We start from the raw sequence: 57,009 nt of genomic DNA, 5'->3' as shown, positions 1-57,009 counted from the left end.
CCTTGAAAGAAAGGGAGGTTTTACTGTGAAAATTCGGTGGTTCGGCCATGCGTGCTTCCTTCTTGAATCCCAAACCGGGACCAAGATAGTAACCGACCCCTTCGATGGAAGTGTGGGTTATAAAATACCTAAAGTCGAGGCCGACGTTGTCACCGTAAGCCACGACCATTACGACCACAATTACGTGGAGGCTGTGCAGGGAGATCCGACCATAATAAAGGCCCCGGGAGAATACAGCACCGGAGGTGTGACAATAAAAGGCATCCCCGCCTTTCACGACGAGGTAAAGGGTGCCAAAAGGGGCCCTGTGGTGATATACGTGTACGAGATAGACGGTATCAGGATCTGCCACGTGGGCGACCTGGGCCACCTGCTCACAAAACTGCAGGTGGAGGAAATCGGCAGGGTTGACGTGCTGCTATTGCCGGTCGGAGGTACGTTCACGCTGGACGCCGAGGGCGCCGCTGCAGTAATGGAGCAGCTCTCGCCGAAAATAACCATCCCTATGCACTTCAAGACCCCGGCTGTCAGCATGCCAATAGACCCGGTAGATAAATTCCTGGAAAAGGTCGGCGGAGGAGAATACCTGGAGGCCAACACCCTCGAGCTTACCGCTGAGGACCTGAATGCGGTAGAACGCAGGATTCTTGTCCTCAAGTATGAATAGAATTTTTTGGGATGCCAAAGCAGTGGCGAATACTATCACCGCTGCTTTTTATTTGGGCTGGGAAGGCTATTGACAACTAACTTTGCAAATGCCTAAAATATAATGTATGGCCTTTTTTGTGTACGGAATTTTTTCAAGGAGGACTAATGATGGTGACCAAGTTCATCTTCATAACGGGAGGAGTTGTTTCATCACTAGGTAAAGGTATAACCGCGGCATCGCTGGGACGCCTTCTGAAGAGCCGGGGTATTTCGGTATTCATGCAAAAATTTGATCCATATATAAACGTGGACCCGGGGACCATGAGTCCCTACCAGCACGGAGAGGTGTTCGTGACCGAGGACGGTGCTGAGACGGACCTGGACCTGGGACACTACGAGCGGTTCATAGATGTTAACCTGACGAGAGACAGCAACGTCACCACAGGACAGATCTACTGGTCGGTTATAAACAAGGAACGGAGGGGGGATTACCTGGGGGCCACGGTACAGGTGATCCCGCATATAACCAACGAGATAAAGGAACGGATCACCAGGATAGCCCGCAAATCATCCCCTGACGTGGTCATCACCGAGATCGGCGGCACGGTGGGCGATATCGAAAGCCTCCCGTTTCTGGAGGCAATAAGGCAGCTCAGGACCGATCTCGGCAAGGACAACGTGCTTTACATCCACGTGACGTTGGTGCCGCACCTTTCAAAGGCCGGGGAACTGAAGACCAAGCCCACCCAGCACAGCGTAAAGGAACTCCGGAGTATAGGCATACAGCCCGACATAATCGTCTGCCGCTCCGAAAAACCTTTATCCCGGGAGCTCAAGGAAAAAATCGCCCTCTTCTGCAGCGTGGAACCCGAGGCGGTGGTCCAGAATTATGACGCCGAGAGCATATACGAGGTGCCGCTGATCCTGAAAAAAGAGGGCCTTGACGAAGTGGTGGTAAGGAAACTTGGCTTTGACGGCAGAAAAGCGGACCTTTCCGAGTGGGAAGAGATTGTCCAGAGGATCAAGAATCCTTCCAAGCAGGTCAGCATAGCCCTGATCGGCAAGTACGTGGAACTTCACGATGCGTATCTGAGCGTGGCGGAAGCCCTCTCCCACGGCGGCATAGCCAACGACGCTCGGGTTGACATAAAGTGGGTGCACTCCGAAGACCTGGAAGAAGACGGCATAGACCTGGAAGAAATCTTCTCCGGTGTCGACGGCCTGCTCATCCCCGGCGGCTTCGGCGACAGGGGCATAGAGGGCAAGATCAAGGCCATAAGGTACGCCCGGGAGAAAAAGATACCGCTCTTCGGCATCTGCCTCGGCATGCAGTGTGCGGTGATCGAATTCGCCCGCAGCGTATGCGGCCTCCAAGGCGCCCACAGCACCGAATTCGACCCGAATACGCCTCATCCGGTGATAGACCTGATGCCGGAACAGAAGGACATAGAGAAAAAGGGAGGCACCATGCGCCTGGGACACTATCCCTGCCGCATTACCCCGGGCACCAGGACCATGGAGGCTTACGGGGAAGAGATGATAGAAGAGCGCCACAGACACCGCTACGAGTTCAACAACGAGTACAGGGAGGTACTGGAGAAGGCCGGTATGGTGATCTCGGGGCTTTCACCCGACGGCAGGCTGGTGGAGATAATCGAGCTGAAGGATCACCCCTGGTTCGTTGGAACCCAGTTCCACCCCGAATTCAAATCCAGACCCAATAGACCCCACCCCTTATTCCGGGATTTCATAAAAGCCGCCCTGCAGTATAAGGAAAATAATCTGAAATAAAAAAGCTGGAAGCGCTATGCTCCAGCTTTTTTTATAGACCCTTCCAAAATTCTTCTTCTCTTTTAATTATCGCCGGTTTCAGTTCATTGTAAACCGTGTTAAAAACCCTCGAGAAATCGTTTCTGGCCTCCGTAAACCCGTATTCATTGATCATAAGATCATCTCCTAACGTTCATAATAGCACAGGTGACCACAAAGGGCAAAATATGCATAAATATAGATTGAACAAAATCCCCTGAAAGTTTATAATATACTCAACCGAATATGGAAATATATCTCAGGGAAGCGAGGGGAAGGCATATGCTCAGAAAACTCACAGCCGGGGAACTTTCTTCGACGTGCGACCCGGCGATTTTTAATTTCAGGTCTACCGAAGAAATCGAGCCCCTTTCGGATATAATAGGCCAGGAGCGCGCCATAAGGTCCATGGAATTTGGTCTCAGGATAAACCGCAAGGGGTACAATATATTCGTGACCGGGCCCAAAGGCACCGGCAGGACTACATATACAAAGGCGGCGGTATCAAAGGTCGCCGCGGAAAAGCCCGTGCCCGACGACATCCTCTACGTATACAACTTCGCAAAACCGGAAAAACCCCTGGCCATATTCCTTCCCGCCGGCAGAGGCTCAGAATTCGCAAAGGATATGGAAAGGCTCATAGAAGAAATCCGGCGGGAGATCTCCAGGGTCTTCGACGACGAGAAATTCGAAAACCAGAGGCAGGAACTGGTGGAGAAGTACCAGAAAATGTCGGTGGAGCTCCTGGAGAAACTGGAGCAGTCAGCTAAAGCCGACGGCTTTACCGTACAGCGCACTCCCCAGGGCTTTGTAACCGTTCCGCTCAAGGACGGCAGGCCCATGAACCAGGAGGAATTCGATGCCCTGACCGAGGAGGAGAGAAAACAGCTGGAAGAAAAGAGCCGGGCCCTTCAGAGCAGGATCGATGAGACCCTCCGGAAAGTGAGGGCCCTGGATAGAAAGATAAGGGAAGAGCTATCCGAGCTGGAAAGGAAGACGGCGCTGACGGCTATAGACCCTTATTTCGAAGAAATAACTTCTAAATACGAGGAGTTTGAAAATATAATAGCTTATGTGAAGGCCGTGAAGGAGGACATAATCAAAAACTTGGCGGTGATAAGGGCCGGTGACAGGGAAAAGGGGGAAGGCCAGGAAGCGCCCATGGGGGTAAGCCAGAGCTTGCCCCGGGAGGACTTTTTCATCCGCTATAAGGTAAACCTGTTCGTCGACAACCGGGCCACAAAGGGCGCCCCGGTGGTTTTCGAGACCAACCCCAACTATTACAACCTTTTCGGCAAAATCGAGGGCAGGGCCTTATTCGGCACCGTCGTCACCGACTTTACCATGATAAAAAGCGGTGCCATCCACCGCGCCAGGGGCGGGTACCTGGTGCTCCACGCCGAGGACCTTTTTATGGACCCCTTTGCCTGGGATACGTTAAAGCGCACCCTCAAAACCGGCGAAGCCCGGGTGGAAAACATCGGGGAACAGTACCGCACCGTGCCCACGGTTACCCTGAAACCGGAGCCCATACCCCTGGATGTCAAGGTCATAATAATAGGAAGCCCCTTCATCTACTACATACTCCACGACTACGACGGGGACTTCCGTAAGCTCTTTAAGGTAAAAGTCGATTTCGACGTAGAGATGGAAAGAAATCCGGTCAACATGAAAAATTACGCCTCTTTCATAAGCCATATATGCAGGGATGAAAAGCTGCTGCCTTTCGAGCCTTCCGCTGTGGCAAGGGTAATCGACTACAGCTCCCGCCTGGCCGGGGACAGGAAAAAGCTCTCCACCAGGTTTAACGAAATTGCAGAAATAATCTACGAAGCCGGCGCCTGGGCCGCCATGGAGGGTGCGGAGTCAGTCTCGGCGAAACACGTGGATAAGGCCGTTGAAGAAAAAGTATACCGCTCCAACATGATAGAAGAAAAGCTTTTTTCCATGATCGAGCGGGGCGAGATCATAATAAGCACCGAGGGGCAGGCGGTGGGCCAGGTGAACGGCCTTTCCGTAATAGATATCGGCGACTACGTTTTCGGCCAACCTTCCCGTATCACCGCCCGTACCTTCCTGGGGGATGCAGGGGTAGTAAACATCGAGCGGGAGGCGAAGCTTTCCGGTAAAATCCACGACAAGGCGGTGATGATCCTCTACGGCTACCTGGGCGAGAAATACGCCAGAGAAATGCCCCTTGCCGTCTCCGCCAGCATAACCTTCGAGCAGAACTACGGCGGCGTCGAGGGCGACAGCGCCACCTGCGCCGAGCTTTTGGCCCTGCTTTCCAGCATTTCCGGCATACCGGTGCGCCAGGACCTGGCAGTAACCGGTTCCCTGGACCAGCACGGCAACGTCCAGCCTGTAGGCGGGGTTACCGAGAAGGTGGAGGGCTTTTACCACACCTGCAGGATAAAAGGGCTCACGGGTACCCAGGGTGTGGTGATACCCTCCGGGAACCTGGATAACCTCATACTGAAGCGGGAAGTCATCGACGCCGTGAAGGAAGGCAGGTTCCACATATACGCCGCCGAAACCATCGACGACGTCATAGAGATCATGACGGGAGTAAAGCCCGAGGAATTTCACAGGAAGGTAATGGAATCTTTAAAAGAAATGGCGGATAAGGCTAAAGAATTTTTCGATGGGGAAAATAAGTGATGAAAGAAAAACACGGATGGTGAGACTAATGATACCTCAGGAAAAAATAGACAGAGCGGTTGAAATATTAAAAAAAGAAGCCTCACCTGCTAAAATTATTTTATTTGGCTCATACGCCCGCGGAGATATGAATGAAGACAGCGATATTGATTTTCTTGTAATAAAAGAAAATGTAGAGGACAGAAGAAAAGAAATGGTTAGGCTCAGGAGGCTCTTGAGCCCCCTTAGGATACCTGTTGATATTATAGTAGTATCCTCAAAATATGTGGAAGAGTGGGGAAATGTAAAGGGGAGTGTACTGTATCCGGCCCTTCGGGAGGGGAAAGTACTTCATGAAGCAAAATAAGCGTCTCATAACCATAGCCCTAATAGTCCTTGTCATAGCCTCCGTCATAGCGGCCTTCGCGCTCGGCCCCGGGCGGGAGGAAGGTTCAACCGCTGCGGAGGATAACATGGTGGGAGTCATAAACCTGGAAGGCGTCATAACGGGGGGAAGCGGCGATGCGTTTTTATCGTCGGGCAGCGACCACATAGTCCATCAGCTGCACGAAGCATCTCAGGACCCCTCCATAAAAGCCCTCGTAATAAGGATAAACAGCCCCGGCGGCTCGGCGGCGGCTTCCCAGGAGATCTACCAAGAGGTGCTTAAGGTGAAGGAAGCCGGTAAGAAGGTAGTTGTATCCATGGGCGACGTGGCCGCCTCCGGTGGCTACTGGGTGGCCAGCGCTGCCGATAAGATAGTGGCCAACCCCGCCACCATCACCGGGAGCATCGGGGTTATAATGGAATTTCAAAACGTGGAGGGACTTTTTGAAAAGCTCGGCCTCAAGGTCAACGTAATAAAGAGCGCCGAGCACAAGGATATTGGTTCCCCCACCCGCCCCATGACCGAGGAGGAGCGGGCCATATTCCAGGGGATGGTGGACGACATCTACAACCAGTTCATAGACGTTGTGGCGAAAGGCCGGAAAATGGACCGGGAAAAGGTAAAAGAACTCGCTGACGGCAGGATCTTCACCGGCAGGCAGGCGAAGGAGCTGGGGCTCGTGGATGAACTCGGCAACTTTTACGATGCACTAAAAATCGCCGCCGAACTTGCCGGCATCGAGGGCGAGCCCGAGATAAAAGAATACGGCAGAAAAACTCCCCTGGAAATTTTGATGACCGGGGCACCGGGCCTTCTGCAAAGCCGGAATATAATACTTCCCTGGGGGATCGATCCGGCAGGCCTTCTCCGGGCTCCTGAGATGAAATAAACGGGCGGAGGTGTGACACTTGGAAGAAGAAAAGAACGCCGTTGAAAAAATGGGTGTGAGTGACGAGGAGAAAAGAGAACTTACTGAAAAGGGTTTTTTTAGGGACTTCATTGATAACATCGCCGGCGTGCTTTTTTCGCCGGCCCAGGCCCTCCGGAAGGTATCCTTCGAGCGGAAAATCGCCCAGGGCTTTATAGTGCTCATCCTCTCGTATCTTCTGCCGTCACTGGCGGCCGTCCCGGGCAGTGCGGACGTCCTGGGAAAGATAGCCGTTCCGGCGTACGGCGGCATGACGGTGGAAAATATTTTCCCCGGGCTTCAGAATATGGTACCATCCCTGGTAACCATGAGCGTAATCTTCGGAGTGCTGATATGTCCTCTGATGCATTTCATTTTCACAGCCGTGATGGAACTTACCGCGCAGTTTCTAGGCTCGGGGGTAACGGCCCTGTCCGAAGGTGAAACCGCCTCAATATTCCCACTGAAGACGGGTCCAGCCCTGTTCGCTGCTCTAGCCTTTGCGACACTGCCGCGGGTGTTCATGGCCCCCGTCAATTTACTGGTGAGGCTGACGGAATTCAACCTGAGTCCCATTTTCGGCTTTATATTCTGGATCTGGGTTATGATCCTCCAGATAATTGCCGTGAGGGAAACCCACGGCCTCACTACCGGCCGCGCGGCTCTAGCCTACTTCGCCCCCGTTCTGGCGGTGGCGGCGCTGGTCATAATGATGGTAGTATTCACACTTTTAATTTTCGTCCCGGTGATGCGGAATTTTTGGTAAAATTTTATGTGTACAGGGAGGAATTTACCGGGATATATAGAATATATATTATTACCTCTAAATGTCTATTTTACCAAATCAATGCAAGACTAAGGAAAACCGTGAATGTTACCGGAGTGTTACATTTATATTACAATTTTGGAATAATATTGACGCTCCAACAGGCTGATGCTATAATAGCAATAGAATTTTGAACGTTGACAATTAAATAATGAGCCTGAGCTCATACTCAAATCCGATGATCGGAAAGTGACCAGGCTCATTATTTGAATAAAGTTTTTGAAGTTTTTATATTAATATGGCAATTACGCGCAATATCACCTTACAGGGTGGTGTTGCGTATGATAATCTTTAGGATATAACTTTTTCATATATTTGAGAGGGGGGATATAAAGAAGTTATTAAGCTTTGTCAATATAAATAAATTATAAAAAACAATAAGGAGGATTTGGGTATGAAGCGATTCAAAAAGCTCTTAGTGACCCTGCTTGTTCTCACATTTGTGCTCAGCACAGTGAGCGTAGGGTTCGCAGCAACAACCGAAACGTCGCCTTCGGTTGTAAGGGCCAAAGCGCTCGGCATACTGAAGGGTGACGAGAAGGGCAACCTGAACCTTGATAAACCCATTACCCGCGCAGAAGCAATCACATTAATTATCAGAATTAGCGGGCTTGAGAGCTCTGCCAACCTCATGAAGGGGCAGACAAAGTTTAAAGATGTGCCTGCAACTCACTGGGCAACTGGCTACATAAACCTGGGAGTTGGGCAGGGCATCCTCAAAGGTTATCCCGATGGCACCTTCAAGCCCAATAATAACGTAACATATGCCGAGATGAAATATTCTTTGTTAATGTCCAAACAGAAGATAAAGATAAGTTAATGGATACAGTGGTAATTGATGACTCAGATTTTACTGACGAAGATGACATAAAGTTGTATTTGTATAATCAAGATGATGAATACGATGTAGCTGATGACGCAACCATTTATGTAAACTTTGAATCCGTAGATGCAGCAGATTTGGATGACTACGATACATTATATGGGCGGATAGTTCTTGAAAAAGGCGAAATAGTATTTGCTAACCTCTTTGATTTCGAGGGTACTGGATTTGTTACAAAGGTTGAAGATGATGTAATTGAGTACGTAGATCTTGCTGGAGCTACCGATGAAGACCTTGAGCTTGATGACTACGACGAAATTTTCGTATACAATAAAGACTTTACTGCCGCTAAACTAGAAGATATAGCTGAAGACTCACTGGTTTACTTCTGGGTAAACGATGATGATGATCTGTACGTAGTAGTTGCCGGCGAGAAAGTCACCGGTGAAGTCGAGAAACTCAAGGCCGATAGGCTTACCGTGGATGGAGAAACCTACGTAAAAGCTGAGAACGCAGTTGTAACTCTGGATGATGGTGAAAGCTATGATGTATGGGCTGGATTAGACAATGTTGCCGATCTTACTGATGAAAAGGCAACAGTGATACTTGACTATAACGGAGAAATAGCTGCCGTATTAGCTAACGTTCAGACCACCAGCGATACAATCTATGGTATAGTAACTTACGCGAAACTGGATAAGACCGGTGTGGTTTCCGTCTTCACCAAAGATGGTGAGGTTGTGGACTATACCGCTGAAGACAGGACAGACGTATCTCCGCTTGCAGCAATTGATGATGGCTATTTTGGAACAATCGAAGATGACAATTTAGAATATGCTGTAATCGGATTCAAGCTCAACAGCGATGGTGAAATTGCCGAGGATTCAATCGATCCAATAGTTACCGTAACTGGAGAAGATGATGCTGACGCAATATCCCTGACTAAGGAAGCTGATAAAGAGTACGCCACAGCTGGAAGCGACAGGTACTATGTAAGCGAAGACACAGTAATAATGAAGGCTCTTGATGAGGGAGAATTGGATCCCAGTGTCATTTCTTATGAAGATTTCGTAGATATGGCCTTTACCGGAGCTAAAGCTGTTGTGATCGGTGAAGCTGGCAAAGATGCCGATATGATAGTATTCATCGAGGATGATTTTGAGGGAACTAAGGACGATGTCTACTTTGGCGTCGTAACCGATTCGCCGTGGAAAGTTGGAAGCAACTATGTTGCCAAGATTAATGTAGCGACAGAAGGCGAAAAAGAATTCACAGTTGCAGACAGAGTATACTTTGGCAAAGGCACATTAGTAGCTTTCGAACTCAACAGCAAGAACAAAGCAGAATGGATCGTTTATGACGATATCAACGACGATCCTGCTGATGTAACAGACGATGGCGATCCAGACACACCAGACGATGCTTATATTATAGTAGATACTGTAGATGAAGTAGATGGCTCCTTCATAGTAACAGAAAACAGGGGTACCTTCAAAGTTGCAAGTGACGCTGTAATTTACAATATCGAGAAAGACGGTGACGATTGGGTACTCGGTGATAAGATAAGACTATCTAAGATTGACAGTGGCGACGAAGTACATCTGTTGCTGGATGAGGATGGTATAGTAAGGGCTATCGTCGTATACTATGCTGAAGATTTGCAGTAAGTTCAGCAATTAATCGACAGAACAGCTGGTAGGATAAATTCCTGCCAGCTGTTTTTTATGTGCGCCCGGTATGAGCGTAAACTCGGTGGTGAAAGTCCACTGTAGGCGAGGCAACACTACTCCGCTAGCCAAAGGCAAGGGTGTCCATCGCGAGGTCGGGGACCCACCGTAGGTGGGTGCCGAAGGAAGCCGGCGGCAAAGCCACGGCCTGATGAACAAGAACCCCATAAGAGGCTGGACCGCTCGGATGAGCTGGCATAACACAGCGAAATCCTAGGCTGCCGAGGGGCGGTAGAGTATATGGGGCAGGCGCGGGGCGGAGGAAGGGCACGAATGTTTTTACGAAAGGCTTGAGGAAGTTGCTGAAGTTGCAAAGCCAAGTATTGGAGCTGATATTATTGTATATACTCCGAAAGAATTTGATGAAATAAAAGAAAGCTTATTTTTCATTGAAGAAATTTCGAAAGAAGGAAAGGTTATTTATAAAAGAAGCGAATCGGTGGCTTGAGTTTTCGCTGGAATTATTTCCACAAAATTTTAACTTTAAACTGAAGGAGAAAGGGAATGGGCAAAATATTACGCCCGGCGGTTTAACCGCCGGGCGTTGCTATTACTCATACCGCAAAGCCTCTACGGGGTTGAGGCTGGCAGCTCTGCTGGCGGGGTAAAGGCCGAAGAAGACACCGACCAGCAGCGAGAAGCTGAAGGCGAGAATCACGAAGGGGGGCGCCAATTTTACGCTTATGCCCAGGGCGCTCTTCAGGGCGTAGGCGGCGGCGAAACCCGAAAGCACGCCGATTGCTCCGCCGGAGCCGCTGAGGATGATGGATTCAATGAGGAACTGGAGGAGTATATCCTGCTTCGTGGCTCCCAGGGCCTTGCGAATGCCGATTTCTTTCGTCCTTTCAGTTATCGACACCAGCATTATGTTCATTATGCCGATGCCGCCGACGAGGAGGGATATAGCGGCGATCCCTCCCAGCATGGTCGACATGGCGCCGGTGGTCTGTTTAACCGTTTCAAGCACCTGGGTCTGGTCGAATATCCGGAAGCTGTCTTCATCACCTTTGAATTTTTTGAGGAGCTCCGAAGTCAGGTAGTCGATCGCCGGCTGTACGACTTCCGGGGAGCCGGCCTGCATGTAAATCTGGTTTATGCCGCTTCTGCCGGTGAGGGTACGGGCCACGGTGATGGGTATCAGTATTATTTCATCTTCGGAGCCTCCCATTGTGTTGCCCTTGGGTGCGAGGACCCCGATTACCTCGAAGATCCTGTTTTTCACCCGTATTTCCTGGCCCAGGGGGTTGTTGCTCCCGAAGAGTTCTTCAGCCGCGGTGGAACCGATAACCGCTACGCTTCGTCTGAGCCTGACGTCATCGACGGTAAAAAATCTTCCCCGGGCTATGTTCAGGTTTCTAATAGCTGCGTAGGCTTCGTTGGTGCCGGTGATGTTTACATCCATGCTCTCGCCTTTGTAAATTGCCCTGAGCCTGGCGGTGGAAACCGGAGCTGCGTAATCTATGAACGGGTTTTTGGTCGAGAGCTCCTGGAATTCTTCGTAGGTCAGAGAATTCGTGGGCCCGCGGCCCGTAATGTTCACCGCGATTAGGTTGGCGCCTAGGCTTTTAATGCTCTCTTCTATTTGAGATGCGGTGCCCTGAGTTATTGCCACCAGGGTAATTACCGATGCGACGCCTATGATTACGCCGAGCATGGTGAGGAAGGAACGCATTTTTTTGCGGGTGATGCTCCTTAGGGCCATCTTTATATAAGCGGAAAAAGGCATTTTAATCCTTCACCCTTTCGTCGCGGACTATTTTTCCGTCCCTTATTTCGATTTTTCTCTTGGCCCTGGCGGCGATTTCCCTGTCGTGGGTTATGAGTATTACGGTTTTTCCGGACACGTTCAGCGATTCAAGGATGTTCATTACTTCGGCGCCGGATCTGGAGTCCAGGTTGCCCGTAGGTTCATCGGCCAGGATGAGAGGCGGGTCCGCGGCCAGAGCCCGGGCGATGGCCACCCTCTGCTGCTGGCCGCCGGACATTTCAGCAGGCCTGTGGCGGGTACGGTCCGACAGGCCGACGAGGTCAAGAAGTTCGGCGGCTCTCTTTTGCCTCTCGGTGGGCTTTACGCCGGCGTATATGAGGGGCAGCTCGACGTTTTCCAGGGCGTCCAGGTCCGGGATGAGGTTGAAGCTCTGGAATACAAAGCCTATTTTCCTGTTCCTTATCTTCGCCAGTTCCCGATCCTTCAATTCGCTGACGGGTTTGCCCTCGAAGATGTAGCTGCCCGAGGTGGGGGTATCGATGAGGCCCAGGATGTTCATCAGCGTCGTCTTTCCGGACCCGGAAGGTCCCAGGATAGCTACGAATTCGCCTTCGTCCACTTTGAGGTTTATGTCGTCGAGGACGGGCACCTGGTTCTTTCCCTTTCCGTAAACCTTGGATACGCCTATCAACTCGATCACCGTTGCCATCCTCCCTTTACCGCCCAGGTCCGGTCGGCCCCATGAACATTCCCGGTGGCCGCATCCGGTAGCGCTCGGTTGTCCCTGCCGCCCTGCCGGTGCCGGAAGTCAGCAGGACTAGATCGCCCTCGTTCAGGCCCTCCAGAATTTCGATGTATTCGCTGTTGGAGATCCCCGTCTTTACTTCTTTGAGATTCTGGCGGCTGTTGCCGTTCTGCCGGGTGGAGGGATTCTTTTCTGCCAGGACGACGTAACTTTTTCCGTTCATCTGCCTCACGGCCGATACCGGCACCATCAGCGCATTCTCTTTGGTCTCCATGACTATCTCCACGTTTACAGTCATGCCGGCTCTGAGTTCTTCAATGGGTTTCGTCACGACGGTGACGTCGAAGGTGGAGACGTCGTTTTGCACGGTGCCGATTTCTGCTACGTGTTCGACGGTCCCCTCCCAGGTCTTGTCGGGCAGCGCGTCGGAAGTGATCTTTGCCGGCATTCCCGGCTTTATCTTGATTGCGTCCAGTTCGTCGACGGACACCACGACCTTCATCTTAGAGTAATCCGCCACTATTATCAGCGGGTCGCGGCTTTCCTGGCTGCCCGATTGGACCAGTTCCTCGCCTTCGCTGGCGTTCACTTCGACGATGGTGCCGTCGAAGGGAGCGGTGTATGTCAGCTGCTCTTTTTGCCGGAGCCTCAACTGGTAGTCCAGCTGCGCCTGCTCCAGGGACTGGCGGGCGTTTTCCACATTCCGGTCGACTTCCTCGGAGCTTATGGAGAGTATTCTCCCGCCTTCATCGACGACCGCATTTTCTTTTACGTAAATTTCCTTCACCGTCCCGGAAGCCTCGGCCTTGACGTCGACAAGCTCCGGCGGCTCCAGGGGGACACTTTCAAGGCTCTGCTCGGTTCCGTTTTGCGTAAATATGCTGACGTCAACCGGGGTTTCTTCGCCTTCAATGTAGTAATCACCGCTAATTTCTACGGTGGCGTAATAAAATACGGCACCGCTCGGCTGTACGGCGCCTCTTTCCTCTACCTCCTTTACGACTCCTTCGGTAGTGAAGAGGGAATCCAGAAACAGTACCTGCGCCTTCTGGCCCGGTTTTATGTACTTAATCTGGTGGCCGTTAAAGGGGGCCCGGACCAGGGTTTTGCCGGGGTTTAGTTGGAGCCTTGCCACCACGGCCCCCTTTGTTACGGATTCGCCTTTCCTTACGGTAATCTCTTTCACCAGGCCTTTATCGGGTGACCTGACCTCGGTATTTTCCAGGGCAGAAAGCGCTTCATCCAGTGCTGTTTTCTGCTGGGACACGTTTATTTTTGCCTTTTGCAGCGAGATGTCCGTTTCCTCGTTGCTCAATACGAGCAGCGGGTCGCCTTTTTTTACTCGGTCGCCAGCCTTTACGTAAATTTTCTCTACTTTGCCGCCGCTCCTCGGCAGCAGTTCGTGAAGTTCGTAAGGCTGTATCGCCCCGCTCGCCTTGACGCTCACGGTGAGGTTACCTCTCTGCACGCGGGCGGTCATGGCAGGGGTGGTGGATGCCGCTTTCTCGCGGCTACCTGAGAAGAAAAAATAGCATACTGCGGCGACGGCGACGATTATTATCAACGCCAAAAGTTTTTTATACTTCACACAGAGCACCTCCGCGCGGTATTTAATTTTTTATAGATATTATACCGGTAAATGTTTATAAAAATATGTAAGATTTGTGATAACAATCTTAAGAATATTGAGTCTATCCGGCGTTTTCTGTAGAGTTGTTGATATATTGGACACAGATTATGGTAATATTATCCTATATAGACCGACCGGTCGGTCAAGTTATGGGAGGGTGTTCAGATGCTTAGGAAAGGGTTCGCGGCATTGATATTTTTTCTTATTCCCGTAATGGTCGTAGCGGGCTGCGGAAGGAAGCCGCCGGAGGCCGCCGATACACAGGAGTCCGTTCCCGTAAAGGTGGACCGGGTAACTGCGCGGGATTTGGCAGAATACCGTATCTTTCCCGGGACGGTAGAGGCTGCAGGCCAGGTGACCGTTACCGCCAAGATGTCGGGCAGGGTGGAAGCGGTTCTGGTGAAGGCCGGCGAAAAAGTAAAGGCCGGCCAGGTGCTGGTAAGGCTCGAACAGCAGGACGTAAAATCCCAGGTTGACCAGGCCAAGGCGGGGTACGAAGCAGCCCTTGCCAACTACAATAAAATAAACAGCCAGCTGGAACAGGAGGTCCAAAGGCTGGAGTCGGCGTTGAAACAGGCCGAGGAAAACTACAAAAACACCGCTCAGAATTATGAGAGGATGAGCGGACTCTATCAGGACGGGGCCATTTCCAAGCGTGAATTCGAAGGGATAGAACTGCAGTACAAAATAGCGAAGGAGCAGTACGAGTCTGCCAGGGTGCAGCTTGAGATGACAAAAGAAAAGGCGGTGCCGGGGACAGTGGCGGCGGCAAAAGCCCAGGTGGAGCAGGCTAAGGCTGCGCTTTCCGCCGCACAGAGTGCTCTGGAAAGTACGCTGATAACAGCGCCCATCGACGGCGTAGTAGGAGCCGTAGACGTGAAGGTGGGGCAGCTCATTACTCCCGGCATACCAGTGGCCACCTTGGGTAACACCGGCAGCATGGTCGTTAAGATAAACGTGAGCGAAGATGTTATAAATTCTGTAAAAACCGGACAGAAGGTCGAAGTTGCCATCGAAGCCGCCGGGGTGAACCTGGAAGGCACGGTGACAAGCGTGAGCCCTTACAAGGATGCGAGGACCGGTACCTACCCCGTTGAGGTGAATATATCCGGTGCCGGCGAGACCGTAAAACCCGGCATGTTCGCCAGGGTGAAGCTGGCCGTCGCCACATATCCCAAAGTATTAGCCGTTCCCGAGGAATGCGTGCTCACGAAAGGCGAGGATAAAATTATCTACCTGGTGGAAGGCGGGAAGGCAAAAGCGGTGAAGGTCGTAACCGGGCCTACGGTTGACGGGTTTACGGTGATCAGGGAAGGATTGGAGGAAGGCCTTGAGATTGTGGTAGAGGGCCAGGAATATCTGGACGACGGGGCCCCGGTGGAAGTGGTCGGTAAGGAGGAAGGAAAATGAGCCTTGCCAAGTTTTCCATAAAGCACCCCGTTACCATGACGATGATAGTTGTCATCGTGCTGGTGCTGGGTGCGGTATCCCTCGACAGGCTGGGCACGGACCTTTTGCCGGATATAAGCTTTCCGACGCTGATGGTCATTACCGAATATAGCGGCGCAGGGCCCGAGGAAGTGGAAAATCTGGTCACAAAGCCCCTGGAACAGGTGCTGACTACCGTCAGCAACGTAAAAAGTATAAGGTCCACGTCCCTCGAAGGCGTTTCCAATATAACGGTGGAGTTTAACTGGGGCACCGACATGGATTTTGCGGTGCTGGATGTCAGGGAAAAGATAGACCTGATTAAAGATGCGCTCCCTTCCGACGTCCGTTCCCCGCAAATATATAAATACGATGCCTCGCAGATTCCCGTTATGGAGATTGCAGTCTATGGCGGTGAAGACCTTTCCCAGCTGAAAAAAATAGCCGAGGATAAAATAAAAAACAGGCTCCTGCAGATTGAAGGCGTGGGCATGGTCCAGGTTTTCGGGGGAACGAAAAGGGAAATACATATAATCGTTGACCCCGATAAACTGGTCCGGTACGGCATAACGATGGATACGGTAATAAGGACGCTGCAGGCGGAAAACCTGAACCTCCCGGGAGGTGCTGTTTCTTACGGTAAAAGGGAGTACCTGATAAGGAGCATCTCGGAATTCAAGGATATATCCGAAATCAAGGAACTACCTCTTGCGGTAAGCGGTGGAGGCAGCATCCCTCTTTCCAGCGTGGCGAAAATAGAGGAGGTCGAGGAGACCGATGTGCTGTCCAGGCTGAATAAAAAACCCAGCGTCGTATTGCTGCTTTACAAACAGAGTGGTTTTAATACCGTCCAGGTATCGGAGAGGGTTTTAAAGGAACTCGAAGAACTCCGGAAGGAGCTGCCTGCCGACGCCGGATACGACGTGGTCTTCGACCAGGCGGATTTTATAAACAAGTCGTTAGGGGAGGTTGTTGAAAACGCCGTCAGCGGCGCCCTCCTCGCCGTTGCCGTCCTGTACCTATTTTTGAGAGACCTGCGGACCACCCTTATTATAGGCATTTCAATACCCATTTCCATAATAACTACCTTTATCCTGGTATACTTCAACAAAATCACCCTGAACCTGATGTCACTGGGTGGGCTGGCCCTGGGCGTTGGAATGCTGGTGGATAACTCTATAGTGGTGCTGGATAATATATTCAGGCACCGCGAGGAAGGGGAAGACCGGGTGACTGCGGCGATTTCCGGCACCGACGAAGTCACCAGGGCGGTTATGGCGACGACGCTGACCACCGTTGTCGTGTTTTTGCCGATAGTGTTCGTTGAGGGGATTACGGCGCAGCTCTTCAAAGAACTCGCCCTCACGGTGACGTATTCGCTGCTCGCGTCCCTCGCCGTTTCACTGACGCTGATACCCCTGCTCTCATCCAGGCTTATAGGAGGCGAAAAGAAAGAGCAAATAGTGAGCGGGCCGGCGGGACTGGGGCGGAAATTCGATGCGGCATACAAAAGAGTTCTGGCTTTTTACGGGAATTTACTTAAATGGGCCCTTAATCACAGAAAAACGGTGATAGGAGTTGCCGCAGCGGCTTTTGTGGTGAGTCTCGCCTTGATACCGCTGGTCGGCAGCGAATTCCTGCCCAAATTTGATACGGGTATGATAACGATGACCGTCCAAATGCCCGACGGCACGAGGATCGAGGAGATGGAGCGCGCCGTCGACGAAATCAATTCGAAGCTGGATGCAATACCCGAAATCGAAAGCGTACTCAATATTATCGGGTTTTCGAACCAGGGCCAGGAAAACGATAACGAGGCCACCATTATGGTAAGATTGAAACCCCTGGCGGAGAGAAAGAGGACCAGTGACGAAGTGGCCGAGGAAATAAGGCAAAGGACCCGAAAGATGCCCGGTGTGAAGGTCAACGTGTCTTCGATGGGCGGGATGATGTTCCTGGGGGCGGCCTCAGAACCTATTTCCATAAAAATAAGGGGCGACGATTTGGAAAAGCTGAAAAGTATTTCCGAAGAAGTGGTAAACATCGTAAAATCGGTGCCCGGCACCCGGGAAGTTGAAAGCAGCCTCGCCAGGCAGCGCCCGGAGATTAATATAAAGATCGATAAAGATAAAGCGTCACTCTACGGGCTGAATTCCGCCTACGTGGCCAACTACGTGAAGACGGCGGTGCAGGGGAGTACCGCCACAAGGTTCAGGATGAGCGGCGATGAAATAGATGTAAAGGTTAAAGCTGAAAGCAGCCTGGTCGACGATATAGGTAAGTTAAAGAGCCTCACCATTCCAAGCCCAACAGGAGTAATGGTCCCCCTTTCCGGTATAGCCGAGGTGACAAAAGCACAAGGCCCCATTTCCATCGAGCGAGAAGACCAGACGAGGGTAATCAAGGTTACCGGCAGCGTCCTGGGCAGGTTTTCGGGCGAGGTGAACAGGGAAATACAGGAGAAGCTGAAGTCCCTCAGACTGCCGGAGGGTTACAGCATAGAAATGGGCGGGGAACAGGAACAGATGATGGAGTCTTTCAGGAGCCTTTTTCTCGCGTTTCTGCTGGCATCCCTCCTGGTATATATGGTCATGGCCGCGGAGTTTGAGTCCCTTGTGCAGCCTTTCGTAATAATGTTTACCGTGCCTCTTTCTGTGATCGGAGTGGTGTTATCGCTGCTTTTGACCGGCAGGAGCCTGAATATAGCCTCCATAATAGGCATAATAATGCTGGTCGGAATAGTGGTTGATAACGCCATAGTGCTGATTGACTTTGTAAATCAGCTGCGGCAGAAGGGACTTTCCAGGGAAGAAGCTATATTGAAAGCGGGACCGATCAGACTCAGGCCCATACTGATGACGACGCTAACGACCATACTGGGGCTTTTCCCGCTGGCTTTGGGCTTCGGGGAAGGTGGCGAAATGCGCGCCTCTCTGGCTACTGCCGTCATAGGCGGGCTTTTGGTATCAACTATGCTTACCCTGGTGGTGATTCCGGTGATATACACCGTATTTGAGGATTTTGAGAAAATCATCGGCAGGATAAAGTTGCGGATGAACGGCATCCGCATATTTGGGAGGTAATAGAACATGAGGAAATTTGGGAAAAGGGCGGGCTTACTCTCAATAATCCTTGTGCTGGCACTGTTTACTGTTTCTTCCGGTTCGGACGGCGCCGATGCCGGTGATGTCTTGAGCCTGTCTCTTGAAGAGGCCGTGGACCTGGCCCTGAAAAACAACCCGGCGGTGGGGCTTTCGCAGCTGGCGGTGGAAAAGGCCGAGCTGAAGCAAAAGGAGCTGCAGTATCAGGAAAGGAAGGCTGAGGAGAAGGAGGAAGAGTACGGTATCAGTCTAAACAAGGATTTCGATTACAAATATCAGATGGAGCTTGGCAAAAAAGCAGCGGATATGGAGTTGAAGTTGTCCCAGCTCGGGGTGGAGGCCACCGGAAGGAACATCCGGTTCGGAGTCGAGGCCGCATATTACGCGGCCCTGGCAGCCCGCGACAGGCTTCAGATCGCCGGCGACAGCCTGAAGAGAGCCATGGAAATGGAAAGGATTGCAAAGGCCCTGTACGACAGCGGTTCGGCAGCCAAAAAGGACCTTCTGGACGCCAGGGTAAAGGTGGCTTCGGCGGAAGCCGAACTGAAGAAAGCGGAGGCTGAGAAGGAAAAAGCGTATATAGACCTGAAAAAGCTTTTAAAAGTTGATATGGAAAGAGGGATTGAGCTTTCGGAGGCCTTTGAGTTCAAAGCGGCGGAAAAGGAAATCAACCTGGCTGAGCTCCTTCAGCAGGCCCGGGAAAGGAGGATTGACGTCGTCCGAGCCCGGGAGCAGATGGAACTGGCCCGGCTGGATTTCGACATGACCAAAAAGGTTTACCCCTCCAATACTTTCAAATACAAGGAAAAGGAGTACGCCTTAAAGGAGGCGGAACTGAACTATGAAGAGGCTCTCAGCCGCGCGGAGCAGGAAGTGAGGAAGGCCTACTTGGATTACATAGTTGCGGCGGCCAGCATTCCGGTGCTCGACAGGTCTTTAGAGATGGCCGAAGAGAGTTACCGCCTTGCGAAGCTCAGCTACGAGGCGGGGCTCGTAAGAGGTGTTGACCTGATGCAAGCGGAGGAAGCTCTAAAACAGGCGAAGCTTCAGAAGGCCCAGGCCATCTACGCCTATAACCTGGCCAGGTTAAACCTGGATAATGTGGTATACATGAGCGTCAACCGGTAGGCCTGAAAGAGAGGTGAAAGAAAAAAGATGGGGAAGGAAGACCTCGGTACGGACCGGAAGAGGGAGCGCTACGAGTCGATAATAAAGGCCGCCGGGGAACTTTTTACCCGCAAGGGCTTTCACGAGACGAAGATGGAGGAAATCGCAGAATTAGCGGGTATAGGGAAGGGAACGGTTTACGAATACTTCCGCAGCAAAAAGGAGCTTTTTTTCGATGTCATAAAGTACTGCACTTCAAACTTTCTAGACGACTTTAAATCCGCAGCGGCAAAAGGCAAGGGCTACCGCGAAAGGCTGGACAATGCCCTGAGCGTACTCGTAAGGTACTTCCGGGAGTCTTCAAGCTTCTTCAAGCTGATGATAAAAGACCACAGGCACATAGATGAAAAGCTCTATGAATGGCTGGTAGATGTGAAGAGAACGACCGCAAAGATAGTACAGGATATCCTGGAAGAAGGCATGAAAGCGGGGGAATTAAAGCCCGTGACGCCGGTAATCCCCGCCCTGATGCTGCTGGAATCGTGCCACCTGGTGCTTTTCAGTGAGCTTTTTCCGGAGGACGGATACGACCCGGAGAGTATAAAGATGACGGTTATCGATATTGTTCTGAACGGCATCAGGGTGACATCTTCCCCCGAATGAAATCGGGGACTCGCCGTGGAATGGAAGAATTACTCGCCGGTTATCGTCATGCATTTAATAAAAGAATGATTTTACAGTACAATCAAAATTGTGTTGATTTTACCCCTGGCATCTGATAGGATGTTATCGGGGTTATTTTTTTATCCATATACTGAAATCGAAGTGAACGGCTAATAAGGGGGTGATATATTGCCGCTGATAGAACTCAGGGGCATAACCAGGCAGTACCGCAACGGCAAGGTACTTATAAACGCCCTTAACGATATAACCCTCGCGGTGGGAGAGGGAGAATTCCTTTCCGTAATGGGGCCTTCGGGATCGGGGAAATCCACGCTTTTGAACATAATCGGATGCCTCGACAGGCCGACCGCCGGCGAGTACCTGTTGAACGGCATGAGGGTTGAGAGGTTGAGCGATGACAGGCTTTCTGAGATCAGAAATCGCTACATAGGGTTTGTCTTTCAGAGCTTTCACCTGCTGCCGGGCCTGGATGCCATGGGAAATGCGGAGCTTCCCCTCATATACAGGGGCGTTGGTACGGCGGAAAGGAGAAGGCGCGTGAGAGAAGCCCTTGAAGCCGTAGGGCTTTCGGACCGGATTCACCACAGGCCCTCCGAGCTTTCTGGCGGGGAACAGCAGAGGGTGGCGATCGCGAGAGCTCTGGCCCAGGAACCGGTGCTTATTCTGGCGGATGAGCCCACCGGTTCCCTGGATTCAAAAACGGGCCGGACGATCATGGAGCTGTTCCAGAAGCTGAACTCGGAAAGGGGTATCACGATTATAATGGTCACCCATGACCGGGACATGGCCCGTTACGGGCACCGCATAGTGAAGCTCCTCGACGGGAGGATAAAAGAAGAGGAGTTGGTGGGTTGATATAAACCGGCAGGTGTCCGGTGGCTGGCTGTCGTAATCGTGGAATCGATGATTTAGAGGTAAGGAGGGGTCTTTACAGTGCACAGAAAAATTTTAGCCGTCATTGCCGTTGTGGCTGTGGTGGTAGTAGGCGGTTTTTACGCCTTTAAAAGCCTTATGCCTCCCCCAAAAGAAGCCGGTACGGGGCCCGTATACTCGACGGCAAAAGTAATAAGAGGGGACATAAGCGTCGGTGTGGAAACTTCAGGGCCGCTCAATCCCAACAGGGGCGGTGGAATTATGGTGCCGTACAATATGGAAGCGCAGGGGGGACCTGCTAGTTACATAATAGAGGAAGTGCTGGTGAAGGAAGGGGATGGGGTAAAGGCGGGGCAGCCTCTGGTCAGGCTGAGGGCTCCCGGTCTCCAGGGTGAGATCGAGTCCCTGGAACAGCAGCTGGAGACTGCGAAAAAGTCGCTGGCCGCCAAATTAAACGTGGAGCCCCATGAGATATACGGAGTGGACCCCTCCGCCGGTATAACTTTAAGGGCCCCGGTGGACGGGAGGGTAATAGGCCTTAAGGTAAAAGAAGGTGCGGAGATTAAGCAGGGAGACATCGTGGCCCGGGTGGTGGACGACTCCAAATTCAGGATTACGGCCAGGCTGAACCCCGGGGAGTTCGAGATAGCAAAAGACTGCCGCAAGGCGTTTTTGAGGTTTAATCAGTTTGAGGGAGTAGTAGAGGGGAAGATAACGGATATAAATACCGAGCCGGTGGTTGAGCCTTCGCCCGGCAGCGGTGAAGGGAGCGAGGGCGGCGATGCGCTTTACCAGTACGTCTACTATATGACGATAGAGGGTGACAACCCCGGGCTGGTGCAGCCGGGGATGACAGTTCAGGTGGGAGTAGCAAAGGGCGAAAATACCCGGCCTGAAGATCCTGAGGTTCTCTGGCTGCGCTTCCCGACCCAGGTGGAAGGGTATTCCGTGGAGGAGACAATCACAAGCACCGTCGAGGCCCGGGTGACGAAGGTCCACGTCAAGGACAGGAACCGGGTTAAGAAGGGCGATGCAGTAATTTCCCTCACCGGTTCCGATGTAAGCGATATGCTGGAAGAGGAGTTGGAAAAGGTCCGCGAACTCGAGGATAAGCTCAGGCGGCTGTACGGCCAGTACGAGCTTCTCGAAATCAAATCCCCCATGGACGGTGTGGTGGCTAACATAAACGCTCAGCCCGGCAGGACGGTACAGGCGGGTGAGTGGCTGGGCCACATCTACAACGCCGAAGACATGCAGATGTGGGCCCAGGTGGATGACGTGGACGTGCTCATGGTCAAGCAGGGATCTCCCGTCAAAGTCACGGTAGACGCCCTCCCGGGCAAGGTATTTGAGGGCAAAGTCATGCACGTGGCCACGATGGGAAAGGATATGAGCGGAGTTACCAGATTTGAGGTTTCCATAAACGTGAAGGGCACGCCGGAACTGCGGCCGGGGATGCAGGCCAGGGCGTACATAGAGGCCGGCAGCGCAAGCGGCGTTCTGCTCGTGCCGGTGGAAGCTGTGTTCGAAGAGGACGGCCAGCCTATGGTGGAGGTGCTGCAGCCCGAAGGAACCACAAAAGTTGTCCGCGTTGAGCTGGGACTGATGAACGACCGATATGCGGAGATAAAAAGTGGCTTAGAAGAAGGATGGGCGGTGGTAACCGGCAGCAGTGCCGACATACTGCCCGGACAGCGGATTAAATCGAACGAGATACTGCCCGGGACCGGCGGCCAGCAGGAGAACGGTGAGGGGCAGGGTGACGGCGGCAGCCCCCAGGGTAAGGGGAACTGAGGGGGGATGGCGGTGAGATTTATTGATTCGTGGCGGTCTTTCTGGGTGCGGTTCATTTTCGGTGCCCAGATGGCATGGCACGGGGTTGCGGTCAACCCCCTCCGCTCCGGCCTCACTGTACTGGGGGTGGCCATAGGCGTCGCGTCGGTTATAAGCCTCATGGGTATAGGTGAAGGGGCGCGCCTGGCCGTAGTGCGGCAGTTTAAGAGCCTGGGTTCCAACGTAATCGTGATTAAGGCCCACGACGTGAAAGCCGAGTTTCAGCCCGAGGAGGCCCGGGAGTTGCTGGAGAGGGTTTCCGGGCTCGAGTACGCATCCCCGGTGGCCCGGACCAACGCCGTCATGAAGTGGCGCAGGGCCAGGGGACAGGTGGATATACTGGGTGTGAGCAGCGATTTCCCGCAGCTTCGCGACCATAAACTCGTATCCGGCAGGTTCTTTACCCCATGGCATGTGGAACAGCGGTCATCCGTAGCCGTCCTCGGTTACAACATAGGTGCGGGCCTGTTGGGGGGCAGAAGTCCCGTGGGGCAGACGTTTACGCTGAACGGGCAGACCTTCAGAATCGTGGGCGTGCTGGAGAAAAAAGGCGAAGGTCATGGGGAAGGCATCGACGATAAACTAATAATACCGTACACCACGGCCTTGAAGATCGCGGGGAAAAGTACGGTCGATGAAATTTGGGTCAAAGCCGAATCGGCTAAGGCGGCGGACCTTGCAATAGCCCAGATGGGGCGAATTTACAGGAGAAAGCTGGGACTTGACAACAAAGCTCCTGTTTCCGCCGGCGGGGGCGAGAAACAGGGAGAAACGCCCGGCCAAGGGTCCGAAATGGGAAAACCTGTCGAACCCCAGCCCGCGCCGGGTCCCGAAACTCCCGGGGAAGACAGCCGGCCGGGCCTGGAACTGGGCAAAGACATAATTACAATTACAAATCTCAATACGCTGGTAAAAGAGGCCGACAAGGCCAACAGGGTCATGACGCTGCTTTTGGGGGGAATAGCGGCTGTATCCCTCCTGGTCGGGGGCCTCGGTATAATGAACATAATGCTGGTGGCGGTAACCGAGAGGACCGGCGAAATAGGCGTGAGGAGGGCGCTTGGGGCGAAGCGCTCCGACCTCCTGACGCAGTTCCTGCTGGAAGCCCTTTACCTGAGCGGTATGGGGGCGGCGGCGGGCACCTTTGCCGGACTCTGGGGTGTGGGTTTATTCAACCGGTACGGGCTCACAGCCGTCGTCAGCCTGGAAGCGGTAAAAGTTGCGGTGATGGTGGCCCTGGGCTGCGGCCTGCTCTTCGGCGTATATCCGGCGTGGACGGCCGCTTCGGTGCCGCCGGTGGAAGCCCTGAGAAGATAAGAAAAGCTCCTTTACGGAGCTTTTCTTATATATTCCAGTACCAGATCGATAAATCGATTGAAGTCTAACAGCTCATTTGCCGCTAATTCGTATACCCTTTCCGCAGATACCTGTTCGTAACCGTGCACTACTCTGTTCCTGAAGCCGACCATCTGGCTGAAAGTTAAAAAATCTCTTTCGGTTATTAGATTATTTTCCAGAAGAATTCCGAGACCGTCTCTTGCGTCAACGGGAGCTTTTTTAAAATGTTTAGCGCAGATGTGGTAAGTGATATCGATCATGGCCTCGATAGCGGTTTGAAGGGAGTATTTAAGGCCTTTAATGAGCCAGGAGTCTTTTAGAATTTCCTCCCTGCTTTTATTTTTTATTAAAGAATCTATTTCACTGATTTGTTCTTTGATGAAAGCTATTTTTCTTGAAATAATTTCATTTTGTGACATTATATACTCACTCCCGTTATGATTTGAAGGGCCTTTTTATATCTCGGATATACATCTCGATATCTCCGGCTGATAGATTCTATAACTTCCGAAACAACTTCATCATTTTTTATCAAAAGAGGAACACCGTGCCGTAAAATTTCGAAAGCAAGGATTGTATTTACGTGCCTTACAGAAATCAGGTCAAAGGGATGTCCGTCGAAATTTCTCAATGCGAGATATAGTTTTTCTAGAAAAAGGGCAAGCTCTTTTTCAGATTTTACCGCACCGGGTACCAGTATTATACCCAAATCTATGTCGCTGTCAGGTCTCATTTTATCAATAGCGGAACCAAAAAGATATACCCCAGCGATTTCATCGAATTGGCCGAGCTTTTCTTCAATATAAATTTTCAACTTCTCCCTGTCAATTTGGATCAGGTCCAATGGCATTTTCTCACTTCCTTTTGCCCGGTATGGCAAAACTCCTAAACAAAATTCTATTATAACAAATAAGCAAGTCAAGACAAAGTTTAGTACATTGACGTCGAAAAGACCTGTCCTTTAAAATTTTTGTAGATGTCTAATATAAAACGGCAAAGGGCGGGAGCACGCGCTGAGGAAAATACATATAAATACATAAAGGAGATGATGTCAATGGCGCTGCTCTGGCTTTCAGGAATAATATCCTACCTTATATGCAGCTTATTTGTAATAAGGAAGCGCACGGTGGGCCGCTATATCCTTGATTTTGCCAAAGGATACCTCACCATGTGGCTGTCGGGTATGTACCTTCATTCCGGAGTTTCCTATCTTTTCGCTTCGGTTGGGGCGCTTATGGGGCATACCAGGCCTCTTTTTTATAAATTCGACGGAGAAACCACGGAGGCCCTGGCGCTTGGAGTGATCACCTTCATGTCGCCGGTCTTCGGGCTAATTTTACTGTTTTTCTTCCTGCTCCTTAAATTTCTCTTTAACGATTATGACAATGCGGTTTTCGCTGCCTCCTTTTTAATACCCGTGCTTGCGTTCAGCTTTTTCAAGAGCGATTCCTTTATAATAATATCGCTTTTGATATTCGGCAACCTGGCCGTGCAGTACTGGCCTCCGGCTTTGGAAAAGCGGTTAAAACCTACGGTTTTTACCCGGACGGCTTTTGCTTTATTGCTGTTCTTTTTGCTGATGCTGGCCTTTTTTAACAAATACGTATACAAAGGTTTCGGCGTGCAGAAGGATATAATACGGCGCGGCCCCGACCAATTCAAATACGTGGCGATAACCTTCGACGACGGCCCGGACCCCGTATATACTACTCAGATATTAGACATATTAAAAGAAAAGAAAGTCCCCGCCACGTTTTTTCTGATCGGGAAAAATGCGGAGCAGTACCCTGATGTCGCAAGGAGGATAGCAAAAGAAGGACATTCCATAGGCAACCACACTTATTCCCACAGGAGCCTAATACCGCTTTCTGCCAAGGCTACCCGGGAAGAGATTAAAAAAGCCGAAGAGGCCATAAAAAAGGCGACCGGTGTAAGGACAACACTTTTCAGGCCACCCAGGGGTATCTATTCGTCATACTCCAGAAAGTTTTTAAAGGAAGAACGCTACACGATTGTACTCTGGGATGTGTCCGCTATGGACTGGGCCGAACTGCCGCCCAATAAAATAGTTTCCGGCGTGGTAAACCGGGTGAAACCGGGCTCGATAATACTGTTTCACGACAGCGGCGACCTGGTGACCTTCAAAGGCGGCGACAGAACGAGTACCGTCAGGGCCCTTCCGGTTGTGATCGATGAGCTGAGGGCCAGGGGGTACGAATTCGTGACCGTTGACCAGATGATCTTCCTCTCAGAACTTATGAGGACGGAGGAGCAGGTTGATGAAAATAATAGCGGCGGAGATCAAACACATTGAGGCTGTGGTGGATATCTTCTGCGCAGCGTTTCATAAAAGTATAACTTTTTTTACACCTATGAGTTCCGCCGTCAAAGAGGCTTTCCGCGACTTTTTCGCCCTGCTGCGGGACACTTTCGACGGTGGGTTCATGGTGGCCGTCGACGGCAACGAGGTCTTAGGATATATAGTCATGGCCGACGACATAAAAAAGCTGTGGCTGAGGGCAATCTTTTCCGGCTTTCTCTTCAAGATATTTTCAAAGGCCATTCGCGGAATATACGGCGTAGGCTTATCGACAATTTACAGGGTGGTGCTTAACAAGCTCTGTTACGTGAGATTCGAGGCTACCAGCAAGCCCTCGGCCCAGCTGCTTTCCATAGCGGTTTCTCCAAAGTGCCAAGGCAGGGGCATCGGGCAAAAGCTTCTCCAGGCGGGAATAAACTACCTTTCTTCCTTAGGGATCCGGCGGATCAAGCTGGAGGTAAGGCCCGACAACGCTCCGGCTGTGAGGCTCTATGAAAAGTACGGTTTCAAACCGGTCGGAAGAACCAGGGACCTTCAGGGTGATTGGTTGATAATGGTAAAGGAGCTATAAAAGGGTTTATTCTCATTCTATCTATAATTTTTCTATTAATTTCTTGCTTTTATCGATAACGGAAGTTAATAAATCTGCAACCTGGTTTTTATGGGCTTCTTCTTTTAAATAATCAAAATCTATCTTCTTAAAGTGCAATGCCATAATTTTTATCGCCCACTCTTCATCATCAGTGCTATGCCAAAACTTTGCCGCCAATAACCTGTCTATTATCAGATCTTCGATACCGATTATATAAGCTTCCATATTATCTATTTCGACTGTGATAACTCTATCTGTTGATCCTGCAAGGTATTCATCGGGAACTTCAATAGCAAGATCCATCTCTTCATTGTACCAATGCCTTTCTCCTGGTCTTCTGGTAAAACCCAGCTTTTCAAAAACTTCTTTTGCGTGCTCTCTGCCTCTTATTACTAGATCGATATCTTTTGTCGCATAACCTCCAAGAGTATAAAATTCTAATGCTCTGCCACCAACAAGGATAGGCTTGATATTTTTGATTTTCAAGGCTTCAGTTATAATTGCCGTAATTTTTAATGCCTTCTTCAAACTGTTGTGTTCATCTGCAATAGACTTTAAGTGCCGCTTCAAAAATTTTTCATCCAATCTAATCTGTACCTCCTCGGGGCGATTTCGCTAATGGCACCGGTCTTTAACGCCCTCTGCCACCTTTTATAATCGAGTAGAAAAAGGACGAAGGTTTCCTCGGGATCGCGGGGTTTTCGCTTTACTTTTTTTCCGGGGGTTTGTTCAGATTCCATCAGGCTGTATATTTTAAAAGAATCTTTTTGTAACTGTTTTATATAATCATCGAAGATTATTCTTTCGCTCATAAACCATCCCTCTTCTCATATTCCTATTATATCAAAAATATTCTTGAAAAAAAGTTTAACCGGTAGTAATTTATAATTGAATGTTTCGTGAAAGGTATGAGAGGCAAATGTCGAATAAAGATCTGCCAAAAGGCGGCCGTCAAGCGGGCTTGGTCCTTATTACGGTAGTATTTGTAGTCTCAGTACTGTCCCTGCTTGGGGTCGCCATCCTGGAAATGATGACTGCCGAGCTCAAAAAGGCCGCGTATTTCAAAGAAAGCGCAAAAGCATATTACCTGGCGGAAGCGGGAATCCACAAAACCCTCACCGCTTTAAAAAAAGACCCGGATCACAGGCCCAATGGAGCCGAAAGCCTGGGAGACGGGTCTTTTGAGGTTTCGGTGGAGGAAATTAGCCCCGGCAGGTTGAAAGTAACATCGCAGGGTGCGGCGGGCCGGGCGAAGGAAAAGCTCACGGTGACCGTGGAAGTCGTAGCCGGCAAAGAGGAGATAAATTTGAAAGTAATTTCCTGGAAGCAGGAAGGTAAGGAGGAGCTCTGAAGCGTTTAAACGCCGGGCTCCTCTTCCGTGGGTTCTTTGATAAGGAACGAAATCAGGTATGCGGCAAGAAACAGAGCGGTGCTGGCAAAGAATGAAAAGGCAAGCCCAAAACGATCGCCCATTATGCCGCCGAGGATTGACCCGAATACAAGGCCTATGGACATTATTCCGTTATAGACTCCGAAGGAACTCCCCTGACTACCGCTGCCACCGGCTTTCGCTATGAGCACGTTCCCCGAAATGGTCATGGCTGCGTTGAAAAACCCGAATATAAACCTCAAGATCAACAAAGACGTTACAGAGGCGGCCAGCCCCTGTAGGGCGGTAAGGATAGAGCTGCCTATGAGAGACCACCGGTAAAGGGATGTGAGGGGGATGTCCGTCATCCTCCCGATAAAGGGCGAAGCGATGGCCGTGGAAACCCCTATAATAGAGAACACCAAGCCGGTATAAAACTCCGCATTCTGCGGGGCTATATTTCTCATTACCAGGTTCAACGTCGGAAGTATAGCCATTAGGGCGGCCTGAGTAAAAAGCCCGGTCATGAACACAAGGGTGAGCTGCCGGTTTTTAAAAGTCTCGATGATGCTGTCTTTAATCGAGCCCTCCGCTTTTTGTGAACGGGGCGGTTCTTTTATCCTGGTGACGTAGGGCAGCGATCCGGCGATGATGAGTAGAAATCCGGAGAAAGCAAGGCTGCCCCTCATTCCGAAGACTTTTGCGGTCAGACCCCCGATCATCGGACCGGTAATGGCCCCCACGGCGGATGCGGTGTTGACCATGCCCAGGTTCTGGTTGAGCCTGTCCGGCCTGCTGGTGGAAGCTACCAGGCTTATCGACGCCGGTATGTATCCCGAAAGAGCCCCGTTTAAAGCCCTGAGCAAAAGGAGCTGGATGTGGTTCTTGGATGCGGCCAGTAAAAAATACACTACCCCCATACCGAGGCCAGCCCGGGCCATCATCGGCTTTTTGCCGTAACGGTCCGAGATGGCACCCCATACGGGGGCCATGATCCCAAAAACTACCGATTGTACGGAAAATATGAGACTCGACCAGAAGGATATGTTAGATTTCAGGCCCAGCTCAATAAGGAGCGACGGGAGAAAGGGTGTGATCGATGAAAAGGCTATCTGGGCGATGAACACACCGATCGAGATGAGGAAAAGGTTGCGGTCATCGAGCGAAAATCGAAATAAATGCATTTGAAATTCCTCCCGCCATATATTATACTATATTAGTTCATTAATTCAATGAAAATAATAAGTTTAGCATAAAAGCTTTATATGACCGAATACACCTTAAAGAAGGTTTTCTCTATCAAAGACAATTCTTAAGAGCGAAATCGGTACATTATGCCTCTTTGTAATGTGCCATAGTTTCGTTCAATAGCTTTTTATTTCTGGGCAGGTTATCCCAGGGCAAAGAAGAGATGTCAAAAAGCAAAGAAGTGTAATTAGAAAGCTGATCCAAAACAACTACAGGCATAGAACCAATTGCAGGATGATAAAAGCAGCGATAAAACTTCAACGCCTCAACAGGAGTCATTCCATTCATGTTTTTGCCAAAATGCGGCCGCCTGTAGTTGAAATATAGTATCCAATTTTGAGCCATCTTTAGGAATGAAGTCCTTGAAGTTACTTTTTTCAAGTTTAAAGCGTAAAACTCCTCATCATCAGTGCGGTGAGAGCGTTCAACGAAGCAATTTGTTTCCTTATTCCTTTCCGGGATATTAAGCAAAGATACGTTCCAATGATCGAAAATAAGTTTTTGAATGAGTTTTCTTTTACGAGAGCCGGCACTGCCTCCGAACTCTGCTCCATTGTCTGTTTGAAAGAAGAGTTGATGTTTTACACCGAAGGCTCTAAGCCAGGCTGCCACAAGCAGCATGAAAGTCAACCCATTTTTAAAATCGAGAGAATCGGCATACGCAATAAAGCGCAACCTTGTTTTAATATCAATAGCAGTGAACTGAAAAGGAGGCAGCTTATTTTTGAAAATAGATGCATAAGCTTCGGGAGGCAAAGCCGATTGATCGGCGATATGTTTTGCATCGATCTGCCAGAGCTGCAAAGGTTCGAAGGCGGAGAAATCTGTAGCAAATCGGCGGGAGCCGGTAAGCGTCTTGTGTTTACGGCAGTGTATACCGTAACGTCTTCTAATATTTCGAATAGTAAAAGGGGAAAGTTGAATATTGAAGGTATTTTTAATGAACAATGCCAGCCTTTTAGAGCCCAGATTAGTTTCTTTTGCCAGAGTAACGACCAAATTTTCGATGTGCTCCGGAGTTCTGTTAGGCATGCGGAATTTAGGTCCTCGTTTTTTGATACAGGCCGATATATCCCCATTAGAAAGCCTGAAACGCTCTCTTAATTTATACACCCATCTTGGAGTAACACCCAAGATTTTAGCGGTTTCTTTAACGGAATGAGACTCAAGTAAAGAGATAGTGATTTGAGCAACAGCCTGGGGATTACCCGAAGCTTTAAGTTTTTGGTATAATGTCATTGGGTGGGATCCCTCCTTAGTGGGTTTCTGTTGTTCCATATCCATAATACCCCAGGGATACCCACCCTTTGCAATGTCTTTTTCACTTTAATAAAGTAGTGTGAACGAAACTGTGGCTCATCTACATACATTATGCCTCTTCCGGTTGACAATAGACCTTCAATATGCTATACTTTGAATTGCCATCGGACGGAGGGGTGTCCGAGTGGTTTAAGGAGCTGGTCTTGAAAACCAGTGCCCCAAAAGGGCCGGGGGTTCGAATCCCTCCCCCTCTGCCAGAATACCCGGGGAGAGATGGCCGAGAAGGTCGAAGGCGGTCGCCTGCTAAGCGACTATACGGACCTAAAATCCGTATCGCGGGTTCGAATCCCGCTCTCTCCGCCATACGTGCGCCTGTAGCTCAACTGGATAGAGCGTCTGACTACGGATCAGAAGGTTGTGGGTTCGACTCCTGCCAGGCGCACCAGAGATTCTTTCAAAATATGCGCCCGTAGCTCAGGAGGATAGAGCAGCGGTTTCCTAAACCGCGTGCCGGGGGTTCGAGTCCTCCCGGGCGCACCATTCTTTTTAAAAGGGATTAAAAATAATGCAGGAAAAAGACCACGAATTCTTCATGCGCGAAGCCCTGAAGGAGGCACGGAAGGCCTTTGAGCAGGACGAAGTGCCCGTCGGGGCGGTAATCGCGTACGAAGGCAGTATCATCGCCCGAGCACATAACCTCAGGGAGCGGAGCCAGGACGCCACCGCTCACGCGGAGGTGCTCGCAATAAAAGCCGCGTGCGAGGCCATGGGCACCTGGAGGCTCACAGGCTGCAGCCTTTACGTGACGCTGGAGCCTTGCCCCATGTGCGCCGGAGCCATTATACTGGCCAGGCTTGACAGGGTGGTGTTCGGTGCACCGGATCCAAAAGCCGGTGCTGCGGGCAGCGTGGTGGACCTTTTTAAAGTCGAAAGGTTCAACCACCATCCGGAAGTTGTTTCCGGTGTGCTCGCCGAAGAATGCGGCATTCTATTGAAAGATTTTTTCAGGCAAAAAAGATTATAATCAGGTGGAGAGATGGCCGAGAGGTCGAAGGCGCTCGCCTCGAAAGCGAGTAGGCGGTAATCCCGCCTCGTGAGTTCGAATCTCACTCTCTCCGCCATCAAAAAAAGCGTGGAGAGATGGCTGAGTGGTCGAAGGCGCTCGACTGGAAATCGAGTAGACGGGGAAAATCCCCGTCTCGCGGGTTCGAATCCCGCTCTCTCCGCCATTTTATTTTTTGTCCACATGACCACATTCCATGATTACTACTGAGTTAAGAAAGGGAGTGTGGTCTTTTTGTTTAGTGTAGGGAGAAATAGTAAAATATGTGCTTTTAAAAGAGCTTATAAAAAGAAAAGAATTGAAGAGTTTGTTGAACAGTTTAACATGGAATGTGAAATTAAAAATTTATCAAATATTTAATAAGTTCATGAAGGATGTTAAGCAACAGATTAAAGACCCGTATTTTGACCCTTACTCAATTCTAAGATGTAAATTCCGTGAAATGAACATTTTTTAATACTGCACCAGAGTATTATATTTACGTAAAAAGAGATAAAAGATTTTCCTATATTACCTTTTATCATTTAGAATCGCCAAAACATAAGCAGGTCCTTTTACAATATCATTGATTTTACCTAGGCCATCAACTTTTTAATACTCATCATCCTATACACCCGTTTTCCACCTTAAAAATTCGTGTTTATAGAAAAAATTTTTTATCCCGGGATTAAATTAATAACAAATGTGTTATAATTATAATACAATATAGTGTGAATTTAACATATAAGTTAGGAGGGATTATATGAATAACAGCTTTCTCAAAAGTCTTGGGGAAAGACTCCAAGAAGCGAGAAAGAAATGCGGTTTGACACAGGACCAGGTTGCCAAAATCCTCGGGATAAACAAGGTCCAGTTATCCTATTATGAAACTGGGGCGAGGGAAATCAACATTACCCTATTACAGGAATTGGCCAATTTATATGGGTATTCGATCGATTATTTCCTCGGTAATGAGGATAAAAAAGAACCAGAGGTAGAAATAGCCTTCAGAGCCGATGAGTTCTGCGAAGAAGATTTAGAAACCATTGCTTTTGCCAAGACCTTTTTGCGTAATCTATGTGAGATGAGGGAACTCATGGGGAGGTGAGGAAATGAATTATGATGAAATAAAATTAAAGGCAGCAGAAACAAGAAAAAATCTTGGGATTGGTCAATATGACAGGGTGGATATATTCAGGGTGTTAAAAGACATCGAAAATGTTTCCCTGATAATAACAAAAATAAAGGGAAATATTTCAGGCTTTTTTATGCGTAATAAAAAGGCTGGGCTTGTTGTCATAAATTCCAGCAGAAGCCTGGGACACCAATATTTCACGGCTGCACACGAGTATTATCATATAAAGTACGACATTGGTATGTCGGGAAGGGTCTGCCCTATTAATAAATTTGAAGAAGATTACCAAAACGAACGCGACGCCAACCATTTTGCGGCTCATCTGCTGGTTCCAGACGATGCCCTTGAGTATATGATACTAAAAAGGACTAAAGGAAAGCCGATTACCCTGAACGATATAATATTTCTAGAAAATTACTTCCAGGTAAGCCATAAACTAATGCTTATCCGCCTGAAAAGTATCGGAGCGATTACCAGTAGACAATATGAAGCTATGGAGAAAAATATAATTAAGAACGCCGCCCAGCTTGGTTACAAAACCGACCTGTATCGTAATACAGAAGATAAGGGAACACAAATTTATTCTGATTACGCAGAACTTGCCCAGACTCTTTTGGACAGCGGTAGAATAACTTATGGGAAATACGAAGAATTGCTTTTAGAAGGAGGCTTTGCAGATATTCTATACGGGGATAATGAAGAATTGGAGGGTGTGGAAAATGCATTTGAAGATGCCGATAGTTTTTGACAACGACTGCATTGCTTCATTTTCATGGATTAATCGATTGGACATAATCAACACCCTCTTCCGAGGACAAATCATTATCCCCCAAGCCGTTTACAACGAGTTAGCCTATATGAAAAAAACAAAATTTTATTATGTATTTGAAAATATCGAACGTGAAGTAGAGTCCAAAAATTTTACTGTTAAAGACATTGGCATTACGGATCCGTATTTGAAGGAGTATTTACGATTAATTGCCATGGATAATCCTAAAAAGATTGGAAAAGGTGAGGCAGCTGCTATAGTTTTAGCAAAATCACTGAACGGCACTTTAGCCAGCAACAATTTAAGTGATGTCTTACCCTATATCAAGGACAACCAGCCGCCTTTAATTTGTACAGAGCATATTTTATATTATTACTGGAAAGCCAATTACATAACAGTCAAAGAAGGACAAGCCATATGGCAATCCATGAAAGATAAAAAGAGAAAACTTCCCATTTATAATTTCGATTATGTGATAACAAAATTTAATACCCAATCTGAATTATTGATATAATCATTATTGTCATTGATAATTATTTGTCATGCAGGGGAAAATTTTTATACAAAAAAAGGAATCGAGTTTAAATATATGGTAGAAAGTGATGCAGTTATTACTGACAGGACGAATTATAAATTGCAAAAAAGCGACTTTAGTAAAGCTTTCAAAATGATGCCTACCGATGGCCCCGGTCAAATTAGCAATATTGTAAGAGGGTCCGCTTATATCTGGGCAATGCTAAATGATCAAAGAATTAATATGGGCAACTAAGATTTTTTGAAAACGGTAGTTGTAGGCGACTTTTTTATTTGCTTGACTTAAGCACTAGCAATTTGAAATATACAATAGAGTATAAGATTATTTGCATTAGCTGGGAACTTATTTGCCTTGCTATTTTTTATTAAAGATAGTATAATAAACTTCGAAGGTCGTATAGACTAACTAAAGAGTTAATTTTATATCTGCAGAAAAATTTGGCCGTGCTAGACGGGGAGGTAGCGGTGCCCTGTACCCACAAGCCGCTGTAGTGGGGTCGAATTCCCTCCCGAGGTTTTCTCCCTGTGGGGTCCGGCCATGACAAGTGGCGACGATGGCCGGGTCCCGCGCAATGGAAACTTCCGAACCCCGCCAGGTCCGGGAGGAAGCAACGGTAAGGAAGCCCTTCCATGTGCCGCGGGGCAGCCTGGTCGGAGCTAACTATCATGGTAACGCCCGGAGGGAAAAATCGACGGAGGGTGCACGGCCAAAATTTTTAGCCGCCGTAACTTTCCGGCGGCCTTTAAAATATATAAGGAAATTGCGGGGGAGATTTCCCATGGCGTACGTGGCCCTATACAGGAGGTACAGGCCCAGGGATTTCGACGAAATCGTAGGCCAGGAAGCCATTGTCAGGACATTAAAAAACCAGATCAGAACCGGGAAAATTGGTCACGCCTACCTTTTTTGCGGTATGAGGGGCACCGGTAAGACCAGCACCGCGAGGGTTTTCGCCAAAGCTCTGAATTGCGAACAGGGCCCCACCGATACCCCCTGCAACCGGTGCAGGAACTGCCTTGCCATCAACGAAGGCGGCATGATTGACGTCATCGAGATGGATGCGGCTTCAAACCGGGGCATCGACGACATACGCACCCTCAGAGAAAGTGTTAATTTCCCTCCTTCCGAAGGACGGTACAGGGTATACATAATCGACGAGGTGCATATGCTCACCACCGAAGCCTTCAACGCCCTCCTGAAAACCCTCGAGGAGCCGCCGGAGCACGTAGTGTTCATTCTTGCCACCACCGAACCCAACAAACTCCCGTCTACCATCCTTTCCCGCTGCATGAGGTTTGATTTCAGGAGGGTACAGACCAGAGAACTGGTGTCCCACCTGAAGAGGATTTCGGCGGAAAACGGCGTCGAGGCTGAAGACAAAGCCCTCGCCCTCATAGCCAGGAGCTCGCAGGGGTCCATGCGCGATGCCCTTAGCCTGTTGGACAAGGCGTTGGCCTTTGGCGGTGATAAGCTCACCTACCGGGATGCCCTTTCGCTCTTCGGAGCGGTGGGCGACGACCTGTTCTTCGAGATTTCGCGGGCGGTAAAGCAGAGGGCTCCCGGCAGGATCCTCGATATCATCGAGGAAGTTGTAGGCCTTGGGAAGGACCTTTTGCGCTTCACCGACGACTTGATGGGATTTTACAGAAATTTGCTCATGGTTTCCATAGGCGCCGACAGGAACCTGGTGGACGTAACCGACGAGGAATACGGGGAACTTGAGGCCCTTGCAAAAAGTTATTCCCGAGAAGAAATCCTAAACATACTGGACCTTTTAAAAACGGCCTCCAACGACGTCCGGTGGGCGTCACAGCCCCGAACAGTGTTGGAAGCCGCAATGGTAAAGCTGGCTCTGCCGGAGCTCTGGACCGGCGAAACGGCGCCGGCGGCCCGGATTAAGGCCCTGGAGGAGAGGGTTGAGGAGTTGGAAAAAAGGCTGGAGGGGTTTTCCGGTAGCTCTCCCGCCTATGAAGCACAAAAACCCGACACCGGCGGCGCATCCGCTGGCTCCCAGGCCGAAAACCCTGTAACCGGCGGTGTGCCGGCAAGGACCGAGGTATCCCGGGAAGTGACGCCCGAAAGGGCCAGTGCCCGTCAAACGAAAAGCGGGGAGGTCCGGCGCGAAAATCCCGGGAAAGAACTGCTGGAATTAAAGGAAAAATGGCCCCGGGTGTTAGAGGAACTTGCAAAGAAGGGGAAGATGACCGTGGTCAACGTCATGGAGGCCTGCCGGGTCGAACCCGTGGAACTTCAAAAGGGCAACTTGTTCCTTTCCTTCGAGGGGTTTGACGGCCAAAAAGCTTTAATAGAAATTCAAAAAAATATAATAGAGGAAGCGATAAAAAATATAACGGGCATGGAGATTGCCGTAAAGGGGTTTAGAAAGGCCGAGGAGGCTGCGAGCCGGGATTCAAAGGATGTCTCCGATGAGGAGTTCATCAGGAGCGCCATCGAGTTATTCGGTGAGGACCTGGTTGAAATTGACGATAATTAATCGGATAGGAGGTAGGTTTTCATGAAAAATTTCGGTGGTATGGGCAATATGAGCAAGCTCATGAAGCAGGTGCAGAAAGTGCAGGAGGACATGGCCAAGCTTCAGGAGGAGCTAAAAGAGAGGACCGTGGAAGCCACTGCTGGCGGCGGTGTGGTAAAAGCGGTGGCCAACGGCAGGAAGGAGCTTTTAGAAATTAAAATCCAGCCGGAGGCCGTTGACCCCGACGACGTGGAAATGCTTGAAGACCTCATCCTGGCTGCCGTCAACGAAGCCCTGCAGAAGGCCGAGGAGATGGTGACTAAAGAAATGAGCAAGCTCACCGGGGGCCTGGGCATACCGGGGCTGTTCTAAGGAAGGATTGACATGGGGTATTACGCGGAACCGATTGCACGGCTCATCGAAGAATTGTCCCGCCTCCCGGGCATAGGCCCCAAGACCGCCCAGCGACTGGCTTTCTACATCCTGAAAATGCCTGCCGACAGGGCGGCAAGACTTGTTCAGGCTATAGCCGGCGCCCGGGAATCCATCGTATACTGTTCCGTTTGCGGCAACTTCACCGATGTGGACCCGTGCAGTATATGCAATGCGCCCCACCGGGACAGGAACACAATTATGGTGGTGGAAGACCCCAAGGACGTGGTCGCCATAGAAAAGACCAGGGATTATAAGGGTCTCTATCACGTGCTGCACGGGGTGATATCGCCCCTGGAGGGCATAGGCCCCGATGATATAAGGATAAAGGAACTGCTGGCGCGGGTGGCTTCCGGCGTGAAGGAAGTCATCATCGCCACAAACCCCGACGTGGAGGGCGAGGCAACAGCCCTTTACATCGCCAGGCTCCTTAAACCCCTGGGGTTGAAGGTAACCCGCATAGCCCACGGAATCCCAATGGGGGGAGACCTGGACTACGCCGACGAGATAACCCTGGCGAAAGCCTTGGAAGGCCGCAGGGAACTGTAGCCAAAAAATAAACTTTTTCATTGTTACAAAAAGTTCTTTCAAAGAAATTAAAGTTGATTCAGGAAACATGGTTTATTAGGGCAAAGGAATGTCCTGTAGACCATGTTTTTTATTTTCCTCTTTATCCTATTCCCTAAAACAATTTTATTTTCTTTTTTGACTGCCAGTTATGGAACTTAAAAGGAATAGGCCTAAAACGATAATGATATTTACCCTCCGCAGGTGCCGAAGGAAGCCATTATAGACCTTGGTGGCACAGAACATGGCGTCTCTTAGAACCGCTGAGTCGGCATGGATCTGGGCTTTGAGTGTCATCGGAGGCAATATTACATTGTGGAAGAGGATGTAAATAGCAAGGCGAGGGGGCGCGTATCCCAAAAGAATTGAGAGGGTTACTGCCCCTTGTACTCCCCCAAATCATTTTAAAACTGAAATCGCGCTGTAGATGAGGAGCAATGCCATCGCTATATTAAAGGGTTTTCTGTACTCGCTTAAAAACTTTTGAAAAACGGCACCGAAAAGCGCCCAGCAAGAGGTCGACAGAAAGCCTACAAATGCAAGGAAAATAGAAAACAAAAAAAGTGTCGTATTGGATTTATAATATGGTATTATAAAATTTGAAGTTACGGTTATCCCGTACAATATTACTTTTGGATTGATAAACTGCATGAGCATTCCGTTTAAAAATGTGCTCATGCTATCTCGGGGAGAATCATTTTCATCAGAATTGCTTTTCAGTATTTTTATAGCCAGATAAATAATGTAGCTTGATCCGAGCAATTTCATGAATACTCCAACTTTGGGCATTAAATTAAAAAGTAACAGGTTGAGATAATTGCACAGCAGCATGATTATGGCAAAGCCCGTGGTAACACCTAAAATAAAGTTAAGCGCTTTCTTAAATCCGAATTGGTTTCCGTTGGTCATAGCCATGATGTTGTTTGGTCCAGGGGTGAAAGTAGTTACAAATACGTAGGATAAGAATGCGGTTAGATTAGGCATTTTTTTACCCCCTTGATATAAGATGATCTTTCCCGTGAAGATTAATTAGAGGGATATATTTCGCCACAGGGTGGGGGGAATTCCTTTTAACTGCTCCCAAAAAATTTGTACAGGAGTGCTTCGGGGAGGTAAAAAATATAAAAAAACCTGCGGCCCATCGCCTGAATAAAACTGATAAAACTGGTTAAAATTTCAAAAGAGGTGATGGGTCGTGAGGAAAGAGGCTATAGCCCGGTTACTGGCGGAAATCTCATCTTTTCTAATGGAAGAGGAAGAAGGAACAATAAAGCCTGCTGAGTTTTCGCTGAGCGACGAGGTTGAGAAAGCGCACCGGGAACTGATTTCGGCGGAAAGATACTTCCAGAGCGTCACGGACCCCGAACTGGTAGATCATGCCATATACACCATGGAGGCGGCAAGAAGGAAGTACAATTACCTTTTGAAAAAAGCTAGGGAGCAGGGAATAACCCACCAAAACTCGTAATAAAAATGTACAAAAAGCCAGGGGGGAGTCTTGTGCAGCTCGATATCGGAGCAATAGTGGCCTACGCCTTCGGTCTTTTAATGCTTTACGTGATAGGAAGGGTTTTGCTAGGGCCAATCAAAATTGTGCTCAACCTGCTATATAATGCTGTCATAGGTGGGATAATCCTGGTGCTGTTAAATTTTATGGGCAGCTACGTGGGCCTCCACATCGCTATCAACCCGGTGACCGCCCTCACTGTAGGATTTCTCGGTGTTCCGGGAATAATACTTCTTATAGTACTGAAAAATATATTGTGATTGCCGCCTGTGATTGTCACGACCCCTTCGTTCGGAAGGGTTTTTTTATTGTTACAGCTTAGCTTGACTGCCAATCATTACTCTGTTATAATCTAATTGAGATTACTGTATCAATTGATACTAACGCTTATAACAACGTTTTATGCGCCTGTTATATATAATGAACTAGTTTGTATTATAAAAGAACACATATACAGTATTATGTATTATAACAGATATTTCTAATTATTAGAAGGGAGGAAATTAAATGGCAAAGGTGATGGAAATCCGCTGGCATGCTAGAGGCGGCCAGGGGGCAAAGACGGCGGCTCTTATGTTGGCCGAATCGGTAGCAGCAATGGGCAAGTACGTCCAGGGCTTTCCAGAGTACGGACCCGAAAGAATGGGCGCTCCCATGCTGGCTTTTAACAGGATCAGCGACGAACCCATTTACATTCACTCCAACGTTATAAACCCCAATGTTGTAATAGTGCTGGATCCCACCCTGATAGGAAAAGCCAAGATAACCGAAGGGGTGCCGGAGGACGGTATCTACATCATCAACACCACCAAGACCCCCGCGGAAGTAAGGGAGATGCTGGATATAAAGGGTGGCAAGATTTATACCCTGGATGCCAACCAGATATCGCTGGATACCATAGGGAGGGCCATTCCCAATACTCCCATGATGGGAGCTTTTATCAGGGCGACGGGCATCATACCCTTCGACCAATTTATGAGCCACATAAAGGAACTGCTTTCCAAAAAGTTCAAGACAAAGCCCGAAGTTGTCGAGGGTAACCTTAAGGCGATAGAGAGGGCTTACCGGGAGGTGAAGGAGGAATGACGCCGTACAACCCCTTTAACAGAAATTTCGGTACAGGAACCAGGACCAAAGCCGTGCGCCCGGACATGAAGTGGCACGAACTGACCCGCGCGGGCAACATCTACGAACCTGGCAATGCCAACACCTACGAGACCGGTGACTGGAGATCCAGAAGACCCGTGTGGAACAAAGATAGATGCATACACTGCCTTATGTGCTGGAGATACTGCCCCGATGCTTCCGTCATAGCCAAGGACGGCAAGTTTGAGACCTTTGACTACAAGCACTGCAAGGGATGCGGTATCTGTGCCAAGGTGTGTCCCGTCAACGCCATTGACATGTTCCCCGAGGACGAAATCAAGAAGGTAAAGGAGGCGAACAAGGATGAAAACTAAGGTGGCGCTTACCGGGAATGAAGCGGTTGCCCAGGCTATGAAGCAGATTAACCCCGACGTGGTGGCCGCGTACCCGATAACCCCCCAGACCGAAATTGTACAGATATTTTCTTCCTTCGTGGCCAACGGAGAAGTAGACACCGAATTTATAGCCGTTGAAAGCGAGCACAGCGCCATGAGCGCCGCCGTAGGCGCCTCCGCCGCCGGAACCAGGGCCATGACCGCCACTTCCAGTCAGGGTCTGGCGTATATGTTCGAGGTTGTCTACATTGCGGCTTCGCTGAGGCTACCCATAGTGTTTCCGGTGGTCAACCGCGCGCTGAGCGGCCCCATCAACATCCACTGCGACCATAGCGATGCCATGGGTCTCAGGGATTCCGGCGTAATACAGCTCTTCTCCGAGAACGCCCAGGAAGCCTACGATAATATGATCCAGGCAGTGCGCATAGCCGAACATCCTGACGTTCGCCTGCCGGTAATGGTCAATATGGACGGCTTCATCACCAGCCATGCCATGGACGTGCTGGAAGTGATTGATGACGAGACCGTGAGGAACTTCGTTGGCACCTATGTGCCCGAAGATTACCTGCTGAACGCTGAAAATCCCATTTCCATGGGCAACTTCGACATGTACGACTTTTACTTCGAGCACAAGCGCCAGCAGGTGGAGGCCATGAAAGCGGCCAAGGAAGTTATAAAGGAAATCGGTAAGGAATTCGGCAGGATTTCCGGCAGGGAATACGGCCTTGTAGAATCATATAAATTGGACGATGCCGATGTAGCGGTGGTGGTACTCAATTCGGCAGCCGGTACCGCCAAGGGTGTTGCCGACGAACTCAGGGCGAAGGGCATAAAAGCTGGCGTATTGAAGCCCAGGGTATACAGGCCCTTCCCGCATGAAGAAATTCGGGAGGCTTTAAAGGGTATAAAAGCAGTAGCGGTGATGGATAGGGCCGAGACCTTCTCTACCTGCGGCGGTCCCATGTTTGCAGATATAAGGAATGCGCTTTACGACCTGAAGAACGATATAAAGGTTGTAAACTACGTATACGGCCTCGGCGGAAGGGACCTGAGGCTGGAACACGTGGAACAGGTATTTGAAGAACTGGAGAACATCAGGAAGACCGGCAGAGTCGATGAGACCGTCAAATACCTGGGTCTGAGAGAATAGGAGGTGTCAAGATGGCGACATTGAAAGAGCTCTCTAAGGTTCAAGAGAGATTTGTCGGAGGCCATAGGCTCTGCGCCGGTTGCGGCCACGGCATTTCGGTAAGGATGATATTGAATGCGGTTGAGGACGCCAACGTGGTCGTGGGATGCGCCACGGGATGCCTCGAAGTAGCCAGCACCATTTACCCGTACACGGCCTGGAACTGCTCCTTCATCCACAACGCCTTTGAAAACGCCGGCGCCACCATCAGCGGCGTGGAAGCGGCTTACAGGGCTTTGAAGAAGAGGGGCAGGATAGACAGGGACTTCAAGATCATCGCCTTCGGCGGTGACGGTGGAACTTACGACATCGGCCTGCAGTCCCTTTCCGGCGCCATGGAAAGGGGTCACAATATAGTCTACGTCTGCCTGAACAACGAGGCTTACATGAACACCGGTATCCAGCGCTCCAGCGCCACACCGGTAGGAGCCGATACCACGACGAGCCCGGCAGGCAAGGTCATACCCGGTAAGCAGCAGCCGAGAAAGGACCTGACCGCCATCATGGCGGCCCACAACATTCCCTATGCGGCCCAGACGGCCATCCACAGCTGGCAGGATGTGCACAAAAAGGCAAAGAAAGCTGTAGAAGTCGAGGGGCCAGCGTTCATCAACGTGCTTTCACCCTGCCCGCGCGGCTGGCGTTACAACACGGAGGATATTGTAGAGATAACGAGACTCGCCGTTGAGACCAGATTCTGGCCGCTTTTTGAAGTGGAAAACGGCAAGTGGAAGCTGAACTACAAGCCCAAGAAGTACGTCCCCGTAGAGGAGTTCCTTAAACCCCAGGGTAGGTTCAGGCACCTTTTCAAACCCGGTAACGAACACGTAATAAAAGCCATACAGGAAGAAATCGACAGAAGGTGGCTTGCGCTCCTGGAGCGGTGCGGGGAAACCCCGGAACTCCCTCCGAGATAAAGAAATAATCCCTCGCGGATGATCCGCGGGGGTTTTTTTTATAACGTTTTTCCAACAAAATTAATATTATTTTATTTAAGAAGCCAAAAGCTCCTGAAGGGAGGGGAGAAAATGCTTAAAAAACAGTACAGGTTCGGACTTGTGCTCAGCGGAGGAGGACTGAGAGGCGCTGTACACCTGGGGATTTTGAAAGCCCTCATGAAAAACGGCTTTTATCCGGATATCCTGGCAGGCACCAGCGCCGGAAGCATCGCTGCGGCCTTTTACGCCTGCGAAGTCGACATCGATTGGTTTGCGAGCCGGGTAAGTTCCCTAAAACCCTGGAGGTTGCTGGATCCTACCTTCCCGCCGGCGGCTGTTTTCACCTTAGTGTATTACTTCTGGACCCGGCGGCGGCCTATGGTCATGCGGAAATGGCCCGATGGGCTTTTCAATGGAGACAAAATAGAAAAGTATCTGGATCGGCTTTTCGGCGGCAGGACGTTCGATGACCTTAGAGTGCCTATCTCGGTGGTGAGCGCGGACGTAGAGACGGGTGAGACCGTGGTCTTCTGTCCCAGGGAAAATATCCCTATGGGGGGCATGAGAAACACGGTTTTCATAAGCGACGCCCCGGTTTCCGCCGCCGTCAGGGCCAGCATTTCGCTTCCCGGCATCTTCGTTCCCAAGCGGTTGGCCGGCAGAAAACTGGTGGACGGCGGCATCAAGAACAATGTGCCCGTGGACGTGCTCTATCACCAGGGCGCCCTGAAGATCCTGGCGGTGGACCTGGGACGGAGTACCGGCAGGCGCCGGGTGGATACTGCAATGGATGTGCTGATGGCGTCGGTGGATATAATGGGTGACGAGCTTTGCTACTATATACAAAAGGAATATCCTGCCTTTTACGTCTACCCGCAGGTGCAGGGGGTAGGGTACACGGATTTTTACAGGATACCCGAATTGATAAAGTTCGGTGAGGATTTTGCGAGCAGAAATATGAATGAAATTGAAAAGTTTCTGTGTAGTTAAATTGTGGTAAAAAAAGAATCGGCTTTTAATATTCCATGTAAGCCGAACTAAAGAGCAGGTCTTCTAGATATTCCTGGATCTTCCGGGTTGCGTCTTCACTGTCTGTTATCTTTTTATCTTCAGAAGTCATACCTGCAACCTCCTATTGTATAATTGTATACATGTATCTTATGCTATATTATACACTTGTGCGCCTTGTCCGGTCAATACCAAAAAATGATAATATAACATGGCTTCTCGATAGCGGCCGTAAACTCACAGGGTCGCGGGTTGAGCATAAGCTGCACTGAAGGGGAGAAAATAAAGGTGGGTGGAAATAACTGTTGACTTTTAACGATGGCTGGTATATATTTAGGCTGAAATAAAAATAATAATTGTTACTGAGGATATTTAAAGGAGGTGCAAGGTGTGGCTGTCTGGAAGTGCAGTGCCTGTGGCTTCGAGAAGGAAGGCCGCTGCAAGCCCAAGAAATGCCCGCAGTGCGAAGCCAAGGATACTTTTGTGAAAGTTGAGAACCCCAAGGAGGAAAAATAATATAACGATGGACGAGAAAGAGAAGAAGGGGTTTGTACGGAATACCAGACAGAGAGCCCTTATTCTGGAGGTTCTGCGCAGCACCAGGGTCCATCCCACTGCCGATTGGATCTATGAGAAGGTAAAAAAGAAAATTCCCAACATAAGCCTGGGAACTGTATACAGAAACCTCGCCACTTTGAAGAAAATGGGCGAAATAATGGAGCTGAATTACGGCAGCAAAAATAGCAGGTATGACGGCAAGCCCGAAAATCACTATCATTTCGTGTGCCTTGAATGTGGACAGACTTTTGATGTGGAAGACCTGCCCGTAAACCGGGAGCTCGATAAGGAAGTAGCAGATCGAAACGGTTGGGAGGTCTTCTATCACCGGCTGGAATTCTACGGCCTTTGCGGTGACTGCGGCAAAAAAGAAGATTAGAGTATCGCATAGCGGTCGAAGGCCGTTTTTTTTATTTTTTAATATATCAGTACCTGATATAATGGTATATAATGGTAAAGTTTTACAGAAATGAATCGGGTTTTAAGAAAGATTTGGCCCCTTGCTGTTAAAAATGAACGATGATTGATGAAAACCGGCTTTTTTTATGTTTGTAAAATGAAACCGATAAGTCTATAATGGACTTACTGGATAGTGTTTTTTAGTGTGAGGTGAAAACGGTGAAAAACAAAAAGCTCAGGCTCACCGAAAACGCCAGAGTTGTACTGCAAAAGCGCTACCTTGCCAAAGATGAAAAAGGGCAAGTGGTGGAAACTCCGGAGGATATGATCGAAAGGGTAGCCCGCGCCGTGGCCGCGGCCGAGGAAAATTACGGCCAGGACCCGGAATTCTGGGCCGAGAAGTTCTACGATATGATGGCGGAGTTGAAGTTCATGCCCAACTCTCCCACTCTCATGAACGCGGGCAGGGAGCTGGGCCAGCTTTCAGCCTGCTTCGTGCTGCCGGTGGAGGATTCGATGGAGGGCATCTTCGGCGCCATAAAAAACGCGGCTTTGATTCATAAAAGCGGTGGAGGTACCGGGATGTCCTTTTCCCGCCTAAGGCCCAAGGGAGCCACGGTGAGGTCAACCGGTGGGGAAGCGTCAGGTCCCGTTTCCTTCATGAAGGTCTTCAACGCCGCTACGGAAGCCGTAAAGCAGGGCGGCCGGCGTAGGGGAGCCAACATGGGTATTCTCAGGGTGGACCACCCCGATATCCTGGAATTCATCCGGTGCAAGGAAGACAACAATGAATTGACCAACTTCAACATCAGCGTGGCGATTACCGATAAATTCATGGAGACCTTAAAGAACGACGGCACTTACGAGCTGGTGGACCCCAATACCGGCAAGGTCACCGGGAGGTTGAAGGCGCGGGAAGTCTTTGACCTGATTGTGGACATGGCCTGGAAAAACGGCGAGCCGGGGATTCTATTCATAGACCGCGTCAACGCCAAAAACCCGACCCCTCACATAGGCCAGATCGAGAGCACCAATCCATGCGGAGAGCAGCCTCTCCTGCCCTTCGAAAGCTGCAACCTGGGTTCAATCAACCTTAGTAAATTCGTAAAAGAGGGAAGTACAGGTAATGAAATTGATTATGAAGAATTAAAACAGGTCGTCCACATGGCGGTCCGCTTCCTGGACGATGTCATCGACGTGAACAAATATCCGCTGCCGGAGATAGAGCAGATGACTAAAGCCAACCGCAAGATCGGCCTCGGGGTGATGGGCTTTGCCGACATGCTGATCAAGCTCGGCATTCCGTATGATTCAGAAGAGGCCGTGAAACTGGCCGAAGAGGTCATGGGCTTCATCCAGCGCGAGGCAAGGAAAGCTTCGGAGGATCTGGCAAAAACCCGGGGCGCTTTCCCAAACTTCCCCGGAAGCGTATACGACGTCCCCGGAGGGCCGCTCCTTAGGAATGCTACCGTGACCACCATCGCCCCGACGGGCACCATAAGTATCATCGCCGGCTGTTCCAGCGGAATAGAGCCCGTTTTTGCCCTGGCCTTTGAGAGAAACGTCCTGGACAAACAAAGACTTATCGAAATATACCCGCTTTTCGAGGAGGAGATGAGGAGGCGGGGGCTTTACAGCCCGGAACTCATGGAGGAAGTCCTGGAGAAAGGTTCCCTAAAAGGTATAGCGGGCATTCCTGAAGAGGTAAAGCGGGTATTCGTCACCGCCCACGATATATCGCCGGAGTGGCATGTGAGGATCCAGGCCGCATTTCAAAAATACACCGACAACGCAGTATCCAAAACCGTGAACTTCCCCCACAGCGCCACCCGTGAGGACGTGAAGAAGGTATATCTGCTAGCCTACGAGCTGGGCTGCAAGGGCGTAACGGTTTATAGGGACGGTAGCCGCGAGGAACAGGTGCTGAAAAAAGGTACTCGCCAAGGTCAAGAGGCAGGCGCCGGAACCTGTGGTTGTGAGGAATTACCGAAGGAGATCAAACCCAGACCAAGGCCCAGCGTAACTTACGGCAGCACCGAAAAGGTGAAGATAGGCTGCGGCAACCTTTATATAACCGTAAATTCCGACGAATACGGTATCTGCGAGGTATTTACAAACCTGGGTAGGGCCGGGGGATGTCCGTCTCAGTCGGAAGCCACCAGCCGCCTTATTTCCCTGGCGCTGCGTTCCGGCATTGACGTGAAATCCATAGTGGAACAGCTCAAAGGCATCAGGTGCCATTCCACGCTGCGGCAGATGGCAAATAACAAGGACATCAAGGTGCTGTCCTGTCCCGACGCCATAGCCAGGGCGATAGAGCGGCACATAGGAGCCCGTTTGGCCGAAGGCGGCAACGGTGTGGAATTCATTAAAAAAATTTACTGCGCCGGAGATACTGCTACGGCGGCGGACGGGAACAACCCGGTGCGGGAACCCGGAAGGGGATATAAGAGCTACTGCCCGGAATGCAATAGCGTCCTGGAGCACGAGAGCGGCTGCATCGTCTGCAGGTCCTGCGGTTACTCCAAATGCGGCTAAAGAGGTATAAAAAGAGTCCCGGAAATACAACCGGGACTCTAGTTTCATCCCCTTCCCAATTGATGAAGCAGCTGGGGCAGCGCTTCCACCAGTAAAAATATCCCTATGCCGACGAACATCACTCCCGCTATGACTTTCATATAGGTGGCGGGCACGTACCGGGTGACCACGTGGCCGAACAGCGCCCCGATTAAAGTGACCAGCACCAGGGCACAAGAAGCGCCCAAAAACACGGGCAGGGGCTTATTGTACTGGGTCACCAGGGTGAAAACGGTAAGCTGGGTCTTGTCGCCCAGTTCTGCGAGAAAAAGTAAGCAGAAGGCCGTAAAAAAGAGCTTAAAATCCATAAAACATACCTCCCGATTTATGTTTTAATATGCCAAATAAAAAAGACCTTTATTCCGGTAAGACATAAGCCGGAATAAAGGTCTCGTTCCCGTAAACGGCGAAAGCCCAGGCGGAATACCGCCAGTATGTTGAGCTTCCGAAGGCTTCAAAAGCCCCGAACTACTCCCCTTTATTTTCCAAAAAAATTATAACAGAATCTTTCCTAAAATACAATATATTGATGCAGAAAATGAGTTTTTTCCCCAGGTTGGGGATAAGTACTGTGAATTTTGTGGATAAGTGCGGGTGATATTATATGGTGGTTGGAGTTATGACGGTGGAAATTTTCCTGGGTGACGCCTTCAGCCTTAAAGATAAGCGCCAGGTGGTGAAAAGCCTCATCGAGAGGCTTAAGAGCCGCTATAACGTATCGGTAGCGGAGGTTGAAAGGCAGGACGATAAACGATGGGCGGTGATAGGCCTGGCCTGCGTTTCCAACAGCGGCGAGCACGTTAACCGGCAACTGGATTATATCCTGGATTTTATGGAGAACGATGGCAGGTTCTCGGTGGCGGATTTTGACAGGGAAATACAGTATTTTTAACCGCTTTATAACTATTCGTGAAATCTAAATTGATAATAAAGGCAAATGGGGACGTTGAGTCGCCGGGCTGCCGTGTATAATTCATGAGCATTAAGTTCAACGAATAGGGAGGTGATTTTAAAAAAGCGCGAATAATCTTTATTTGATAATATATTTAGAAGTTACTAAAGGGGAGGGGAGTATTGTGAACGAAAGTAAAAAACAAAGTGTCTGGGGTTCTTACAAATTTCCCATCATACTGATGTCTGCCATAATCATAGGTAGTTTATTGGGTATAATACTAGGGAACAAAGCCCAAGTTTTAAAGCCTTTTGGAGACATTTTTTTGAATGCGATGTTTACTATCGTGGTGCCATTAGTTTTTATAACTATAAGCAGTGCGGTAGCTAGCATAGCCAGTTTGCAGAGGCTGGGTAAGATACTAAGTACCTTGCTGGTAGTGTTTATTCTGACTGGGATGATAGCCTCGCTTATAATGATAATAACGGTTAATATATTTCCTCCTGCACAAGGCGTTAAAATTGAATTGCCTCAAGCTGAAGAATTAAAGCCATTGAATACTGCAGACCAGATAGTGGCGGCTATTACGGTTACTGATTTTCCAGATCTTATTTCCAGAAAAAACATGTTGCCTTTGATTATTTTCTCGATATTTTTCGGACTTGCAATAAGTATGCTCGGCGAAAAAGCAAGGCTTGTAGTTGACGGCCTCAACATTTTATCCGAGGCAATGATCAAGATGGTATCCATAATCATGTATTACGCTCCCATTGGGCTTGGTGCCTACTTTGCATCATTAGTTGGGAGCTTTGGTCCTCAGCTCCTCGGTTCCTATGCGAGAGCCATGGTGATATATTACCCAATCACAATAATTTATTTCTTTGTTGGATTTGCGGTATATGCATATTTTGCTGGCGGTAAAAAAGGTGTCAAAACTTTTTTCAAAGAAATTATATCTCCAGCCGTAACCTCTTTGGCAACCCAGAGCAGTATAGCCACGCTGCCTGTGAATCTTGAAGCTGCAAAGAGAATAGGCATTCCGAAAGATATTCGTGAAATTGTTCTTCCCATTGGTGCAACAGCTCATATGGATGGTTCTTGTTTGAGTGCGATATTGAAAATATCATTCTTATTTGGTTTATTTGGAATACCATTTACAGGGATTGGAACTTACATAAGCGCTGCCATAATTGCGGTACTGAGCGGTGTGGTTATGTCGGGGGTGCCTGGCGGTGGTTTGATAGGTGAAATGCTTATAGTCAGTATGTACGGTTTCCCGCCGGAGGCTTTCCCTATTATTGCGACCATTGGATATCTAGTAGACCCACCAGCCACTATGGTCAACTCTACAGGTGATACTGTCGCTGCAATGATAATTACAAGGATTCTCGAAGGTAAGGACTGGATGGATAGAAACTTGGGTTAATAATATTCCCGAAAGCAGTTTTCTTTTTTTTTTTACCTCGTACGTAAAGCTCACTCATGCCGGGAGGAAAACGTTGGCTGGTATTAAGCCTGACTATAAATAGACGGATAGTAGAAAAGAATCGAACGGTTGACACCGTTGACGAATTTTGATAAACTTTCACATAAAAAATAAGTGCACAGGGGGCGATTTCTTGGACAAGTTTGACAAGGAAGGCTTGAGTTTCGATGATGTACTGGTACTTCCCGCCAGGTCCGCGGTCCTGCCCAAGGATGTGGACGTCAGCACCAGACTTACTAATAAAATAAGGCTTAACATTCCCATAGTAAGCGCCGCTATGGATACGGTCACCGAGGCAAGGCTTGCAATTGCCCTTGCCAGGGAAGGCGGCATAGGTATAATTCACAAGAACATGTCCATAGAGCAACAGGCACTGGAAGTGGACAAAGTGAAGAGGTCGGAACACGGCGTTATAGTCGATCCCTTCTACCTCTCGCCGGAAAACACCATCGGAGAAGCTATGGAGCTCATGGCCCGGTACCGCATTTCCGGCGTTCCCATCACCGAGAACGGAAAACTGGTGGGCATCATCACAAACAGGGACATTCGCTTCGAGGACGACATGAGCAAGAAAATAAAGGATGTCATGACCAAAGAGAACCTGGTCACAGCGCCTGTAGGCACCACCTTGGAAGAAGCAAAGCTGATTTTGAAAAAGCACAAGGTGGAAAAGCTGCCGCTGGTGGATGAGAACTTTAATCTCAAGGGCCTCATAACCATAAAGGACATCGAGAAGGCCATAAAATATCCGAACGCCGCCAAAGACCAAAACGGCAGGCTGCTGGTAGGGGCCGCAGTGGGCGTGAGCAAGGATATGATGGACCGGGTCAGGGTACTGGTGGAGGCGAAAGTGGACGTGGTAGTCGTGGATACCGCCCACGGCCATTCGGAGAACGTGATAAAGGCGGTCGGTGCCATAAAAGAAAAATTCCCGGAACTCCAGGTCATCGCAGGGAATGTGGCCACGGCCGAAGCTACCCGTGACCTTATAGAAGCAGGGGCCGATGCTGTCAAAGTAGGAATGGGCCCGGGTTCTATATGTACCACTCGAGTGGTGGCAGGCATAGGCGTGCCGCAGGTCACCGCCATTTACGACTGCGCCCGGGAAGCGGAAAAATACGGCGTGCCCATAATAGCCGACGGCGGCATAAAGTACTCCGGCGATATCGTCAAGGCCATAGCGGCAGGAGCCGACTCGGTAATGATCGGAGGACTTTTCGCCGGCACAGAGGAAAGCCCGGGAGAAATTGAAATATATAAGGGACGAAGCTTCAAAGTGTACAGGGGGATGGGTTCTATCGGAGCCATGGAGGAAGGCAGCAAAGACCGCTACTTCCAGGAAGGCGCAAAGAAACTGGTGCCCGAAGGCGTGGAGGGGCGCGTACCTTACCGCGGGCCGCTGTCCGACATGGTCTACCAGCTGGTCGGAGGACTGAGGGCCGGTATGGGCTACTGCGGCGCCAGGAACATCGAAGAGCTGAAAAAGGCCAAATTCATAAGGATCACCGCAGCGGGCCTCCGAGAAAGCCATCCCCACGACGTGGATATTACAAAAGAATCGCCCAACTATACTCAAATGTGAGAACCGTTACCGCCGGTTCTTTATTTTTTATTAATATATTTCAAAATATTAGCTTATAAATAAATGGGAGGAAAATATTTAATTTAGCAGGAAAAAAGTCAATTAAGGTAGAATTACAATAAATAAAAATAAAATAATTTTTGCAAGTCAAAATAAGGAGGAGATCGGGTTTGAAAAACTATAGCAGTGATAGGATAAAGAACGTCGGTCTCTTTGCTCACAGCGGCGCCGGAAAGACGTCCCTTGCAGAAGCCATGCTTTTTACCGCCGGAGCCATAGATCGCCTCGGCAAGATAGATGAAGGCAATACCACCTGCGACTACGATCCTGAGGAAATAAAGAGGAAGATCTCTATTTCCATGTCCCTGGCTCCCGTAGAGTGGAAGGATTACAAGATAAATATCCTGGATACGCCGGGCTATTTTGACTTCGTGGGAGAAGTAAAGAGCGCCCTGAGGGTTGTCGACGGCGCCGTTATAGTAACCTGTGCGGCATCGGGCGTCGAAGTGGGCACCGAGCAGGCGTTTAAGTTTGCGGAAGAATACGGCCTTCCCCGCATATTTTTCGTGAACAAGATGGACCGGGAAAACGCAAACTTTAACAAAGTGCTCGAACAAATCCGGGAGATCTTCGGCCAGAGAGCGATACCCTTTCAGCTGCCCATAGGGCAGGAAGCAAATTTCAAGGGAGTCGTCGACATAGTCCGCCGGAAAGCCTACACCTTTGACGGTGAGGGTGTAAAGGAGGCGCCGGTGCCCGACGACCTGAAGGGCGATATGGAAAACTACCGCTTCATGATCATGGAAGCTGCGGCCGAAAACGACGACGACCTGCTGGCCAAGTACCTGGAGGGAGAAGAGCTGACCGACGACGAGATAGAAAAAGGGCTGAAAATCGGGGTTAAGACCGGCAGTATATACCCAGTGCTCTGCGGCTCCTCGCTGACCAACAGGGGAATTCAGCTTCTTTTAGACACCATCTGTTGTTACATGCCGTCGGCGGCGGAAGGAAAGGCCGATGTGGGCAAAAATCCGAGGACCAGCACCGAAGAAAAGAGGGAATGCAGGAGCGACGAACCCTTCTCCGCCATAGTATTCAAGACCATGGCCGACCCCTTTGTAGGTAGGCTCAATCTATTCAAAATCTGCTCCGGCACTTTAAAACCCGACACTGTGGTGTACAATGCTACCCGGGGTGTTACCGAGAAAATTGGCCACATATACTTTATGAGGGGCAAAAAACAGGAAAATGCTGAAGTTGCCGTGGCGGGAGATATAGTGGCCGTCGCCAAACTCCAGAACACCTACACCAACGACACCCTGTGCGATAAAGACCACCCGATCCTCCTTAAGACTATAGACTTCCCAGAACCGGTGATTTCCTTTGCTGTGGAGCCCAAATCCAAGGGCGATGAAGATAAGATATCTTCCGGCCTTGCAAGGCTTACCGAAGAGGACATGACCTTTAAGGTTACAAAAAACAATGAAACCGGCCAGCTACTGGTTTCCGGCATGGGAGAAATTCACCTGGAAGTGCTGGCAGCGAAACTTGCCAATAAGTTCGGGTCCGAGGTCGTGCTCAGCGTGCCTAAAGTGCCCTACCGGGAGACAATCAGGGGTACTACGAAGGTGGAGGGCAAATACAAGAAACAGACCGGCGGCAGGGGCCAGTACGGCCACGTGTGGATAGAGTTTTCGCCGATAAATTCCGAGGACGATTTCGAGTTTGAAGAAAAGATTTTCGGCGGAGCGGTTCCGAAACAGTACATCCCCGCTGTCGAAAAGGGCATAAGGGAAGCCATGAAAGAAGGCGTGCTGGCCGGTTACCCGGTGGTGGGGTTCAAAGCGGTCCTCTACGACGGTTCCTTCCATCCGGTGGATTCTTCGGAACTGGCTTTCAAGATAGCGGCCTCTATGGCTTTCAAAAAGGGGATTTCCCAGGCGAAACCGGTGCTTTTGGAGCCCATATACGAGCTGGATGTAGTGGTTCCGGAGCATTACATGGGCGAAATCATGGGTGACCTGAACAAGCGCCGGGGACGGATAATGGGCATGGAGCTGAAGGACGGCCTGCAGCACATCAAAGCCCAGGCGCCGCTTTCCGAAATCTTCCGCTACGCCACGGACCTTCGTTCCATGACTCAGGGCAGGGGCTGGTTCTCCGCCGCTTTTAGCCACTACGAGGAAGTCCCGGCCCAGATAGCCGAGAAGATAATAGCTGAGTCAGGCAAAAAACACGTAGAGGATGAATAATATAAAAAGTAAGTAAACGCCCTCCTTTTTCGGTATTTTAAGCGGCCATCAGGGAAAACTTTAAATAACAGACGAAAAAGGAGGGGCGGGCGATGGAAAAAAAGCCGAAAAAACGCTTGGGCCATATCGAGGGAAAATTGGACGCTTTGTACAGGAAAAAGACCGACGATATCATTGAGGACGAACTGGCCGACGACACCATGTTCGGGGAAATAATCCCCAGCCTTATGGGCTGGATGTCGTCCGAAGAACAGGAAGAACGTATGAACACATTGCTGGAGATATCGGAAGAACTAGCGGAAAAGAAGGAAAAAGAGACAAGAAATGATTAAAGAGGGAGCCTCTCCCTCTAATTTTATCTCTTGATAAAATTCCTGCAATTGGTTATAATAAAAACAGAAAAAGTCAAAGATAGTCAAAGTCAAAAACCTGGCTGCGGCAGTGGAGGGAATTTTATGCCCAATCTGGCAGACGTAATAGAGAACTTTATAAAAGCCATGTTTGATGAAGGCAGTAATATCCTGGAGATCCAGAGAAACGAACTCGCCAGCAAGTTCCGCTGTGCACCTTCCCAGATCAACTACGTGCTAACCACCAGGTTTACTCTGGAAAGGGGCTATATCGTCGAAAGCCGCAGGGGAGGCGGCGGATATATACGCATCAAAAAGCTAAAAATAAGAGATGACGAGTTTTTGAGAGAAATTATCGAGTTGGTGGGCGATTCCATATCGAGTTCCAGAGCGGGCGATTTGGTGGAATTCATGCTGGAAGAGGGTATAATTTCCAGAAGAGAGGCGGAACTTTTTAGGGCCGCAATCAACAGAAAAAACCTGGATGTACCGCTGCCTGAGCGGGACAGATTGAGGGCCCGGCTTTTGAAAGCCATGGTTGCGGCTTTGCTGGGCTACGAAGAGAATAAGGGGGCAAGATCGTTATGAAATGCGATGAGTGCAAAAAAAGACCCGCTACAGTGCATATAACTAAAATAGTAAATGGAGAAAAGACTTTTATGCACCTGTGCGAACAGTGTGCCAGGGAAAAGAACATATTCAGCGTTTCCTTCGATTTTGAGGGAGAGCCGCTGTCAATTCAAAAGTTTCTATCTAGCTTTTTCGAGCCGATGATGAGCGAGTTTCGCGAAAAATCCCATCCGCTTTCCTGCGACCGCTGCGGGTTGACCTTTCCGCGATTTACCCAGATAGGCAGGTTCGGGTGCAGCAGCTGCTACGGGGCTTTTAAGGGTCAGCTAGACCCCATGCTGCGGCGCCTTCACGGCAAGACCTACCACGTGGGCAAAGTTCCCAGGAGGACCGGCGGCAGGACGCGCATCAAGAACGAGATAGAAAGGCTCAAAAGAGAGTTGCAGGAAGCCGTTAATGCCGAGGAATATGAGAGGGCGGCCCAGCTCCGGGACAAAATCAGGGAACTTGAACAGAAACTGGGCCGGGATTAACGGAGGTGCGCAAAAATGGCTTTGGAGGAATTACTGGACACCTCGAGAATCGGCTGGATAAATTCCACCGGTTCCGAAGGTGACGTGGTCATCAGCAGCAGGGTCAGGTTAGCCCGGAATTTGAAGGACGTGCCGTTCCCGCACCTCCTTAACGGTTCGCAGGCAGAAGAGGTCATCTACAGGGTCTACGAGGCCTTTACGTCGAACGCGGTGCTGGCGAAAGACGCCAGGCTCTACCTCATGGAAGACCTGTCGGAAACCGAAAAAAATCTGCTGGTAGAGATGCACTTTATAAGCCCGGACCTGGCGAGAGACAATAAGGGCGCAGTGATAATAAGCGGCGACAGGCGCTTAAGCATAATGATCAACGAGGAAGACCACCTGAGAATCCAGTGCGTTTTTCCCGGCCTGGACCCCCAGGAAGCTTATGAGCTCGCAAGCCGCGTGGACGACGTGCTGGAAGAACAACTGGACTTTGCCTTCGACGAGCGGTTAGGGTATCTTACGGCCTGCCCAACCAATGTCGGCACCGGCATCCGCGTGTCGGTTATGATGCACCTGCCGATGCTCACCATGCTGAGACAGGTAGACCGCATGTTTTCGACAGTCGCCCAGCTCGGATTGGTGGTGCGCGGCCTTTACGGCGAGGGAACCGAAGCTTGGGGGAACCTGTACCAGATTTCCAACCAGATAACCCTCGGCAAATCCGAAGAAGACATAATACAGAATGTCCTGAGTGTCGCCGGACAGATAATCGCCAGCGAAAGGCAGGCCAGGAGAAATTTAAAGGGCGAAGATAGATTACGCCTGGAAGACAGGATATTAAGGTCTTACGGGATTCTGACGAATTCCAGACTTATGACCACCCAGGAAGCCATGGCCTTGATATCCGATGTGAGGCTGGGGGTGGACCTGGGCATAATAAAAAACCTAAAACCCGAAGAACTGAACAACCTTTTCATAACTGCCGGGCCTTCGTATATCCAGCAGGTATACAAAAAGGACATGACCCCGCTGGAAAGGGATTTAAACAGGGCAAATTTCTTGAGGGGAAAATTATTGAAGTGAGGTGAACTTTATGAACGGCAAATTTACGGAAAGAGCGCAGAGGGTTATCGCCTATGCCCAGGAAGAAGCGAGGCGCTTGAACCACAATGTGGTGGGAACCGAACACCTGCTTTTGGGGTTGATAAGGGAAGGCGAAGGAGTAGCCGCAAGGGCTCTCCAGAATCTAGGGGTTGAGCTCTCTAAAGTCCGGGAACAGGTTCAAAGGCTCATAGGAGTGGGTCCCTTTGTCGTCCAGGGGCCGATCGGTTACACTCCCAGGGCTAAGAGGGTGCTGGAACTGGCCCTCGATGAATCCCGCAGGTTGAAGCACAACTACGTGGGCACCGAACACATACTCCTCGGCCTCATCAGGGAGGGCGAAGGTGTAGCCGCTCAGGTGCTGGCGAACCTGGGGGTGAGCCTGGAAAGAGCCCGGACCGAGGTGCTGTCCCTGCTGGGTTCCGACGTAAAGGGGCACCCCGGCTTCCGGAAGTCGGGCAACACGCCGACCCTGAACCAGTTCAGCAGGGATCTGACCGAACTTGCCGCCGAGGGCAAGCTGGACCCGGTTATAGGCCGGCAGAAAGAAATAGAGCGGGTAATACAGGTGCTTACCAGGCGGACCAAGAACAACCCGTGCCTTATCGGTGAGCCCGGTGTAGGCAAAACCGCCATAGTGGAGG

Annotated in this window: 56 protein-coding genes, 6 tRNA genes and 1 other RNA gene (1 of these 63 only partly in view); 51 read left to right on the top strand and 12 right to left on the bottom strand. The window is 49.9% G+C overall.

Annotated elements, in window-relative coordinates:
* Positions 1-25 precede the first annotated feature (25 nt).
* Positions 26-667 carry an MBL fold metallo-hydrolase gene (locus TOCE_RS11015; protein WP_013276902.1) on the top strand — a complete coding sequence of 214 codons (642 nt, stop codon included), beginning with the start codon at positions 26-28 and terminating at the stop codon, positions 665-667.
* 149 nt (positions 668-816) lie between these two features.
* Complete coding sequence (locus TOCE_RS11010; protein ID WP_013276901.1) at positions 817-2,439, top strand: CTP synthase; 1,623 nt, start codon at positions 817-819, stop codon at positions 2,437-2,439.
* Between the two features lie 31 nt (positions 2,440-2,470).
* Here the strand turns inward: TOCE_RS11010 and TOCE_RS12805 are convergent, their stop codons facing one another.
* Complete coding sequence (locus tag TOCE_RS12805; RefSeq protein WP_013276900.1) at positions 2,471-2,593, bottom strand: hypothetical protein; 123 nt, start codon at positions 2,591-2,593, stop codon at positions 2,471-2,473.
* A gap of 146 nt (positions 2,594-2,739) precedes the next feature.
* On the opposite strand from TOCE_RS12805, the gene TOCE_RS11005 reads away from it, so the two are divergent.
* The 6 genes from TOCE_RS11005 (at position 2,740) to TOCE_RS10975 (ending at position 9,708) form a co-directional block, all read left to right on the top strand.
* Positions 2,740-5,118, top strand: coding sequence for a Lon protease family protein (locus TOCE_RS11005; RefSeq protein ID WP_013276899.1), 2,379 nt, complete (start codon positions 2,740-2,742; stop codon positions 5,116-5,118).
* Between the two features lie 28 nt (positions 5,119-5,146).
* Positions 5,147-5,464 carry a nucleotidyltransferase domain-containing protein gene (locus tag TOCE_RS11000; protein ID WP_013276898.1) on the top strand — a complete coding sequence of 106 codons (318 nt, stop codon included), beginning with the start codon at positions 5,147-5,149 and terminating at the stop codon, positions 5,462-5,464.
* Positions 5,451-6,374 (top strand): signal peptide peptidase SppA, encoded by a 924-nt coding sequence (gene sppA, locus TOCE_RS10995; protein WP_013276897.1) that lies wholly within the window; start codon positions 5,451-5,453, stop codon positions 6,372-6,374. The genes TOCE_RS11000 and sppA overlap by 14 nt, the downstream gene beginning before the upstream one ends.
* Before the next feature lie 19 nt (positions 6,375-6,393).
* Positions 6,394-7,158, top strand: a complete 765-nt coding sequence (locus tag TOCE_RS10990) for a YIP1 family protein (protein ID WP_013276896.1) — start codon at positions 6,394-6,396, stop codon at positions 7,156-7,158.
* 454 nt (positions 7,159-7,612) lie between these two features.
* Entirely contained in the window at positions 7,613-8,038 is a 426-nt protein-coding gene (locus TOCE_RS10980; RefSeq protein ID WP_013276895.1) for an S-layer homology domain-containing protein, read from the top strand.
* Positions 8,038-9,708: a hypothetical protein gene (locus TOCE_RS10975; protein ID WP_013276894.1), complete on the top strand. Its 1,671-nt coding sequence runs from the start codon at positions 8,038-8,040 to the stop codon at positions 9,706-9,708. Before TOCE_RS10980 ends, TOCE_RS10975 begins: the two co-directional genes overlap by 1 nt.
* 610 nt (positions 9,709-10,318) lie before the next feature.
* Here TOCE_RS10975 and TOCE_RS10970 read toward each other — a convergent pair.
* From TOCE_RS10970 to TOCE_RS10960, 3 genes are read right to left on the bottom strand one after another with little or no spacing between them, the layout of a single operon-like run.
* Positions 10,319-11,494, bottom strand: coding sequence for an ABC transporter permease (locus TOCE_RS10970; RefSeq protein ID WP_013276893.1), 1,176 nt, complete (start codon positions 11,492-11,494; stop codon positions 10,319-10,321).
* A 1-nt stretch (position 11,495) separates the two neighbouring features.
* On the bottom strand, positions 11,496-12,176 hold the full coding sequence (locus TOCE_RS10965; RefSeq protein ID WP_013276892.1) for an ABC transporter ATP-binding protein: 681 nt from the start codon (positions 12,174-12,176) through the stop codon (positions 11,496-11,498).
* Between the two features lie 16 nt (positions 12,177-12,192).
* Positions 12,193-13,809 (bottom strand): efflux RND transporter periplasmic adaptor subunit, encoded by a 1,617-nt coding sequence (locus TOCE_RS10960; RefSeq protein WP_013276891.1) that lies wholly within the window; start codon positions 13,807-13,809, stop codon positions 12,193-12,195.
* Between the two features lie 207 nt (positions 13,810-14,016).
* On the opposite strand from TOCE_RS10960, the gene TOCE_RS10955 reads away from it, so the two are divergent.
* The 7 genes from TOCE_RS10955 (at position 14,017) to TOCE_RS10925 (ending at position 24,194) form a co-directional block, all read left to right on the top strand.
* Positions 14,017-15,261, top strand: coding sequence for an efflux RND transporter periplasmic adaptor subunit (locus tag TOCE_RS10955; RefSeq protein WP_013276890.1), 1,245 nt, complete (start codon positions 14,017-14,019; stop codon positions 15,259-15,261).
* Positions 15,258-18,362, top strand: a complete 3,105-nt coding sequence (locus TOCE_RS10950) for an efflux RND transporter permease subunit (RefSeq protein WP_013276889.1) — start codon at positions 15,258-15,260, stop codon at positions 18,360-18,362. Before TOCE_RS10955 ends, TOCE_RS10950 begins: the two co-directional genes overlap by 4 nt.
* A gap of 6 nt (positions 18,363-18,368) precedes the next feature.
* Positions 18,369-19,508: a TolC family protein gene (locus TOCE_RS10945; RefSeq protein ID WP_013276888.1), complete on the top strand. Its 1,140-nt coding sequence runs from the start codon at positions 18,369-18,371 to the stop codon at positions 19,506-19,508.
* Between the two features lie 27 nt (positions 19,509-19,535).
* A complete protein-coding gene (locus TOCE_RS11770; RefSeq protein WP_013276887.1) occupies positions 19,536-20,150 on the top strand; it encodes a TetR/AcrR family transcriptional regulator in 615 nt (204 codons plus the stop codon).
* A gap of 189 nt (positions 20,151-20,339) precedes the next feature.
* Positions 20,340-21,026 carry an ABC transporter ATP-binding protein gene (locus TOCE_RS10935; RefSeq protein ID WP_013276886.1) on the top strand — a complete coding sequence of 229 codons (687 nt, stop codon included), beginning with the start codon at positions 20,340-20,342 and terminating at the stop codon, positions 21,024-21,026.
* Positions 21,027-21,104: 78 nt separating this feature from the next.
* Positions 21,105-22,838 carry an efflux RND transporter periplasmic adaptor subunit gene (locus TOCE_RS10930; RefSeq protein ID WP_013276885.1) on the top strand — a complete coding sequence of 578 codons (1,734 nt, stop codon included), beginning with the start codon at positions 21,105-21,107 and terminating at the stop codon, positions 22,836-22,838.
* A gap of 12 nt (positions 22,839-22,850) precedes the next feature.
* Entirely contained in the window at positions 22,851-24,194 is a 1,344-nt protein-coding gene (locus TOCE_RS10925; RefSeq protein ID WP_245523126.1) for an ABC transporter permease, read from the top strand.
* A gap of 11 nt (positions 24,195-24,205) precedes the next feature.
* Here the strand turns inward: TOCE_RS10925 and hepT are convergent, their stop codons facing one another.
* Positions 24,206-24,634 (bottom strand): type VII toxin-antitoxin system HepT family RNase toxin, encoded by a 429-nt coding sequence (gene hepT, locus TOCE_RS10920; RefSeq protein ID WP_013276883.1) that lies wholly within the window; start codon positions 24,632-24,634, stop codon positions 24,206-24,208.
* The gene (locus TOCE_RS10915; RefSeq protein WP_013276882.1) at positions 24,634-25,065 is read right to left on the bottom strand and encodes a nucleotidyltransferase domain-containing protein; all 432 of its coding nucleotides are present in this window, start codon (positions 25,063-25,065) and stop codon (positions 24,634-24,636) included. Before TOCE_RS10915 ends, hepT begins: the two co-directional genes overlap by 1 nt.
* Positions 25,066-25,269: 204 nt before the next feature.
* Here TOCE_RS10915 and TOCE_RS10910 point away from each other — a divergent pair, with 204 nt between their 5' ends.
* Together TOCE_RS10910 and TOCE_RS10905 are read left to right on the top strand one after the other, a co-directional pair.
* Positions 25,270-26,529 (top strand): glycerol-3-phosphate acyltransferase, encoded by a 1,260-nt coding sequence (locus tag TOCE_RS10910; RefSeq protein WP_013276881.1) that lies wholly within the window; start codon positions 25,270-25,272, stop codon positions 26,527-26,529.
* Complete coding sequence (locus tag TOCE_RS10905) at positions 26,495-27,106, top strand: GNAT family N-acetyltransferase (protein WP_013276880.1); 612 nt, start codon at positions 26,495-26,497, stop codon at positions 27,104-27,106. The genes TOCE_RS10910 and TOCE_RS10905 overlap by 35 nt, the downstream gene beginning before the upstream one ends.
* 21 nt (positions 27,107-27,127) lie before the next feature.
* Here TOCE_RS10905 and TOCE_RS10900 read toward each other — a convergent pair whose 3' ends face one another.
* Together TOCE_RS10900 and TOCE_RS10895 are read right to left on the bottom strand one after the other, a co-directional pair.
* Entirely contained in the window at positions 27,128-27,712 is a 585-nt protein-coding gene (locus TOCE_RS10900; RefSeq protein ID WP_013276879.1) for a DUF6036 family nucleotidyltransferase, read from the bottom strand.
* Complete coding sequence (locus TOCE_RS10895) at positions 27,694-27,939, bottom strand: hypothetical protein (protein ID WP_013276878.1); 246 nt, start codon at positions 27,937-27,939, stop codon at positions 27,694-27,696. Before TOCE_RS10895 ends, TOCE_RS10900 begins: the two co-directional genes overlap by 19 nt.
* A gap of 107 nt (positions 27,940-28,046) precedes the next feature.
* Here TOCE_RS10895 and TOCE_RS10890 point away from each other — a divergent pair, with 107 nt between their 5' ends.
* Entirely contained in the window at positions 28,047-28,478 is a 432-nt protein-coding gene (locus TOCE_RS10890; RefSeq protein ID WP_013276877.1) for a PilX N-terminal domain-containing pilus assembly protein, read from the top strand.
* 5 nt (positions 28,479-28,483) lie between these two features.
* On the opposite strand, the gene TOCE_RS10885 is transcribed toward TOCE_RS10890, so the two are convergent.
* The gene (locus TOCE_RS10885) at positions 28,484-29,680 is read right to left on the bottom strand and encodes an MFS transporter (protein ID WP_013276876.1); all 1,197 of its coding nucleotides are present in this window, start codon (positions 29,678-29,680) and stop codon (positions 28,484-28,486) included.
* Positions 29,681-29,828: 148 nt separating this feature from the next.
* Entirely contained in the window at positions 29,829-30,983 is a 1,155-nt protein-coding gene (locus TOCE_RS10880; RefSeq protein WP_013276875.1) for an integrase core domain-containing protein, read from the bottom strand.
* A 191-nt stretch (positions 30,984-31,174) separates the two neighbouring features.
* On the opposite strand from TOCE_RS10880, the gene TOCE_RS10875 reads away from it, so the two are divergent.
* From TOCE_RS10875 to recR, 14 genes are all read left to right on the top strand, one after another.
* A tRNA-Ser gene (locus TOCE_RS10875) sits at positions 31,175-31,261 on the top strand.
* Between the two features lie 10 nt (positions 31,262-31,271).
* Positions 31,272-31,367 (top strand) — tRNA-Ser (locus tag TOCE_RS10870).
* 5 nt (positions 31,368-31,372) lie between these two features.
* Positions 31,373-31,449 (top strand) — tRNA-Arg (locus tag TOCE_RS10865).
* Positions 31,450-31,467: 18 nt separating this feature from the next.
* Positions 31,468-31,544, top strand: a tRNA-Arg gene (locus TOCE_RS10860).
* 25 nt (positions 31,545-31,569) lie between these two features.
* Positions 31,570-32,028: a tRNA adenosine(34) deaminase TadA gene (tadA, locus tag TOCE_RS10855; protein WP_013276874.1), complete on the top strand. Its 459-nt coding sequence runs from the start codon at positions 31,570-31,572 to the stop codon at positions 32,026-32,028.
* Between the two features lie 6 nt (positions 32,029-32,034).
* Positions 32,035-32,125: transfer RNA gene (locus TOCE_RS10850), tRNA-Ser, on the top strand.
* 13 nt (positions 32,126-32,138) lie between these two features.
* Positions 32,139-32,233, top strand: a tRNA-Ser gene (locus tag TOCE_RS10845).
* 576 nt (positions 32,234-32,809) lie between these two features.
* Positions 32,810-33,154, top strand: coding sequence for a helix-turn-helix domain-containing protein (locus TOCE_RS10835; protein ID WP_013276873.1), 345 nt, complete (start codon positions 32,810-32,812; stop codon positions 33,152-33,154).
* 4 nt (positions 33,155-33,158) lie between these two features.
* Positions 33,159-33,929: an ImmA/IrrE family metallo-endopeptidase gene (locus TOCE_RS10830; protein WP_013276872.1), complete on the top strand. Its 771-nt coding sequence runs from the start codon at positions 33,159-33,161 to the stop codon at positions 33,927-33,929.
* Positions 33,901-34,464: a PIN domain-containing protein gene (locus tag TOCE_RS10825; protein WP_013276871.1), complete on the top strand. Its 564-nt coding sequence runs from the start codon at positions 33,901-33,903 to the stop codon at positions 34,462-34,464. The genes TOCE_RS10830 and TOCE_RS10825 overlap by 29 nt, the downstream gene beginning before the upstream one ends.
* A 462-nt stretch (positions 34,465-34,926) precedes the next feature.
* Positions 34,927-35,191, top strand: an RNA gene (ffs, locus tag TOCE_RS12010) — signal recognition particle sRNA large type.
* Positions 35,192-35,263: 72 nt separating this feature from the next.
* The gene (dnaX, locus tag TOCE_RS10815; RefSeq protein WP_013276869.1) at positions 35,264-36,979 is read left to right on the top strand and encodes a DNA polymerase III subunit gamma/tau; all 1,716 of its coding nucleotides are present in this window, start codon (positions 35,264-35,266) and stop codon (positions 36,977-36,979) included.
* A 21-nt stretch (positions 36,980-37,000) separates the two neighbouring features.
* On the top strand, positions 37,001-37,330 hold the full coding sequence (locus TOCE_RS10810) for a YbaB/EbfC family nucleoid-associated protein (RefSeq protein ID WP_013276868.1): 330 nt from the start codon (positions 37,001-37,003) through the stop codon (positions 37,328-37,330).
* 12 nt (positions 37,331-37,342) lie between these two features.
* On the top strand, positions 37,343-37,939 hold the full coding sequence (gene recR / locus TOCE_RS10805; RefSeq protein WP_013276867.1) for a recombination mediator RecR: 597 nt from the start codon (positions 37,343-37,345) through the stop codon (positions 37,937-37,939).
* Between the two features lie 417 nt (positions 37,940-38,356).
* Here recR and TOCE_RS10795 read toward each other — a convergent pair whose 3' ends face one another.
* A complete protein-coding gene (locus tag TOCE_RS10795; protein WP_013276866.1) occupies positions 38,357-38,941 on the bottom strand; it encodes a LysE family transporter in 585 nt (194 codons plus the stop codon).
* 211 nt (positions 38,942-39,152) lie between these two features.
* Here TOCE_RS10795 and TOCE_RS10790 point away from each other — a divergent pair, with 211 nt between their 5' ends.
* From TOCE_RS10790 to TOCE_RS10745, 10 genes are all read left to right on the top strand, one after another.
* Positions 39,153-39,425, top strand: a complete 273-nt coding sequence (locus tag TOCE_RS10790; protein ID WP_013276865.1) for a DUF2508 family protein — start codon at positions 39,153-39,155, stop codon at positions 39,423-39,425.
* Positions 39,426-39,457: 32 nt separating this feature from the next.
* Positions 39,458-39,724 (top strand): pro-sigmaK processing inhibitor BofA family protein, encoded by a 267-nt coding sequence (locus TOCE_RS10785; RefSeq protein WP_013276864.1) that lies wholly within the window; start codon positions 39,458-39,460, stop codon positions 39,722-39,724.
* Positions 39,725-39,971: 247 nt separating this feature from the next.
* Entirely contained in the window at positions 39,972-40,550 is a 579-nt protein-coding gene (locus tag TOCE_RS10780; protein WP_013276863.1) for a 2-oxoacid:acceptor oxidoreductase subunit gamma family protein, read from the top strand.
* Positions 40,547-40,924 carry a 4Fe-4S binding protein gene (locus TOCE_RS10775; RefSeq protein ID WP_013276862.1) on the top strand — a complete coding sequence of 126 codons (378 nt, stop codon included), beginning with the start codon at positions 40,547-40,549 and terminating at the stop codon, positions 40,922-40,924. The genes TOCE_RS10780 and TOCE_RS10775 overlap by 4 nt, the downstream gene beginning before the upstream one ends.
* On the top strand, positions 40,914-42,095 hold the full coding sequence (porA, locus tag TOCE_RS10770) for a 2-ketoisovalerate ferredoxin oxidoreductase subunit alpha (RefSeq protein WP_013276861.1): 1,182 nt from the start codon (positions 40,914-40,916) through the stop codon (positions 42,093-42,095). The genes TOCE_RS10775 and porA overlap by 11 nt, the downstream gene beginning before the upstream one ends.
* An 11-nt stretch (positions 42,096-42,106) precedes the next feature.
* The gene (locus tag TOCE_RS10765; RefSeq protein WP_013276860.1) at positions 42,107-43,051 is read left to right on the top strand and encodes a thiamine pyrophosphate-dependent enzyme; all 945 of its coding nucleotides are present in this window, start codon (positions 42,107-42,109) and stop codon (positions 43,049-43,051) included.
* Positions 43,052-43,162: 111 nt separating this feature from the next.
* Complete coding sequence (locus TOCE_RS10760) at positions 43,163-44,062, top strand: patatin-like phospholipase family protein (protein WP_013276859.1); 900 nt, start codon at positions 43,163-43,165, stop codon at positions 44,060-44,062.
* A gap of 408 nt (positions 44,063-44,470) precedes the next feature.
* Entirely contained in the window at positions 44,471-44,596 is a 126-nt protein-coding gene (locus TOCE_RS10755) for an RCKP-type rubredoxin-like domain-containing protein (protein ID WP_013276857.1), read from the top strand.
* A gap of 7 nt (positions 44,597-44,603) precedes the next feature.
* Complete coding sequence (locus tag TOCE_RS10750) at positions 44,604-45,017, top strand: Fur family transcriptional regulator (protein WP_013276856.1); 414 nt, start codon at positions 44,604-44,606, stop codon at positions 45,015-45,017.
* A 239-nt stretch (positions 45,018-45,256) separates the two neighbouring features.
* The gene (locus tag TOCE_RS10745; protein ID WP_013276855.1) at positions 45,257-47,575 is read left to right on the top strand and encodes a vitamin B12-dependent ribonucleotide reductase; all 2,319 of its coding nucleotides are present in this window, start codon (positions 45,257-45,259) and stop codon (positions 47,573-47,575) included.
* Positions 47,576-47,619: 44 nt separating this feature from the next.
* On the opposite strand, the gene TOCE_RS10740 is transcribed toward TOCE_RS10745, so the two are convergent.
* Positions 47,620-47,922 (bottom strand): TMEM165/GDT1 family protein, encoded by a 303-nt coding sequence (locus TOCE_RS10740; protein WP_013276854.1) that lies wholly within the window; start codon positions 47,920-47,922, stop codon positions 47,620-47,622.
* A 296-nt stretch (positions 47,923-48,218) separates the two neighbouring features.
* Here TOCE_RS10740 and TOCE_RS10735 point away from each other — a divergent pair, with 296 nt between their 5' ends.
* The 9 genes from TOCE_RS10735 to TOCE_RS10695 form a co-directional block, all read left to right on the top strand.
* Positions 48,219-48,506 (top strand): DUF503 domain-containing protein, encoded by a 288-nt coding sequence (locus TOCE_RS10735; RefSeq protein ID WP_041423947.1) that lies wholly within the window; start codon positions 48,219-48,221, stop codon positions 48,504-48,506.
* Positions 48,507-48,690: 184 nt separating this feature from the next.
* Positions 48,691-49,932: a dicarboxylate/amino acid:cation symporter gene (locus tag TOCE_RS10730; RefSeq protein ID WP_013276852.1), complete on the top strand. Its 1,242-nt coding sequence runs from the start codon at positions 48,691-48,693 to the stop codon at positions 49,930-49,932.
* 193 nt (positions 49,933-50,125) lie between these two features.
* Entirely contained in the window at positions 50,126-51,574 is a 1,449-nt protein-coding gene (gene guaB / locus TOCE_RS10725) for an IMP dehydrogenase (protein WP_013276851.1), read from the top strand.
* Positions 51,575-51,744: 170 nt separating this feature from the next.
* Positions 51,745-53,826, top strand: a complete 2,082-nt coding sequence (gene fusA, locus TOCE_RS10720; protein WP_013276850.1) for an elongation factor G — start codon at positions 51,745-51,747, stop codon at positions 53,824-53,826.
* A 92-nt stretch (positions 53,827-53,918) separates the two neighbouring features.
* Positions 53,919-54,158 (top strand): hypothetical protein, encoded by a 240-nt coding sequence (locus tag TOCE_RS10715; RefSeq protein ID WP_013276849.1) that lies wholly within the window; start codon positions 53,919-53,921, stop codon positions 54,156-54,158.
* Between the two features lie 123 nt (positions 54,159-54,281).
* On the top strand, positions 54,282-54,764 hold the full coding sequence (locus TOCE_RS10710) for a CtsR family transcriptional regulator (protein ID WP_013276848.1): 483 nt from the start codon (positions 54,282-54,284) through the stop codon (positions 54,762-54,764).
* A complete protein-coding gene (locus TOCE_RS10705; protein WP_013276847.1) occupies positions 54,761-55,279 on the top strand; it encodes a UvrB/UvrC motif-containing protein in 519 nt (172 codons plus the stop codon). Before TOCE_RS10710 ends, TOCE_RS10705 begins: the two co-directional genes overlap by 4 nt.
* A 15-nt stretch (positions 55,280-55,294) precedes the next feature.
* Entirely contained in the window at positions 55,295-56,347 is a 1,053-nt protein-coding gene (locus tag TOCE_RS10700; protein WP_013276846.1) for a protein arginine kinase, read from the top strand.
* 10 nt (positions 56,348-56,357) lie between these two features.
* Positions 56,358-57,009, top strand: the 5' portion of a protein-coding gene (locus tag TOCE_RS10695) for an ATP-dependent Clp protease ATP-binding subunit (RefSeq protein ID WP_013276845.1). The gene runs 1,793 nt beyond the window's last position; only the first 652 of its 2,445 coding nucleotides appear in the window; it begins with the start codon at positions 56,358-56,360; its stop codon lies beyond the right edge, outside the window.

The sequence above is a fragment of the Thermosediminibacter oceani DSM 16646 genome (genome assembly GCF_000144645.1).
In the GTDB taxonomy this organism is placed as follows: Bacteria; Bacillota; Thermosediminibacteria; order Thermosediminibacterales; family Thermosediminibacteraceae; genus Thermosediminibacter; species Thermosediminibacter oceani.
Note: the sequence above shows the minus strand (reverse complement) of the source record. Positions and strands in the feature narration are given on the sequence as shown.

Excerpts from the sequence above, each read along its gene's own strand:
- TOCE_RS11010 (WP_013276901.1), top strand. The coding sequence starts at position 817 with ATGGTGACCAAGTTCATCTTCATAACGGGAGGAGTTGTTTCATCACTA.
- TOCE_RS12805 (WP_013276900.1), bottom strand. The coding sequence starts at position 2,593 with ATGATCAATGAATACGGGTTTACGGAGGCCAGAAACGATTTCTCGAGG.
- TOCE_RS11005 (WP_013276899.1), top strand. The coding sequence starts at position 2,740 with ATGCTCAGAAAACTCACAGCCGGGGAACTTTCTTCGACGTGCGACCCG.
- TOCE_RS11000 (WP_013276898.1), top strand. The coding sequence starts at position 5,147 with ATGATACCTCAGGAAAAAATAGACAGAGCGGTTGAAATATTAAAAAAA.
- sppA (WP_013276897.1), top strand. The coding sequence starts at position 5,451 with ATGAAGCAAAATAAGCGTCTCATAACCATAGCCCTAATAGTCCTTGTC.
- TOCE_RS10980 (WP_013276895.1), top strand. The coding sequence starts at position 7,613 with ATGAAGCGATTCAAAAAGCTCTTAGTGACCCTGCTTGTTCTCACATTT.
- TOCE_RS10975 (WP_013276894.1), top strand. The coding sequence starts at position 8,038 with ATGGATACAGTGGTAATTGATGACTCAGATTTTACTGACGAAGATGAC.
- TOCE_RS10970 (WP_013276893.1), bottom strand. The coding sequence starts at position 11,494 with ATGCCTTTTTCCGCTTATATAAAGATGGCCCTAAGGAGCATCACCCGC.
- TOCE_RS10955 (WP_013276890.1), top strand. The coding sequence starts at position 14,017 with ATGCTTAGGAAAGGGTTCGCGGCATTGATATTTTTTCTTATTCCCGTA.
- TOCE_RS10950 (WP_013276889.1), top strand. The coding sequence starts at position 15,258 with ATGAGCCTTGCCAAGTTTTCCATAAAGCACCCCGTTACCATGACGATG.
- TOCE_RS10945 (WP_013276888.1), top strand. The coding sequence starts at position 18,369 with ATGAGGAAATTTGGGAAAAGGGCGGGCTTACTCTCAATAATCCTTGTG.
- TOCE_RS11770 (WP_013276887.1), top strand. The coding sequence starts at position 19,536 with ATGGGGAAGGAAGACCTCGGTACGGACCGGAAGAGGGAGCGCTACGAG.
- hepT (WP_013276883.1), bottom strand. The coding sequence starts at position 24,634 with ATGTCACAAAATGAAATTATTTCAAGAAAAATAGCTTTCATCAAAGAA.
- TOCE_RS10915 (WP_013276882.1), bottom strand. The coding sequence starts at position 25,065 with ATGCCATTGGACCTGATCCAAATTGACAGGGAGAAGTTGAAAATTTAT.
- TOCE_RS10910 (WP_013276881.1), top strand. The coding sequence starts at position 25,270 with ATGGCGCTGCTCTGGCTTTCAGGAATAATATCCTACCTTATATGCAGC.
- TOCE_RS10905 (WP_013276880.1), top strand. The coding sequence starts at position 26,495 with ATGAAAATAATAGCGGCGGAGATCAAACACATTGAGGCTGTGGTGGAT.
- TOCE_RS10895 (WP_013276878.1), bottom strand. The coding sequence starts at position 27,939 with ATGAGCGAAAGAATAATCTTCGATGATTATATAAAACAGTTACAAAAA.
- TOCE_RS10890 (WP_013276877.1), top strand. The coding sequence starts at position 28,047 with ATGTCGAATAAAGATCTGCCAAAAGGCGGCCGTCAAGCGGGCTTGGTC.
- TOCE_RS10885 (WP_013276876.1), bottom strand. The coding sequence starts at position 29,680 with ATGCATTTATTTCGATTTTCGCTCGATGACCGCAACCTTTTCCTCATC.
- TOCE_RS10880 (WP_013276875.1), bottom strand. The coding sequence starts at position 30,983 with ATGACATTATACCAAAAACTTAAAGCTTCGGGTAATCCCCAGGCTGTT.
- tadA (WP_013276874.1), top strand. The coding sequence starts at position 31,570 with ATGCAGGAAAAAGACCACGAATTCTTCATGCGCGAAGCCCTGAAGGAG.
- TOCE_RS10835 (WP_013276873.1), top strand. The coding sequence starts at position 32,810 with ATGAATAACAGCTTTCTCAAAAGTCTTGGGGAAAGACTCCAAGAAGCG.
- TOCE_RS10830 (WP_013276872.1), top strand. The coding sequence starts at position 33,159 with ATGAATTATGATGAAATAAAATTAAAGGCAGCAGAAACAAGAAAAAAT.
- TOCE_RS10825 (WP_013276871.1), top strand. The coding sequence starts at position 33,901 with ATGCATTTGAAGATGCCGATAGTTTTTGACAACGACTGCATTGCTTCA.
- dnaX (WP_013276869.1), top strand. The coding sequence starts at position 35,264 with ATGGCGTACGTGGCCCTATACAGGAGGTACAGGCCCAGGGATTTCGAC.
- TOCE_RS10810 (WP_013276868.1), top strand. The coding sequence starts at position 37,001 with ATGAAAAATTTCGGTGGTATGGGCAATATGAGCAAGCTCATGAAGCAG.
- recR (WP_013276867.1), top strand. The coding sequence starts at position 37,343 with ATGGGGTATTACGCGGAACCGATTGCACGGCTCATCGAAGAATTGTCC.
- TOCE_RS10795 (WP_013276866.1), bottom strand. The coding sequence starts at position 38,941 with ATGCCTAATCTAACCGCATTCTTATCCTACGTATTTGTAACTACTTTC.
- TOCE_RS10780 (WP_013276863.1), top strand. The coding sequence starts at position 39,972 with ATGGCAAAGGTGATGGAAATCCGCTGGCATGCTAGAGGCGGCCAGGGG.
- TOCE_RS10775 (WP_013276862.1), top strand. The coding sequence starts at position 40,547 with ATGACGCCGTACAACCCCTTTAACAGAAATTTCGGTACAGGAACCAGG.
- porA (WP_013276861.1), top strand. The coding sequence starts at position 40,914 with ATGAAAACTAAGGTGGCGCTTACCGGGAATGAAGCGGTTGCCCAGGCT.
- TOCE_RS10765 (WP_013276860.1), top strand. The coding sequence starts at position 42,107 with ATGGCGACATTGAAAGAGCTCTCTAAGGTTCAAGAGAGATTTGTCGGA.
- TOCE_RS10760 (WP_013276859.1), top strand. The coding sequence starts at position 43,163 with ATGCTTAAAAAACAGTACAGGTTCGGACTTGTGCTCAGCGGAGGAGGA.
- TOCE_RS10750 (WP_013276856.1), top strand. The coding sequence starts at position 44,604 with ATGGACGAGAAAGAGAAGAAGGGGTTTGTACGGAATACCAGACAGAGA.
- TOCE_RS10740 (WP_013276854.1), bottom strand. The coding sequence starts at position 47,922 with ATGGATTTTAAGCTCTTTTTTACGGCCTTCTGCTTACTTTTTCTCGCA.
- TOCE_RS10735 (WP_041423947.1), top strand. The coding sequence starts at position 48,219 with ATGGTGGTTGGAGTTATGACGGTGGAAATTTTCCTGGGTGACGCCTTC.
- TOCE_RS10715 (WP_013276849.1), top strand. The coding sequence starts at position 53,919 with ATGGAAAAAAAGCCGAAAAAACGCTTGGGCCATATCGAGGGAAAATTG.
- TOCE_RS10710 (WP_013276848.1), top strand. The coding sequence starts at position 54,282 with ATGCCCAATCTGGCAGACGTAATAGAGAACTTTATAAAAGCCATGTTT.
- TOCE_RS10705 (WP_013276847.1), top strand. The coding sequence starts at position 54,761 with ATGAAATGCGATGAGTGCAAAAAAAGACCCGCTACAGTGCATATAACT.
- TOCE_RS10700 (WP_013276846.1), top strand. The coding sequence starts at position 55,295 with ATGGCTTTGGAGGAATTACTGGACACCTCGAGAATCGGCTGGATAAAT.